General features: G+C 64.3%; 54 protein-coding genes and 1 tRNA gene (1 of these 55 running past the window's edge). 20 read left to right on the top strand and 35 right to left on the bottom strand.

The window, feature by feature from the left end:
• Positions 1-107 precede the first annotated feature (107 nt).
• The gene (locus tag ACW5CM_RS04885; protein WP_457124327.1) at positions 108-1,724 is read left to right on the top strand and encodes a Mur ligase family protein; all 1,617 of its coding nucleotides are present in this window, start codon (positions 108-110) and stop codon (positions 1,722-1,724) included.
• Between the two features lie 2 nt (positions 1,725-1,726).
• On the opposite strand, the gene dxr is transcribed toward ACW5CM_RS04885, so the two are convergent.
• Positions 1,727-2,809, bottom strand: coding sequence for a 1-deoxy-D-xylulose-5-phosphate reductoisomerase (gene dxr, locus ACW5CM_RS04880; protein WP_457124326.1), 1,083 nt, complete (start codon positions 2,807-2,809; stop codon positions 1,727-1,729).
• 48 nt (positions 2,810-2,857) lie between these two features.
• A complete protein-coding gene (locus tag ACW5CM_RS04875) occupies positions 2,858-3,787 on the bottom strand; it encodes an FKBP-type peptidyl-prolyl cis-trans isomerase (protein ID WP_457124325.1) in 930 nt (309 codons plus the stop codon).
• A 171-nt stretch (positions 3,788-3,958) separates the two neighbouring features.
• On the opposite strand from ACW5CM_RS04875, the gene ACW5CM_RS04870 reads away from it, so the two are divergent.
• Complete coding sequence (locus ACW5CM_RS04870) at positions 3,959-4,750, top strand: lysophospholipid acyltransferase family protein (protein WP_438253639.1); 792 nt, start codon at positions 3,959-3,961, stop codon at positions 4,748-4,750.
• On the opposite strand, the gene ACW5CM_RS04865 is transcribed toward ACW5CM_RS04870, so the two are convergent.
• Positions 4,719-5,225 carry an OsmC family protein gene (locus tag ACW5CM_RS04865; protein WP_457124324.1) on the bottom strand — a complete coding sequence of 169 codons (507 nt, stop codon included), beginning with the start codon at positions 5,223-5,225 and terminating at the stop codon, positions 4,719-4,721. The genes ACW5CM_RS04870 and ACW5CM_RS04865 overlap by 32 nt on opposite strands.
• Before the next feature lie 61 nt (positions 5,226-5,286).
• Here ACW5CM_RS04865 and ACW5CM_RS04860 point away from each other — a divergent pair, with 61 nt between their 5' ends.
• Positions 5,287-6,282: an asparaginase gene (locus ACW5CM_RS04860; RefSeq protein ID WP_457124323.1), complete on the top strand. Its 996-nt coding sequence runs from the start codon at positions 5,287-5,289 to the stop codon at positions 6,280-6,282.
• Positions 6,283-6,336: 54 nt separating this feature from the next.
• Positions 6,337-7,449, top strand: coding sequence for an alanine dehydrogenase (gene ald / locus ACW5CM_RS04855; protein ID WP_438253636.1), 1,113 nt, complete (start codon positions 6,337-6,339; stop codon positions 7,447-7,449).
• A gap of 3 nt (positions 7,450-7,452) precedes the next feature.
• Here the strand turns inward: ald and ACW5CM_RS04850 are convergent, their stop codons facing one another.
• The 16 genes from ACW5CM_RS04850 to prmC form a co-directional block, all read right to left on the bottom strand.
• Complete coding sequence (locus tag ACW5CM_RS04850) at positions 7,453-10,257, bottom strand: FtsK/SpoIIIE domain-containing protein (protein WP_457124322.1); 2,805 nt, start codon at positions 10,255-10,257, stop codon at positions 7,453-7,455.
• Between the two features lie 69 nt (positions 10,258-10,326).
• Positions 10,327-11,172, bottom strand: a complete 846-nt coding sequence (locus ACW5CM_RS04845) for a PP2C family protein-serine/threonine phosphatase (protein WP_457124321.1) — start codon at positions 11,170-11,172, stop codon at positions 10,327-10,329.
• A 195-nt stretch (positions 11,173-11,367) separates the two neighbouring features.
• On the bottom strand, positions 11,368-12,159 hold the full coding sequence (locus ACW5CM_RS04840; RefSeq protein WP_457124320.1) for a DUF5684 domain-containing protein: 792 nt from the start codon (positions 12,157-12,159) through the stop codon (positions 11,368-11,370).
• Between the two features lie 95 nt (positions 12,160-12,254).
• Complete coding sequence (locus tag ACW5CM_RS04835) at positions 12,255-13,001, bottom strand: YaaA family protein (protein WP_457124319.1); 747 nt, start codon at positions 12,999-13,001, stop codon at positions 12,255-12,257.
• A gap of 93 nt (positions 13,002-13,094) precedes the next feature.
• A complete protein-coding gene (locus tag ACW5CM_RS04830) occupies positions 13,095-13,370 on the bottom strand; it encodes a F0F1 ATP synthase subunit epsilon (protein WP_457124318.1) in 276 nt (91 codons plus the stop codon).
• 2 nt (positions 13,371-13,372) lie between these two features.
• Positions 13,373-14,827, bottom strand: a complete 1,455-nt coding sequence (gene atpD, locus ACW5CM_RS04825; RefSeq protein WP_438253630.1) for a F0F1 ATP synthase subunit beta — start codon at positions 14,825-14,827, stop codon at positions 13,373-13,375.
• A gap of 21 nt (positions 14,828-14,848) precedes the next feature.
• Positions 14,849-15,751 (bottom strand): F0F1 ATP synthase subunit gamma, encoded by a 903-nt coding sequence (locus ACW5CM_RS04820; RefSeq protein ID WP_438253629.1) that lies wholly within the window; start codon positions 15,749-15,751, stop codon positions 14,849-14,851.
• 20 nt (positions 15,752-15,771) lie between these two features.
• Positions 15,772-17,412: a F0F1 ATP synthase subunit alpha gene (atpA, locus tag ACW5CM_RS04815; protein ID WP_438253628.1), complete on the bottom strand. Its 1,641-nt coding sequence runs from the start codon at positions 17,410-17,412 to the stop codon at positions 15,772-15,774.
• Positions 17,413-17,464: 52 nt separating this feature from the next.
• Positions 17,465-18,253, bottom strand: coding sequence for a F0F1 ATP synthase subunit delta (locus tag ACW5CM_RS04810; protein ID WP_457124317.1), 789 nt, complete (start codon positions 18,251-18,253; stop codon positions 17,465-17,467).
• Positions 18,253-18,804 (bottom strand): F0F1 ATP synthase subunit B, encoded by a 552-nt coding sequence (locus tag ACW5CM_RS04805; protein WP_438253626.1) that lies wholly within the window; start codon positions 18,802-18,804, stop codon positions 18,253-18,255. Before ACW5CM_RS04805 ends, ACW5CM_RS04810 begins: the two co-directional genes overlap by 1 nt.
• A 35-nt stretch (positions 18,805-18,839) precedes the next feature.
• Entirely contained in the window at positions 18,840-19,079 is a 240-nt protein-coding gene (atpE, locus tag ACW5CM_RS04800; RefSeq protein ID WP_438253625.1) for an ATP synthase F0 subunit C, read from the bottom strand.
• 43 nt (positions 19,080-19,122) lie between these two features.
• Positions 19,123-19,968, bottom strand: a complete 846-nt coding sequence (gene atpB / locus ACW5CM_RS04795; RefSeq protein ID WP_439254795.1) for a F0F1 ATP synthase subunit A — start codon at positions 19,966-19,968, stop codon at positions 19,123-19,125.
• A gap of 114 nt (positions 19,969-20,082) precedes the next feature.
• Positions 20,083-20,541, bottom strand: coding sequence for a Cg1360 family ATP-synthase-associated protein (locus ACW5CM_RS04790; RefSeq protein ID WP_457124316.1), 459 nt, complete (start codon positions 20,539-20,541; stop codon positions 20,083-20,085).
• Positions 20,541-21,692: an MraY family glycosyltransferase gene (locus ACW5CM_RS04785; RefSeq protein WP_439254796.1), complete on the bottom strand. Its 1,152-nt coding sequence runs from the start codon at positions 21,690-21,692 to the stop codon at positions 20,541-20,543. The genes ACW5CM_RS04790 and ACW5CM_RS04785 overlap by 1 nt, the downstream gene beginning before the upstream one ends.
• Entirely contained in the window at positions 21,689-22,390 is a 702-nt protein-coding gene (locus ACW5CM_RS04780) for an L-threonylcarbamoyladenylate synthase (protein ID WP_438253621.1), read from the bottom strand. The genes ACW5CM_RS04785 and ACW5CM_RS04780 overlap by 4 nt, the downstream gene beginning before the upstream one ends.
• 46 nt (positions 22,391-22,436) lie before the next feature.
• Complete coding sequence (gene prmC / locus ACW5CM_RS04775; RefSeq protein ID WP_457124315.1) at positions 22,437-23,297, bottom strand: peptide chain release factor N(5)-glutamine methyltransferase; 861 nt, start codon at positions 23,295-23,297, stop codon at positions 22,437-22,439.
• 106 nt (positions 23,298-23,403) lie between these two features.
• Between prmC and cysK the strand changes: the two genes are divergently transcribed.
• Together cysK and epsC are read left to right on the top strand one after the other, a co-directional pair.
• On the top strand, positions 23,404-24,342 hold the full coding sequence (gene cysK, locus ACW5CM_RS04770; RefSeq protein WP_438253619.1) for a cysteine synthase A: 939 nt from the start codon (positions 23,404-23,406) through the stop codon (positions 24,340-24,342).
• A 16-nt stretch (positions 24,343-24,358) separates the two neighbouring features.
• The gene (gene epsC / locus ACW5CM_RS04765) at positions 24,359-24,913 is read left to right on the top strand and encodes a serine O-acetyltransferase EpsC (RefSeq protein WP_438253712.1); all 555 of its coding nucleotides are present in this window, start codon (positions 24,359-24,361) and stop codon (positions 24,911-24,913) included.
• 4 nt (positions 24,914-24,917) lie between these two features.
• Here epsC and ACW5CM_RS04760 read toward each other — a convergent pair whose 3' ends face one another.
• The 6 genes from ACW5CM_RS04760 to lysA all read right to left on the bottom strand — a co-directional run bounded on the left by ACW5CM_RS04760 (position 24,918) and on the right by lysA (position 32,479).
• Entirely contained in the window at positions 24,918-25,319 is a 402-nt protein-coding gene (locus tag ACW5CM_RS04760) for a hypothetical protein (RefSeq protein ID WP_457124314.1), read from the bottom strand.
• Positions 25,320-25,352: 33 nt separating this feature from the next.
• Positions 25,353-26,432, bottom strand: a complete 1,080-nt coding sequence (gene prfA, locus ACW5CM_RS04755) for a peptide chain release factor 1 (RefSeq protein ID WP_438253617.1) — start codon at positions 26,430-26,432, stop codon at positions 25,353-25,355.
• Positions 26,433-26,456: 24 nt separating this feature from the next.
• Complete coding sequence (rho, locus tag ACW5CM_RS04750) at positions 26,457-28,613, bottom strand: transcription termination factor Rho (RefSeq protein ID WP_457124313.1); 2,157 nt, start codon at positions 28,611-28,613, stop codon at positions 26,457-26,459.
• Positions 28,614-28,779: 166 nt separating this feature from the next.
• Positions 28,780-29,730: a homoserine kinase gene (thrB, locus tag ACW5CM_RS04745; protein WP_457124312.1), complete on the bottom strand. Its 951-nt coding sequence runs from the start codon at positions 29,728-29,730 to the stop codon at positions 28,780-28,782.
• Positions 29,730-31,076, bottom strand: coding sequence for a homoserine dehydrogenase (locus tag ACW5CM_RS04740; protein WP_439254800.1), 1,347 nt, complete (start codon positions 31,074-31,076; stop codon positions 29,730-29,732). Before ACW5CM_RS04740 ends, thrB begins: the two co-directional genes overlap by 1 nt.
• On the bottom strand, positions 31,073-32,479 hold the full coding sequence (lysA, locus tag ACW5CM_RS04735) for a diaminopimelate decarboxylase (RefSeq protein ID WP_439254801.1): 1,407 nt from the start codon (positions 32,477-32,479) through the stop codon (positions 31,073-31,075). Before lysA ends, ACW5CM_RS04740 begins: the two co-directional genes overlap by 4 nt.
• 137 nt (positions 32,480-32,616) lie before the next feature.
• On the opposite strand from lysA, the gene ACW5CM_RS04730 reads away from it, so the two are divergent.
• Positions 32,617-33,672, top strand: coding sequence for a YihY/virulence factor BrkB family protein (locus tag ACW5CM_RS04730; protein WP_439254802.1), 1,056 nt, complete (start codon positions 32,617-32,619; stop codon positions 33,670-33,672).
• Here ACW5CM_RS04730 and ACW5CM_RS04725 read toward each other — a convergent pair.
• Together ACW5CM_RS04725 and argS are read right to left on the bottom strand one after the other, a co-directional pair.
• Positions 33,669-34,424: a DUF2993 domain-containing protein gene (locus tag ACW5CM_RS04725; protein ID WP_457124311.1), complete on the bottom strand. Its 756-nt coding sequence runs from the start codon at positions 34,422-34,424 to the stop codon at positions 33,669-33,671. The two genes, ACW5CM_RS04730 and ACW5CM_RS04725, sit on opposite strands and share 4 nt — an antisense overlap.
• On the bottom strand, positions 34,424-36,088 hold the full coding sequence (gene argS / locus ACW5CM_RS04720; protein WP_439254804.1) for an arginine--tRNA ligase: 1,665 nt from the start codon (positions 36,086-36,088) through the stop codon (positions 34,424-34,426). Before argS ends, ACW5CM_RS04725 begins: the two co-directional genes overlap by 1 nt.
• An 82-nt stretch (positions 36,089-36,170) precedes the next feature.
• Here argS and ACW5CM_RS04715 point away from each other — a divergent pair, with 82 nt between their 5' ends.
• The 7 genes from ACW5CM_RS04715 (at position 36,171) to ACW5CM_RS04685 (ending at position 41,991) form a co-directional block, all read left to right on the top strand.
• Positions 36,171-36,971: an SGNH/GDSL hydrolase family protein gene (locus ACW5CM_RS04715; RefSeq protein WP_457124310.1), complete on the top strand. Its 801-nt coding sequence runs from the start codon at positions 36,171-36,173 to the stop codon at positions 36,969-36,971.
• A gap of 16 nt (positions 36,972-36,987) precedes the next feature.
• Positions 36,988-37,060 (top strand) — tRNA-Arg (locus ACW5CM_RS04710).
• Positions 37,061-37,523: 463 nt separating this feature from the next.
• Positions 37,524-38,375, top strand: coding sequence for a transporter substrate-binding domain-containing protein (locus ACW5CM_RS04705; protein WP_438253608.1), 852 nt, complete (start codon positions 37,524-37,526; stop codon positions 38,373-38,375).
• A gap of 69 nt (positions 38,376-38,444) precedes the next feature.
• Complete coding sequence (locus tag ACW5CM_RS04700) at positions 38,445-39,110, top strand: amino acid ABC transporter permease (RefSeq protein WP_438253607.1); 666 nt, start codon at positions 38,445-38,447, stop codon at positions 39,108-39,110.
• A 2-nt stretch (positions 39,111-39,112) separates the two neighbouring features.
• On the top strand, positions 39,113-39,838 hold the full coding sequence (locus ACW5CM_RS04695; protein WP_438253606.1) for an amino acid ABC transporter ATP-binding protein: 726 nt from the start codon (positions 39,113-39,115) through the stop codon (positions 39,836-39,838).
• Between the two features lie 91 nt (positions 39,839-39,929).
• Positions 39,930-41,354, top strand: a complete 1,425-nt coding sequence (gene thrC, locus ACW5CM_RS04690; RefSeq protein WP_457124309.1) for a threonine synthase — start codon at positions 39,930-39,932, stop codon at positions 41,352-41,354.
• 10 nt (positions 41,355-41,364) lie between these two features.
• Positions 41,365-41,991 (top strand): GyrI-like domain-containing protein, encoded by a 627-nt coding sequence (locus ACW5CM_RS04685; RefSeq protein WP_439254808.1) that lies wholly within the window; start codon positions 41,365-41,367, stop codon positions 41,989-41,991.
• Here ACW5CM_RS04685 and ACW5CM_RS04680 read toward each other — a convergent pair.
• Complete coding sequence (locus ACW5CM_RS04680; RefSeq protein ID WP_457124308.1) at positions 41,981-43,846, bottom strand: glycerophosphodiester phosphodiesterase; 1,866 nt, start codon at positions 43,844-43,846, stop codon at positions 41,981-41,983. The genes ACW5CM_RS04685 and ACW5CM_RS04680 overlap by 11 nt on opposite strands.
• Entirely contained in the window at positions 43,843-44,715 is an 873-nt protein-coding gene (locus tag ACW5CM_RS04675) for an oxygenase MpaB family protein (protein WP_457124307.1), read from the bottom strand. The genes ACW5CM_RS04680 and ACW5CM_RS04675 overlap by 4 nt, the downstream gene beginning before the upstream one ends.
• A 43-nt stretch (positions 44,716-44,758) precedes the next feature.
• Here ACW5CM_RS04675 and ACW5CM_RS04670 point away from each other — a divergent pair, with 43 nt between their 5' ends.
• Positions 44,759-45,385: a TetR/AcrR family transcriptional regulator gene (locus tag ACW5CM_RS04670; protein ID WP_439254811.1), complete on the top strand. Its 627-nt coding sequence runs from the start codon at positions 44,759-44,761 to the stop codon at positions 45,383-45,385.
• 64 nt (positions 45,386-45,449) lie between these two features.
• On the opposite strand, the gene ACW5CM_RS04665 is transcribed toward ACW5CM_RS04670, so the two are convergent.
• Genes ACW5CM_RS04665 through ACW5CM_RS04655 form a run of 3 tightly spaced genes read right to left on the bottom strand, consistent with a single transcriptional unit; the run spans position 45,450 to position 47,849 of the window.
• Positions 45,450-46,277, bottom strand: coding sequence for a CPBP family intramembrane glutamic endopeptidase (locus ACW5CM_RS04665; RefSeq protein WP_438253600.1), 828 nt, complete (start codon positions 46,275-46,277; stop codon positions 45,450-45,452).
• Positions 46,274-46,999: a tRNA (guanosine(46)-N7)-methyltransferase TrmB gene (gene trmB, locus ACW5CM_RS04660; RefSeq protein ID WP_457124306.1), complete on the bottom strand. Its 726-nt coding sequence runs from the start codon at positions 46,997-46,999 to the stop codon at positions 46,274-46,276. Before trmB ends, ACW5CM_RS04665 begins: the two co-directional genes overlap by 4 nt.
• A 16-nt stretch (positions 47,000-47,015) precedes the next feature.
• Positions 47,016-47,849, bottom strand: coding sequence for a DUF3097 domain-containing protein (locus ACW5CM_RS04655; RefSeq protein ID WP_438253598.1), 834 nt, complete (start codon positions 47,847-47,849; stop codon positions 47,016-47,018).
• Positions 47,850-47,971: 122 nt separating this feature from the next.
• On the opposite strand from ACW5CM_RS04655, the gene ACW5CM_RS04650 reads away from it, so the two are divergent.
• The 4 genes from ACW5CM_RS04650 to ACW5CM_RS04635 are packed head-to-tail and all read left to right on the top strand — an operon-like array spanning position 47,972 to position 52,153.
• A complete protein-coding gene (locus ACW5CM_RS04650; protein WP_457124305.1) occupies positions 47,972-50,032 on the top strand; it encodes a TPM domain-containing protein in 2,061 nt (686 codons plus the stop codon).
• 58 nt (positions 50,033-50,090) lie between these two features.
• A complete protein-coding gene (locus ACW5CM_RS04645; RefSeq protein ID WP_457124304.1) occupies positions 50,091-50,825 on the top strand; it encodes a PspA/IM30 family protein in 735 nt (244 codons plus the stop codon).
• A gap of 60 nt (positions 50,826-50,885) precedes the next feature.
• A complete protein-coding gene (locus tag ACW5CM_RS04640; RefSeq protein ID WP_438253595.1) occupies positions 50,886-51,683 on the top strand; it encodes an arginase family protein in 798 nt (265 codons plus the stop codon).
• Positions 51,680-52,153, top strand: a complete 474-nt coding sequence (locus ACW5CM_RS04635; RefSeq protein ID WP_457124303.1) for a Fe-S oxidoreductase — start codon at positions 51,680-51,682, stop codon at positions 52,151-52,153. Before ACW5CM_RS04640 ends, ACW5CM_RS04635 begins: the two co-directional genes overlap by 4 nt.
• On the opposite strand, the gene ACW5CM_RS04630 is transcribed toward ACW5CM_RS04635, so the two are convergent.
• Genes ACW5CM_RS04630 through ACW5CM_RS04620 form a run of 3 tightly spaced genes read right to left on the bottom strand, consistent with a single transcriptional unit; the run spans position 52,111 to position 53,811 of the window.
• Positions 52,111-52,581, bottom strand: coding sequence for an SIP domain-containing protein (locus tag ACW5CM_RS04630; RefSeq protein WP_438253593.1), 471 nt, complete (start codon positions 52,579-52,581; stop codon positions 52,111-52,113). The two genes, ACW5CM_RS04635 and ACW5CM_RS04630, sit on opposite strands and share 43 nt — an antisense overlap.
• A gap of 34 nt (positions 52,582-52,615) precedes the next feature.
• Positions 52,616-53,338, bottom strand: coding sequence for a tyrosine-protein phosphatase (locus tag ACW5CM_RS04625; protein ID WP_457124302.1), 723 nt, complete (start codon positions 53,336-53,338; stop codon positions 52,616-52,618).
• The gene (locus ACW5CM_RS04620) at positions 53,335-53,811 is read right to left on the bottom strand and encodes a carboxymuconolactone decarboxylase family protein (RefSeq protein ID WP_438253591.1); all 477 of its coding nucleotides are present in this window, start codon (positions 53,809-53,811) and stop codon (positions 53,335-53,337) included. Before ACW5CM_RS04620 ends, ACW5CM_RS04625 begins: the two co-directional genes overlap by 4 nt.
• A 159-nt stretch (positions 53,812-53,970) precedes the next feature.
• Here ACW5CM_RS04620 and ACW5CM_RS04615 point away from each other — a divergent pair, with 159 nt between their 5' ends.
• On the top strand, positions 53,971-54,511 hold the 5' portion of the coding sequence (locus ACW5CM_RS04615; protein WP_457124301.1) for an alpha/beta fold hydrolase. It continues 383 nt past the right edge of the window; only the first 541 of its 924 coding nucleotides appear in the window; it begins with the start codon at positions 53,971-53,973; its stop codon lies off the right edge, out of view.

The following is a 54,511-nucleotide window of genomic DNA, read 5'->3' as shown; positions in this document are numbered from 1 at the left end:
TTCCTCCTGACTCCTTTTTTGCGCGTCGGACAGCTCCGCGAGGGGGTGTGCCGCTGCTTGTGTCTCTCCACGTCCCTGACAGTTGCGCGTGAGATCATAGAAGGGCTATGTCGACCACTCAGCCCAGTCTTCCGCCCGTGCTCCGACCAGCCGCTCCGCCAAAGCGGGCGCTGACGGATCTCGCCGCCCGCTTTGCCACCGCCACCCGCGGTGAACTTGCCGGTGTCACCCTTTCCGGAATCACCCTCGCAACCGCCGATCTCCGCGCCGGCGAGGCTTTCGTCGCGATCCGTGGCGTCAACAAGCACGGTGCGGAGTTCGCCGTAGCAGCAGCCCAGAAGGGCGCCGTCGCCGTCATCACTGACGCGGCCGGTGCTGAGATCGCGGCCGCTTCCGGGCTCCCCATCATCATCGTCGATGACCCGCGCGGCGTCCTGGGCGCCCTCAGCGCCTGGGTGTACGGCACCGGCGCCGATGACACGCTTCCACTGCTGTTCGCCGCCACCGGAACCAACGGCAAGACCAGCGTCTCCCATCTGCTGGAGGGCATCCTCCGCCAAATCGAGGTTGTCACCGGGCTCTCCTCCACCGCAGAGCGCCACATCGCCGGCGACGTCATCGTCTCCCGACTCACAACGCCCGAGGCATCCGAGATGCACGCTCTGCTCGCGCTGATGCGTGAGCGCGACGTCGAGGCCGTCGCGGTAGAAGTCAGCGCCCAGGCGCTGTCACGTCACCGCGTCGACGGCATCGTTTTCGATGTCGCCGGCTTCACAAACCTCAGCCATGATCACCTCGACGATTATGCCGACATGCAGGAGTATTTCGCGGCGAAGCTGGCCCTGTTCCGCCCCGATCGTGCCCGGCGTGCCGTGATCTGCCTGGATTCGCCGTCCGGCGCCGATGTCGTCGCGGCCTCAGAGATACCCGTCGTCACTGTCGGCACCCCCGCAATCGCGGCCGATGCCGAGGCCGCGGCGGCCGCCGACTGGGTTGTCACGATCGACGAGGAACGCCAGCGCGGCACCCGTTTCACGATGACGGGCCCCCAGGGTCGATCCCTCACCACGGTTGTTCCCGTCATCGGCCCGCACATGGCCTCCAACGCGGCCCTCGCGATCGTGATGCTGCTGGAAGGCGGGTACGCCTGGGAACGCATCAAGTCGGCGCTTGAGCGCGACGGCCAGATCAACGCCTATCTTCCCGGCCGCACCGAGCTGGTCTCCGGCGACAGCGGCCCCGCGGTATTCGTCGATTTCGGACACACCCCTGACGCCTTTGTGAAGACCCTCGCCGCCGTTCGCCGCGTCACGCCCGGTCGTACCCTGATGCTCTTCGGCGCAGACGGCGACCGCGACGCGACGAAACGGCTCGATATGGGACGAACAGCTGTCGAGGGCAGCGACATCCTCGTCATCACCGACCACCATCCGCGGTTCGAAGATCCGCAGTCGATTCGTGCGACGCTCATCGAGGGCGCACGTAACGCGCAGCCGGATGCCGAGATCCACGAGTATTCCCCGCCGGAAACGGCGATCGTTGCCGCGGTCGCCCTGGTCGGTGACGGTGACGCGATCCTGTGGGCAGGGCCTGGGCATCAGGATTACCGTGACGTCCGCGGTGTGCGCACGCCGTATTCGGCACGCGAACTCGCCCGCCGCGCGCTGCGTGATGCCGGCTGGTCCGTGCCGGAGCCGCACTGGCCGGTGCCGTACGCGGACTGACCTCAGCGCGTGCCGATGAACTGATCTGCCGTTGCGCGAGCCCACGATTCCGCCTCAGCAAGAGACTCCACGGTCAACTGATCAGGTGAATCGTGCGCATCCACAACGCGGGTGATCGTGTCGACGATGCCGAGGAACGACAGCCGTCCGTCGTGGAAGGCGTCCACGGCCTGCTCGTTGGCAGCATTAAAGACCGCGGGGAAGGTCCGACCCGCACGGCCGACCTGTTTCGCGAGTGCGACAGCGGGGAACGCCTCATCATCGAGCGGCTCGAAGTCCCAGCTGCTCGCCTGCGTCCAATCCAGTGGACGCCCCACCCCACCGATTCGATGTGGCCAGTCCAGCGCGAGCGAGATCGGCAGACGCATGTCGGGCGGTGATGCCTGGGCGATTGTTGACCCGTCGATGAACTCGACCATCGAGTGCACGATCGACTGCGGGTGCACGACAACCTGAATGTCGTCGTAGTCGACGTCGAAGAGCAGGCGCGCCTCGATCACTTCGAGGCCCTTATTGACCAGTGTCGCCGAGTTCGTTGTCACGACGCGGCCCATATTCCAGGTGGGGTGCGCGAGTGCTTCCGCCGGAGTGACATCGTTCATCTGCCGGCGGGTGCGTCCGCGGAATGGCCCCCCGGATGCTGTGACCACGAGCCTGCGGATCTCGGCGTGCGTGCCGGAGCGCAGCGCCTGAGCGAGGGCCGAGTGTTCGGAATCGACCGGAACGATCTGCCCCTCTTTGGCCGCCGCGGTGACCAGCTCGCCGCCGACGATCAGCGACTCCTTGTTCGCGAGCGCGAGCGTGCGGCCGGCCTGGAGCGCCGCCAGCGTCGATCCGAGCCCGATCGATCCGGTGATCGCGTTCAGCACCACATCTGCGTCGACATCGCGGACGAGCTGTTCGGCCTGCTCCGCACCGAGCGCGGTGTCATCGACGTGGAACTGCTCGGCCTGCTGAGCGAGAAGCTCGGCGTTGCTGCCCGCAGCAAGTCCCACCAGCTCGAACCGCCGCGGATTGGCCCGGATGACGTCAAGGGCCTGTGTGCCGATGGAACCAGTAGAGCCCAGAACGATGATGCGACGCATATCGTCAGCCTATGCCCCGGCGTCGAATCCGGAGCACTCACGGGTACGTTATGCGGCCGCCGGGTGCATCGTGGCGAGGATATCGATCACGAAGACGAGGGTCTGTCCGGCGAGCTCGTGCTCGCTCTCGCCCTCCTCGCCGTACGCCAGCGCCGGGGGAATGACGACGAGCACCTGGGAGCCGACCTTCTGACCCTCCAGCGCCTCTACGAAGCCCTCGACGTAGGTGTTTCCCGGAATCTGGATCGGTGCGCCGTTCTCCCACGACGAATCGAACGTCTCTGCGGTGTTCCAGCTCACGCCGTGGTACTGCAGGAGCGATGTGTCCCCGGCCGTAACCGCAGCACCGTCGCCCTCCTTGAGCACCGCGATCTGCAGCTCGGTGGGTGCCTCGCCCTCAGGGATCTCGACGGAGGGGACACCGTCCTCATCGAGCGTGACGGCGGGCAGGCCTTCGGTAGGCTCCTGCTCCTCACCCCAGGCCGCCGTGGGCACCACGTCGAGCACATCGAGAATGTAGTACTGGGCAGCGGCTTCTTCGGTCGTCGGGAAGACGATCGACAGGCGCGATCCCGCGCTCGCACAGCCGATGAGCTGGCCGAGCGGCGCATCCGCTGTCAATGCCGCGGGAAGCAGTTCACCGTCGGTGTAGCCGGCATCGCCGATACGATCACCGCTGTCACCGTCGAAGGCGCTGAGCGCGTAGCTGACGTAGTCACCCTCGGAAATCTTTGCGCCATCGCCGTCCGAAAGCACAGTGCGCTGTGCTTCTTCAACCTTCTGGCCGAGCTCGAACTTCGCTTCCGAGGCCGTGCCGAAGTCACCCTCAACGGTGACATCATCCGATGCGGCGCCGGACTCGACCGTGGCCGAGCACAGGTCGGTCGCCGTCGTCTCGGAGTCCTTGTCCTGTCCGGTGGCACCCTCGGTACCCGCACAACCGGCGAGAAGCAGGGTGGCTGCAATGGTGGTGGACACGGCGATGAGTGAGCGGTTGCGCACAGTAAGACCTCAAAATCTTCTGGAGGGACACCTCATACTGTCGTATTCGCCTTTGCCCTCGCTGAGAAGCTGCTCCGTCGATCTCCTCTGACACGCGCGGACGGCTGCATTCCCGCGGTGGCATGCGCCCGGGAGTAGCCTGATCTGATGACCTCTGAGCAGTCGCCCTCCCCCGAGTCGGCCGTCGAACCGACCGGGACGCGAGCCGCAGAGGAGTCGGAGACGCCACGCCACGCAGGCGGAATCTATGCTTTCGGCCGTGCGCTCGCGCGAATCATCTACCGCCCGCACGTCTTCGGACGCGAGAAGGTTCCTGCCACCGGCCCCGTGATCTTCGCCAGTAACCACCTCTCGTTCATCGACTCGATCGCGATCCCCGTGGCAGCGCCTCGTCCCGTGCATTTCCTGGCCAAGTCCACCTATTTCGAAGGGACCGGCGTGAAGGGGACGATGATGCGCCGTTTCTTCCAGTCGATCGGCGCGATCCCCGTCCGTCGCGGCGCCGGTCAAGCCGCATTGAACGCCCTGGACCAGCAGCGGCAGCTGCTTGACGAGGGCCTCGCCGTCGCGCTGTATCCGGAGGGGACCCGCTCCCGGGACGGGCGCCTGTACAAGGGCCGCACCGGCGTGGCGTTTCTCGCACTGCAGACTGGCGCTCCGGTTGTCCCCGTCGGGCTCGTCGACACCGATACCGTCATGCCGCAGGACGCGAAGATGCCCTCGCTGAAAAAGCGCGTCACCGTTCGCTTCGGCGATCCGATCGATGTCTCGGTGCATGGCCCAGCCTCCAGCGGCAGGGCTCGGCGACTGGCCACGGATCAGATCATGTCCGCGATTCATGCCCTCAGCGGTCAGGAACTCGCCGGTGTCTACAACGAACCGCCGGCCCAGAGCACGATCGAAAAGATCAAGCAGGCTCTCCCGCACGAGCGGCGCTAGCCGAACCAGCCGTAACTGTCGCTTCATGGCGAACCGGGAAATTCACCGAGTTCGCGATGAAGCACATCCGATGAGCGTCCGCGTGCGCGCGCTCGGCGGCGCCGATCATCGCGGCATCGACCACGATGACCTGCGGCCGCAGAAGCACCTCTGTGAACGCGCCCCCGCTCCTGCCATCCTCGGTCATCACCCCCGTAGCGCTGTCGCGGTACGAAACCACCACGACGCCGGCTGACACGCAGGCATGCAGATACGACAGCAGATGGCATTCCGACAGCGCCGCAAGCAGCAGGTCCTCCGGATTCCACCGCTCGGCGTCGCCACGAAAAGGTTTGTCGGCGGAGGCCAGCAGCAGAGGCTTCCCATCGACACGAATGCTGACATCACGCGAGTAGTCCCGATAGCCGCTCGTGCCGGTGCCGAGATTTCCATCCCACGTGGTGGTGAGGGCGTAGTGGTGTTCCCCGATCTTCATCGCGCCAGTCTGACACGGTGCGCCACAGGGATGGGAAAACCGGACGCACTAGGCTTGTGGGGTGCTGGAGACTCTTACTGTGGCGGATGCTGTTGAACTTGCCGTTGTCGAAAGAAGCGGATTCGTCGAATCACGCCATGCTGGAGCGGCAATCGTGCTCTCGCCTGACGGCGATGTGGTGCGAACGCTCGGCAATCCGGACGCGCTGATCCTCCCCCGCTCGAGTTTGAAGCCGCTCCAGGCAGTTGCCTGCGTCACCGCGGGTGCAGATCTCACCGGTGTCGAACTGGCCATGTCGACGGCCAGTCACACCGGTACGGACCGTCACGCCGACGTCGTGCGGGAAATTCTCACCGCCGGCGGCCTCACAGAGGATGACCTCGCGTGCCCGCCGGCTTGGCCGAGCGACACGCGCAGCCGCGATGAGCTTGTTCGCGAGCACGGGCAGCCTGCCCGCATCCGCATGAACTGCTCGGGAAAGCACGCTGCCATGCTGCGTGCGTGTGTCGCCACTGGCTGGCCGACTGCGGGTTATCTGGATGCCGCGCACCCGCTGCAGCTGCATATCCGTGAGGTCGTCGAGCGCCTCACCGGTGAGAAGATCGCCCACACGTCGGTCGACGGATGCGGGGCCCCCGTACACGCAATCACTCTTGCGGGTCTGGCTCGCGGCATCCACCGTATCGGCACCGCGTCCGAGCGTTCGCCCTTTGCGCTGCACCGCGTCGCCGGCACCCTGGTTCGCGCCGTCAAGGAGAACCCCTGGACGATCCAGGGCCCAGGGACGGCAGACACCATCGCGATTGAGACGCTCGGCGTCTTCACTAAGGGCGGCGCCGAGGGGATCATGGTGATGGTCGCCCCCAATGGCGCGACTGTCGCTCTGAAAATGCTCGACGGCTCTTCTCGCGCATCGACGATCGTCGCGGCAACGTTGCTGGCTCGGGCAGGCGCACTCAGCGATGCCGATGTCGCCACGTTGACCGCTGCGCTCCCCCTCGCCGTGCATGGCGGGGGCAGCGACGTCGGGACGATCCGTCCTGGCGCCGATATCTGAGGCCCCGACCCGGGGCTCTGAATCCCTCACCCTCGAGGGCGAACAGGAGCAATGATGAGAATCGGCGTCCCCACCGAGGTCAAGAACAACGAGTACCGTGTCGCGCTGACCCCTGCCGGTGTGCATGATCTGGTGCGCTCAGGCCACGAGGTCTTCGTACAGGTCGGCGCCGGTGTCGGATCTTCCATGCCCGATGCCGAGTACGCCGAGGCGGGCGCGACGCTCCTGGGCGACGCATCCGACGTCTGGGCGAATGCCGAGCTCGTTCTGAAGGTCAAAGAGCCCATCGAATCCGAGTACGTTCATCTTCGCGAAGACCTGACGCTTTTCGCGTACCTGCATCTTGCCGCCGATCGCGCTCTGACACAGCGTCTCGTGGCCGAACGGGTCACCGCCATCGCGTACGAGACGGTGCAACTGCCCGGCGGAGGATTGCCGCTTCTCGCTCCGATGAGCGAGGTTGCCGGGCGACTGGCCCCGTTGGTCGGTGCCAACACACTGATGCGCTCCAACGGCGGCCTCGGGTTGCTGATGTCCGGAGTTCCCGGAACGCGCCCAGCGACCGTGACCATCATCGGCGGCGGTGTCGCCGGTGCGAACGCCGCTGTGATCGCCAGCGGGATGGGCGCCGACGTCACGATCTTCGACACCAACATCGCGCGACTGCGGATGCTGGATGACCACTTCGCCGGACGTGTGAAGACGGCCGCCTCCAACCCGCTGGATCTGCGCAGTGCCGTACTCGCCTCCGACCTGGTGATCGGCTCGGTGCTGATTCCCGGCGCCCGCGCACCCAAGCTCGTCACGAATGAGATGGTGTCGCAGATGCGCCCCGGCAGCGTCCTGGTGGACATCGCTGTCGATCAGGGTGGTTGCTTCGAGGACACCCGTCCCACCACGCACGACGATCCGACCTTCGCCGTGCACGACACCGTCTTTTATTGCGTAGCCAACATGCCCGGCGCCGTTCCCAATACGTCGACCTCAGCGCTCACCAATGCGACTCTCCCCTATATTCGCCAGATCGCGAGCCGGGGCTGGCGAGAGGCCCTTCGATCGGATGCCGCGCTGGCTGCCGGGCTCAACACCACCGGCGGAGCTGTGGTCAACGAGAGCGTCGCTGTTTCGCACGGCTGGGACTCCCAGCCGCTCGCGTCGGCGCTGTGACGCTCAGACGGCGCTGAGCCCGGGAACGACCACCCGACGTGGTGAGGAGCCGTCGTGCAGCGCCCAGGCACGAGCCATATGGGTGTCGGCGTACGGCGGCAGCTCACGGCATCCGGCGAGAGAGCGTAATTCACTCGCGCACTCGGCGAGGATCAGCATCTCCCCCTCGCTGCGGACACGCTGCCATTGGGCGAACTGACGCTGCCAGCTTTCCGCGTCTCCAACCAGCACCGTCGGGGTTGACGGAGACGACATCGTTAGTGTGGATGAGTGATCCGTTGCCTGCTCCGCGAGACGGTCAACGACCGGACGCACATCGCAGTACGGAAAGGCGCTGCGCAGTGCCTCGGTCACACGGCGCACCGCGGGCGCGACGACCCCGACGATTCCTGCCGCCGGCGACCACAGCGAATCAGTGCTCGACTCGCGGGCTGGTGCGTGACCGTGAGCGGGCTCCGGCTGCACCCAAGCGATCTGCACCTCCCGTTCGTCGATGCGGCCGCGCCCGGCCGGACGGTCACGGTGGTAGCCGTCGTTGTCGCCGCCGGCTGCCAGGTGTTCCATCTTGGTACTCATCCGCAGCAGCAGGCGCTGCGGCAGCGCATCGACGACGCGAGAGATCTGACCGGATCCGCGCCCCGTCGCGATCACAACGGTGCAACCGCGCGCGGCGGATGAGCGCACCAGCTTCTCGAAGCGTTCGATGAAAACCTGCGCATACTCAACCGGAAATGATGCGGTCAACTGGTCCAGGTCATCGCACAGGACGAGTCCCGGAGGCGCAGCATCCCCCTCGCTTAGCGCCGTCAGGGCATCCCACGCCCGTTCGGAGTCTGCGGGAATCAGCATGGCGTGTGGGCTCTGGGCTGACAGAAGCCGGAGGATGCTCGACCGGCCGGAGCCGCTTCCTCCGATAACGGCGAGCCCTCGATCGGTTCCGGGCCGCAGCAGCATCGGCGACTGCCGTTGCCGTTCTGGTTCGTCGATGAGCCCCACCAACAGCGCGTCCGGTGCATCGTGGGAAGGAGTCAGCTCATCCAACGCGAGCATCTTCGGCAGCGGCGGCAGCCAAGGACTCGCCGGCTCGGCAGCCCCCGCCCACCGCGAGGCAGCGGCGCGCAGATCGTCCGCCCCGGTCAGCGCGATGCGCACGGCGAAAGCATCCGAATCTTGCGGACGCCGAATGAAAGCCAGACCTCGGGATGCTGCGCCACCGGGGAGGTCGGCAGCGTCGTCGGAGCCGATCACCAGCCGGCTGTCCGCGGCTTCCGTCACTCTCAGGCTCACGCGCAGCGGACAGTTCGCCGCCAGCGCGTCTTTGATCACACCGGCCGCGCGCTGCGTGCCCAGGATCAGATGCATCCCCAAAGCCCGTCCGCGCGCCGCGATGTCGGTGAAGACGGCGCCTAGATCCGGGTGCTCCTGCAGCAGCGCCGCGAACTCGTCGACCACGATCACCAGGCGAGCCAATCTGCCACCGGCTTCGGTGACATTTCGAGCGCCGAGCTCTGCGAGGATGGCCTCGCGGCGCCGGAGTTCCGCGGTCAGGCTCTCCACACCGCGTCTGGCGCCCTCCTCATCAAGATCGGTCATCACCGCGGCCACATGCGGCAGCGCTCGCAGCGGATCAAATGCCGTACCGCCCTTGAAATCCGCCAGAACGAATGCCAGCGTGTCCGGATCGTGCGCGGCAGCCATCGCCGCGATCCAGGTGACCAGCAGTTCGCTCTTTCCCGAGCCGGTCATACCTGTGACGATCGCATGCGGGCCGTCCTCAACGAGATCGAGGAACACGTCAGCGTTCTCGGTGCGGCCGACCGCGGCACGGAGCCCCGGCGCATCGTCGTGCGGCGGCGGTCGCAGTTGTGCCAAGGCCACGCTGTCGGGCAACTGGGCAACATCGCCCTCGCGATCCAGACTCGCGACCGCGAGAGCCTGGGCTTGCGCCATCGAAAGGCATTCCACCACGATCTCTTCGACACCCGCGGTGGTCCGCAGCCGCCCACGTTGGGGGCGTGTGCAGTCGATCACCGTCGTGATGCCCTCTGGCACGTCTGCGTCAGAATCGCATACCCACACGTGCGCAGCTGCATCTGGGGAGTCTCCGTCGCCGAGCATCACAGCGATCCGCCAGGCACCACGGCGGGGTCGACCGGCGTGCGGAAATCGCCCGAGTCCCAGCGGCCCGAGTCCGTCGCCGAGCAACGCGAGCTGCGACGGGGAAAAGCGCAAGCACAACTGCACCAGAAGAGCCCGCGCCGCGGCGGAGGCGAGAGGCAGCGGTCCGTGAAAGCAGACACCGCGCCGCATCGGGACGACCACCGGAACATCCTCGAGGTTCGCCGCCCGCTCGCGAAAGGCTCGCGCACGCTCGCTGTCGTCGCCGGTGACTCGCAATGCACTGGGGCGCGTGCCGGAGCCGACGACGAGCGCGGTGGTGTCGTCGATCGGTTGCAGATCACGCAGGGGCGGGTCCAGAATGCTCGCAGCCGCATCAGGGTGATTTCGCCGAAGTTCGCGCCGCTCCCGCAACTGCCGACGTCCCAGGTCCTGCTCGACGCGCCGCCAGGCAGCAACTGCGTCTTCGTCCGCGATGCGGCGATCACGACGCTTCGTGCGCAACCCGTCCAGCAGCGATGCCCCAATCATCAGCGGCCCCAGGGCTGCGAAGCACAGCGAGAAGATCGAACCGGTGATCAACCACAGCACGACGCCTGCGGCGATCGGCACGACAGCCGCCAACACCGGAATGGGCTGTTTGCGAGGCTCTGCGGCCGCGGGCGGCAGCATGATGGGTTCAAGGTCCATGCACCCATTGCACGACACCCGAACCGCACAGAAGCCGTTATCCACAACCTTCTGAGGCTATTTTCTCAACTACTCCGCTGTGGAGGAAGACTCGTCGATCGTGCTGATCTTCGCTGTTGCGGCATCATCCGCAGAAACAGCGCCGCCCGTACGCTCGACCTTGACGATGATCAGCGTGACGTTGTCTCGCCCGCCATTTTCCAAAGCCGCTGCGAGCATCGCGTCGACAGCCTTTGCCGGATCCGATTCCTCGCGCAGGAAATGCTGAATGCCGTAATCGGTGAGCTCTTTCGTCAATCCGTCCGAGCAGATCACAAAACGATCGCCGTCGAGCACCTCGATGCCCAGGTAATCCGGGGGTGTGAGTTCACTGGCACCGACTGCGCGCGTGATCACGTTGCTGTACGGGTGCCCGTCAGCCTCTTCTGGACTGAGGCGCCCGGAACTGATCAGCTCCTGAACCACAGAATGATCTGTCGTCACCTGCACAAGTCGCTCATCACGCAGCAGGTAGACGCGCGAGTCGCCGATGTTCAGCGACACCCATCGCGGTTCATCCATTGCCGCATCGAAGAACACTCCGGTCAGAGTGGTGCCCGTGCCCTCATCAGTGGTGTCCGGATGCGAGGCGATGTCTGCGACGGCGAGCTCAAGCGCCTTCTCGATCGTTGCGGTGGCGACTGTCCCGCCATCGACAATCTCTTGCAGCCGCGCGATCGTGCTCTGGCTGGCGATCTCGCCGCCGGCATGACCGCCCATACCATCAGCGACGACGAACAGCGGGAACTCGGCGAGGTACGCGTCCTGATTATTGTCACGCCGGTGGCCGGTGTCTGTGATTGCAGCCCAGTGCAGAATCACATCGTCATCATCGGTAACGCCAACGCGATACGTCTGCGTGGTCGTCTCAGACAAAGAAAGCCTCCGGGGTGAACGCGGCGAGTCGGGTGGCCGCAGGATACTCACACATCGTACTGGAACTGCGAAGCGTACGTTGTTCGGGACTGCGACGTGACCATGGGTTAACGCTATCGGAGTATCCGCCACGCAAGACGCAGGACTCTCGAACAAAGTCGAGAGTCCTGCGTCTCACAGTCTGAAGCGGTTAGCTCATCGAGCCGGCGGCTGCGTCGGATCCGCCGGCGGTGCCGGAGGCATCGGGGGTGCCGGCGGCGTCGTCGGAGGCTGCGGCGGGTCAGCCGGCGGCGGCGTCACGGGAGGAATGCCGGGAGCAGCAGCGGGAGGAGCCGAGGGCGGCGGCTGATATCCCGGCGCTGCAGGTGGCTGATATCCAGGAGCGGCGGGCTGCTGGTAGCCCGGAGCGGCCGGCGGCTGGTAGCCAGGAGCAGCACCGTATCCAGGAGCAGCACCGTAAGCGGGCGGAACCTGACCTGACGACTGCGCGGGGACGGCAACCCACTGGGTGCGGTCGCCAAAGAAAGCGTTAGCAGCCCAGGGAGCGGGAGGGATCTGCGTGTTCCAACGCGACTTGTCGAAGGCGTTGATTCCGAGCCAGACGATCGACAAGAAGATGTAGAGAACGACCCAGGCGCCCTCCTTCTGCAGCTTCTGGCCAACGCGGTAAGCCGCCAGAACCATCAGAACGGCCGCAGCGAGAATAATGATCTGTCCGATAACCGGAATCCAGCCCAGCACCGCAGATGCACCGATGCCGTACAGGATCAGCCAGGGGCTCATGTCGCCGAGCTTGAGGAAGATCATGCTGTTGTAGACCGGAACCCAGGCGCGCCACTTACCTTCGACGCCAGCCTTCTCGAAGATCTTCATCAGGAACAGCGACGACAACACGTAGCCAGCGACTGCGAACAGCAGACTGAGCAACACCGTGACGACGAGGATGCCCGCGGCCGCCCCTGTGGTGTCGTAGTAGTAAGAGTCCATTAGTCCCTCCAAGGAATGAGCAACGCATTCCACGTCGCGTCAATCACGATAGCGTGCCCGCGGGGCCGCTGCACGCATCATCGGCGTATGTCGGATCAGGAGTCGACGACAAGATCGAGCGCGATGCCATCGTCGCTCGGCCGGAAACGGAAGCCCCGCTCATCCCCCCAGTCGATGAGCGACTGCACGGAGCGTACCGACGGACGGGACTCAGCCAGCGCTCGAACGAGTTCGCCCTTGGCCTTCTTATTGAAGTGGTTGAGAGCGCGGCCGTGTTCGGTGACGACACGGACATAGGCGGATGCCGCACGCTGCGGCAGCGGACCGAGCGCGACGTAGGCCTCGCTGCGCAGGTCGAGGATGAACGCTGACTCCTCCATGGCCAGCGCGGCGGTGGTCGCGTCAGCCCAGAGCCTGCGCAATGGTGGAACACCCGGCAGGGATGCACCTGCTGCCAGTCGATAGCTGGGAATAGCATCGAGCGCTGCGACCGGTCCGAACGGTGCGGAGTGAATCAGCACATGACGCCCGAGCCATGCGCGGGCATCAGCGTCCAGGCCGGCAGCGTCCACCGCGTCGTACAGTACACCGGTGTAGCGATCGATGGCGGGCAGAGTGGGTGCCGAGCGGAGGGCCGCGTTGTGCCCGATATCGCCGAGCTGGCGCTCGCTGAGCTTGAGCACCCGGCGGGCCTCGAGCGGTTCCGCAGCCAGCGTGACGAGTGCTTCTACACAGGCTTCACGCTGGTCCGTGAGCGCCGAGAGAGCGAGGGAGGGCAGCGATAGCGGTGATCCGTCGCCCCCGGCACGCTTCGTTTCGGAGGGGGGAAGCAGAATTTTCATGATGTCCAGACGCGAAAGCGCCCGCCCTTCGACAGTGTCAGGGACCGGGAACCGGTATGAGTCGAAGAGCGGACGCGTCCGTGATTAGTCAGTTCAGGCGATGAGGGCGGCGTTACCGGCGACGATCGTCACCTGGTTGCGATCCATCGACAGGAAACCATCCTGAGCGTTGGCGAGCACCTTCGTGCCGTTCAGCTCGGTGATGCGAACCTGGCCCTCGGCCAGGATGGCCAGAATCGGTTCGTGTCCTGGCATGATGCCGATCTCACCCTCAACGGTCTTGGCGACGACGAGCGTAGCCTCTCCCGTCCAGACCTCCGCTTCAGCGGAGACGAGGCTGACCTTCAGCGAGCTAGCGCCGAGTGCCATGATCAGCCGTTCTCCTTCTGGATCTGAGCCCACTTCTCTTCGACGTCGCCGATACCACCGACGTTGAAGAATGCCTGCTCAGCGACGTGGTCGAAGTCACCCTTTGCGATGGCATCGAAGGACTCGATGGTCTCCTTGAGCGGAACCGTCGACCCCTCGACACCGGTGAACTTCTTCGCCATGTAGGTGTTCTGCGAGAGGAACTGCTGGATGCGACGTGCACGCGACACGACGATCTTGTCCTCTTCGGAGAGCTCGTCGACACCGAGGATCGCAATGATCTCCTGCAGTTCCTTGTTCTTCTGAAGGATCTGCTTGACCGTGGTCGCAACGCGGTAGTGGTCCTCGCCCAAGTAGCGGGGATCCATGATGCGCGACGTCGAGGTCAGCGGGTCGATGGCCGGGTACAGACCCTTCGACGCGATCTCACGGCTCAGCTCAGTCGTCGCGTCGAGGTGCGCGAAGGTGGTCGCCGGAGCCGGGTCGGTGTAGTCATCGGCCGGAACGTAGATCGCCTGCAGCGAGGTGATCGAGTGACCGCGCGTCGAGGTGATGCGCTCCTGGAGCAGACCCATCTCGTCGGCGAGGTTCGGCTGGTAGCCCACGGCCGAAGGCATGCGGCCCAGCAGCGTGGAGACCTCGGAGCCGGCCTGCGTGAAGCGGAAGATGTTGTCGATGAACAACAGAACGTCCTGCTTCTGCACGTCGCGGAAGTACTCCGCCATCGTCAGAGCCGACAGCGCGACGCGCAGACGGGTTCCCGGCGGCTCGTCCATCTGACCGAAGACAAGGGCGGTCTTGTCGAAGACGCCGGCCTCTTCCATCTCGTGGATGAGGTCGTTGCCCTCACGGGTGCGCTCACCGACACCGGCGAACACCGACACACCACCGTGATCCTGCGCAACACGCTGGATCATCTCCTGGATGAGGACGGTCTTGCCGACACCAGCACCACCGAACAGGCCGATCTTTCCACCCAGCACATACGGGGTGAGAAGGTCGATGGACTTGATGCCGGTCTCGAACATCTGCGTCTTCGACTCGAGCTGGTCGAAGTTCGGCGCCTGGCGGTGAATCGGCCAGCGCTCGGTGATCTCGATCTGCTCGCCGGGCTCTGCGTTGAGAACCTCGCCGATCACGTTGAAGACCTTGCCCTTGGTGACGTCGCCGACGGGAACCGAGATGGCCTCGCCGGTGTCACGCACTTCCTGGCCACGGACGATGCCGTCAGTGGGCTTGAGGGCGATGGCACGGATCAGGTCGTCACCGAGGTGCTGTGCAACCTCGAGCGTGATCTCAGTCGACTGTTCGCCGATCGTGATCGTGGTCTTCAGTGCGTTGTAGATGTTCGGAATCGAGTCGTGCGGGAACTCGATGTCGACAACCGGACCGTTGACGCGTGCGACGCGCCCGGCGACCGCGGTCGCCGGCTGGTCAGCCGTAGCGGTGGGGGTCATTTTCGTCTCTCTCCTGATGGTCTATTTGCTCGATGCGAGGGCGTCGGCGCCGCCGACGATCTCCGCGATCTGCTGCGTGATCTCCGCCTGACGCGCGTTGTTGCGCAGACGGGTGTAGTCGGTGATGAGCTTGTCGGCGTTGTCGCTGGCCGACTTCATTGCCTTCTGCGTCGCGGCCTGCTTGGCGGCCGACGACTGCAGGAGGGCGTTGAAGACCCGACTCTGGACGTACACCGGCAAAATCGCGTCGAGCACAGTCTCTGCATCCGGCTCGAAATCGTAGAGCGGATACAGCGCGGCGCTGGGCTCGGGAGTTTCAGCGTTCTCCACGATCTCCAGCGGGAGCAGACGGACCGTTTCCGGGCTCTGCGTCATCATGCTGACGAAGCGGTTGAAGACGAGGTGCAACTCGTCGACCCCACCGTCAGCACCGCCGCGCTGGAATGCCTCGAGCAGCGACGCCGAGATCTCCTCAGCAGTCTTGAACTGCGGAGTATCCGTGTCACCGGTCCACTCTGCAGCGGACTTGATGCCGCGGAACTGGAAGTACCCGACGGCCTTACGCCCGACGAGGTAGTAAACCGGTTCACTGCCCTGCGAGCGGATGAGCTCGCCCAGCTCCATCGCCTCACGCAGAATCTGGGAGTTGAAGGCACCGGCAAGGCCGCGGTCTGATGAGAAGACCACGACGGCTGACCGACGAATCGTCTCCGGCTCGCGTGTGAGTGGGTGATCGACGTCGGAGTACGTCGCGACAGCAGACACAGCCTGTGTGACCGCCCGCGCGAAGGGCGACGACGCGCGAACGCGCGCCATCGCCTTCTGAATGCGCGAAGCCGCGATGAGTTCCATCGCCTTCGTAATCTTCTTGGTCGTCTGAGCAGAAGAGATCTTCTGCTTGTAGACCCTGAGTTGAGCGCCCATGTTTTCAGTACCTCACGCGATTACGCGCGACGGCCCTTGACGATTTTCTCCTGGTTGATGTCATCCACATCAGCAGCGGAGTGCTCTTCATGGCCGACGGCGTCGATAGCCTGACCGTTGCCGCCACGGAACTCCAGGATGAACGAATCAACCTGCTTGTTCAGTTCGGCAGCCGTGTCGTCATCGAGAACGTTCGTCTCACGAAGAGTGTCGAGCACCTTCGTGTTGCGACGCAGGTGATCCAACAGTTCGCGCTCGAAGCGCAGAACGTCTTCGACCGCGATCGTGTCGAGCTTGCCATTGGTGCCCGCCCAGATCGAGACGACCTGGTCTTCCACCGGGTACGGCGAGTACTGCGGCTGCTTGAGCAGCTCAGTCAAGCGCGCACCGCGGTCGAGCTGACGACGAGAAGTCGCGTCCAGGTCGCTTGCGAACATCGCGAAAGCCTCGAGCGAGCGGTACTGCGCCAGCTCCAGCTTCAACGTTCCGGAAACCTTCTTGATGGACTTGACCTGAGCGTCACCACCGACTCGCGAGACCGAGATTCCCACGTCGACCGCCGGACGCTGGTTAGCGTTGAAGAGGTCGGACTGCAGGAAGATCTGGCCGTCGGTGATGGAGATCACGTTGGTCGGAATGTATGCGGAGACGTCGTTGGCCTTGGTCTCGATGATGGGAAGACCCGTCATGGAACCCGCACCGAGCTCATCGGAGAGCTTCGCGCAACGCTCGAGCAGACGCGAGTGCAGGTAGAAGACGTCACCCGGGTAAGCCTCGCGGCCCGGCGGACGACGCAGCAGCAGGGAAACGGCACGGTAGGCCTCAGCCTGCTTCGACAGGTCATCGAAGATGATGAGGACGTGCTTGCCGCCATACATCCAGTGCTGTCCGATTGCAGATCCCGTGTAGGGCGCAATGTACTTGAAGCCTGCCGGGTCCGACGCGGGAGCTGCGACGATCGTCGTGTACTCCATAGCGCCAGCATCTTCGAGCGCACCCTTGACGGAGGCGATCGTCGAGCCCTTCTGGCCGATGGCGACGTAGATGCAGCGAACCTGCTTGTTGGTGTCGCCAGACGCCCAGTTGTCCTTCTGGTTGATGATCGTGTCGATCGCCAGGGCCGTCTTACCGGTCTGACGGTCACCGATGATGAGCTGGCGCTGTCCGCGGCCGACCGGGATCATGGCGTCGATTGCCTTGATACCTGTCTGCATCGGCTCGTGCACGCTCTTACGCTGCATGACGCCAGGCGCCTGCAGCTCCAGCTCGCGGCGTCCCTCAGATGCGATCTCTCCGAGACCGTCGATGGGGTTGCCCAGCGGGTCGACGACGCGGCCGAGGTAGCCATCACCGACGGCGACCGAGAGGACTTCGCCGGTGCGGCGAACTTCCTGGCCAGCTTCGATACCGGAGAAGTCGCCCATGACGACCGTTCCGATCTGGTGCTCGTCGAGGTTCAGTGCGAGGCCCTGCGTGCCGTTGGCGAACGTGAGGAGCTCGTTCGCCATGACGCCGGGCAGGCCCTCGATGTGGGCGATGCCGTCAGCGGCGTCCACGACGGTGCCGACTTCGGTTGCTGCCGGGCCGGTGGGCTCGTACGCAGCGGCGAAGTCCTTCAGCGCGTCACGGATGACGTCGGGGCTGATCGATAGTTCTGCCATTGTCTTCCCTTTGTATTGAGAGAGTCTGCGCGGTTCCCCGCGCGAAGTCGTATTAGCCCGCGAGCTTCTGTCGAAGTTCGGCGAGCCGCGCGGAGATGCTGCCGTCGATGACGTCGTCGGCGACCTGCACACGCAGTCCGCCCACAACTGTGGGGTCGATGACCTGGTTGATCGAGATCTGTCCGTCGTAGCGCTGCGACAGCGCCTCGCCGAGACGAGTCCGCTGCGCAGCAGTCATCGCTGTTGCCGTGTGCACCGTGGCGACGATGCGTCCGCCCTGCGCCGAAACGATCTTCATCGCCCGGTTCAGAAGCTGACGTACCCTTCGGCCGCGAGGCTGGAGAACCAGCGACGAGGCGATCAGCGTGGTCGCCGTAGAGGCCTTGCCCGCAATGAGCTTGTCGACCAGAACCCGCTTGGCGCCGTTGTCGCCCATCCGTCCGCCGAGCGCAAGCTCGAGTTCCGGGTTGGCGGCGATGACACGAAGGAAGGAGAACAGCTCCCCCTCCACGTCTGCCTGAGGCTCAGCGATGACCGCAGCACGGATCGCGAGTTCCTCGATGCCGGCGATAAGCCCATCCGCATCAGACCAGCGCTGTCCCACGGCAACGGCAAGCACCTGACGGGTCGCCTCTGACGCGGTGCTGAAGACAGATGCCACCATCTGCTCCCGCAAACCTGCTGGAGCAGCCGGATCGGCAAGCGCGCCGCTCAGCTGCCCCGACTCCCCCACCAGACGCGCCACGGTGAACAACTCACCGGCCGTGTCGAGGGTGATGCCCTTCGCCTGAGCGAGGGCCGCAGTCGAAGCTTCGAGTGCCTGAGTGGTCGCGCTGCCCATTACTTGGCCGCCTTGTCTGCTGCCTCGAGGTCTGCGAGGAAACGGTCGACAACAGCGGATGCCCGAGCATCGTCGGAGAGAGTCTCCCCGACCACGCCACCGGCAAGGTCGATCGCGAGGGTTCCGACCTCAGAGCGCAGCTGGACGAGTGTGGTCTCACGCTCGGCCTGGATCTGTGCGTGGGCGAGAGCCGACACACGTGCTGCCTCAGTAGTCGCGGTCTCTTTGGCCTCGGCGACGATCTTCTTGCCGTCCTCACGGGCGGCCTCACGGATCTCGCCGGCTTCGGTACGCGCCTCAGCAAGCTGACGCGTGTACTCCTCGAGAGCCGCCTCCGCCTCCTTCTGAGCTTCGTCTGCCTTCGCGATGTTGCCTTCGATGGCCGCGGAGCGCGCGTCGAGCACCGTCGCCAGCCGGGGAAGAGCCACCCGCCAGACCACGACGAAGATGATGATGAAACACACAAGCGACCAGATGATGTCGTAACTCGCTGGGAGCAGCGGGTTACCGACTTCGCCATCGGCCGCGAGAGTGACAAGAGCGTTCAGCATCCTGTCTCCTTATTCTCGAGTCGCGAGCGGCGGGGTCAGATTGCGGCGAAGATGAACGGCGTGGCGATGCCGATGAGCGCGAGGATCTCGATGAATGCGACACCGATGAACATCGTGGTCTGCAGTCGTCCAGCAAGCTCAGGCTGACGCGCGGTGGCTTCGATGGTCTTGCCGATCATGATGCCGAGGCCGATAGCCGGGCCGATCGCTGCCAGACCGTAACCGACGGTTGCGATGTTACCCGTGATCTGCGCGAGAACTGTCGTAGCGTCCACTGGTTATTTCCTTTCGTAGGGCGAGCATCCGATTGGATGCTCGTCAGTGCTCTTCTGCGACTGCGAGCTGGATGTAGACCGCAGTCAGGATTGTGAAGACGTATGCCTGGAGAACGTAGACGAAGGTCTCGAACAGAGTGAATGCGAAACTCAGTCCGAAGGTTCCGATAGCGAACGGCGTGAGCCAGTTCATGCTCAGCAGGAAGAAGTGCGTGGCCGAGAAGAACAGCACGAGCATCATGTGCCCGACGATCATGTTCAACAGCAGTCGCAGGAACAGCGAGACCGGTCGCGCGATGAAGGTGGAGATCAATTCCACGAGGGCGATGATCGGCACAAGGTAGACGGGAACGCCGCTCGGTACGAGCGAGTTCTTCAAGAAACGCAGTCCACCGTGCTTGCGGATTCCTGCGTAGATGAACACCACATAGGCGACCAACGCCAGCATCAGAGGAACTCCGGCGACGGAGGTTCCGGCGATGTTGATGCCGGGGATGATGCCGGTGAGGTTCATGAACAGGATGCCGAAGAACATCGTCGTGAGAATCGGAAGGAAGCGCTTGCCGTCCTTCTCGCCGAGGACCTGGTAGGCGACCTGCTCGCGGACGAATCCGAAGAAGAGCTCGATCACACTCTGGAAACGACCAGGAACAACCTTCAGACGTCGTGTTCCGATGAGGAGCACGAGCACCAGCACCACAGTTGCGATGACCTGCGCGAGGTTGATCCGGGTGAACTCGAACGCCGTTCCCTCAAAGAAGAGGGCGGGAGGGAAAAAATCACCAATCGACGGCGGGTGGAACTGGTTATCGTCGGCGGCCAGCAAGACCGCACTCGCGTAAGTCAACGGATCGACTCCTGCTTCTCGCGTGGGATGGACCCAACGCATCGGGAGGTGAGAAAAAGGTCCCTGCAGGGCCTGGGTTTCACCGCCAGACAACTTCCACAAGGTGACTCAAACACTCTATCAAAAACTCCGAGTGCTTCAGTACGCCGGGCCGCATCATGCTTCCGGATCCACTTCCGGCAGCGCCACATCGGATGCCGCGGGGATGCGAATCTTGCGCATCACCACCAGGTCAACAGCCAGTGAGGCAACCGCTGTGGCGACCAGCGATATGTAGAAGACCAGCGGTACGACCCACGCCAGCTGCGACAGCACGAGCAGGAGTACGACCACGAGCACGAACTTGAGCAGCCACGCACCCATGACGATTCCGAAGAAAGCCTGCAGGAACGCCGGCTTTCCATACCAACGGTTCGCGAACAGAATGCTCGCTGCCGTCAACGCAGGGAAGATCACACCCACGAGCGCACCGACCACGCCGCTCCACAGCCCCGGTCCCCCAGCCACCAGGAAGCCGACAACAGCGGCAATCAGCAGCGCGGCCCCGCCGATGCTCATCCCCCAGATGAGGGCGGCACGAAGGACGGGTGTACTTGAGACGGTGACGTTGTTCATCAGTTGTTCTCCGGTTGAGCTTTTCGCGTTTCGGGATGCGAGGGAAGCAGGGTGACAATCAGGCAGGCTGCGATGCCGATCACGCCGAACGCCACGCCGAGCAGATATTGACCGGGCCAGTCCTCCCGCGTTCCGACGTACATCAAGAGCACGGCGAGCGAGATGACCGCCGTCCAGGCATAAAAGATGAGCACGGCATCGCGGTCGCGGTGCCCGAGATCGAGCATCCGGTGGTGCAGGTGCTTGCGGTCCGGCGAGAACGGGGATTTGCCCGCGCGCATCCGTCGGAACACGGCCAGTCCGAAATCGAGCAGTGGCAGCATGACGACCACCAGCGGGAGCAGAATCGGGATGAATGCACCGAGCAGCTGCGAGCGGCCGAACTCTTCCGGGTCCATCGCCGCCGAAGACATCTGCCCGGTCAGCGAGATAGCAGCTGTCGACATCAACAGGCCCATCACGAGTGCGCCGGAGTCGCCCATGAACAGCTTCGCCGGGCTCCAGTTCAACGGCAGGAAGCCGAGGCACGCGCCGATGGCGACCGCTGCGAGAAAGGATGCCAGGTTGAAGTAGCTGCTGGCACCGGTGTCGCGCGTGAGGATGTACGAGTATGCGAAGAAGACACTGTTCGCGATGAGACAGACGCCCGCGACCAGTCCGTCCAGGCCGTCGATGAAGTTGACGGCGTTCATGACGATCACAATGGCGAACATCGTCACGGCGATGCTCAACCAGCTCGAGAAGATGATCATGTCGCCCAGCGGCAGCGCCAGGATCTGCAGCCCACCCACCACGGTGATGATCCCCGCCGCCAGGAACTGCGCGCCGAGTTTGATCATCCAGTCCAGGTCCCACAGGTCATCGATCACGCCGATGACGGCGATCAGCAGTGTTGCCCCCAGCACTGCCCACATCGTCTGCGGCGGCACCCACATGATGCTGAAGAACGGGTTGGCCGAGGAGACGCCGATCGCAGCAGCGATTCCGAGGAACATCGCCACGCCGCCCAACCGCGGCGTCGGCGTGGTGTGCACGTCCCGTTCCCGGATGCCCGGGTAGAGCTTGAAGCGCAGGCTGAGCTGCCAGACGACCCACGACATCACGAGCGTGATGGTCGCGGTCAGGATGATGGTGAAGAGGTACTGCTTCACGCCGCGCCGTCCGGCGAGGGTTCCGGTTCCAGCAGCTCGCCCAGCACTGCTTCCAGACGCTGCCGCGAGATCGCCCCCTCGCGCAGGACACGCACGCGCGGCTCGGAATCGTCATCGGCGCCACGGCGTACAAGAGAGGTCGCATCGATGATCGTCGAGGCGACGCCGCTCTGGCTGAAGCCGCCATCGAGGTATACCGCGACGCTGTCCGTCAGCATCCGCTCGGCGTCGACCGCTGACACAGCGGCATCCTTACCGGTCAGATTCGCACTCGACACTGCCAGCGGGCCGGTCTCTGCCAACAGCTCCAGGGCCAGATGCAGATCCGGCATCCGTACGGCGACCGTGCCGAGTGTGTCGCCAAGGTCCCAGGACAGTGATGGCTGGGCGGGCAGGATGATGGTCAGTCCGCCCGGCCAGAATTCGTCGACGAGTCGCTGCACGGGCTCGGGAATCTCCTCCACCAGCGCGGCGAGAGCCGATTGACTGGCGACAAGAACCGGCGGCGGCTGATTGCGTCCACGCCCCTTCGCATCGAGCAGTCGTTGCACGGCCGCGGGCGTGAAAGCATCGGCCGCGAGGCCGTAGACGGTGTCGGTGGGCAGGACGATGAGCTCGCCGCGCGCGATCGCCTGACGAGCATGGCGCATTCCGGCAAGTAGCTGCGCCTCATCGTGGCAATCGAAGACAGAGGACATGACCCCAACAGTCTACGTGCACCGGCCGGACGGGCCGTTCTCGGTGTCAGGGGCGAAGCGCCGTCGTGGCACGATCACGCTGGGTGAGATCACGGTGCGTCGTCGGTGCCCGCCAGGAGTCGGCGGCAAGCAGATCGCGAATCTGCTCCCCCTGTAGTTCGCCGTGTTCGATCACCAGGAGCCCACCGGGTCGAAGCAGGCGCAGCGCCCGCGTGCTGAGCACACGCACGATGTCCAATCCGTCGGGCCCGCCATAAAGCGCCAGCGCGGGGTCGAACAATCGCACCTCAGGATCACGAGGAATCGCATCATCCGGAACGTATGGCGGGTTGGAGATCACCACCGCAGCCGTCCCATCGAGTTCGGGCAGCGTATCGGCCAGATCGCCCTGGACGAGCGTGAGGTTATCCGCTCCAGCGGTATTTCGAGCGGCCCAGGCATGTGCATCCGGGGAGAGCTCCACAGCGAAGATCCTGGAATGAGCGACCTCGGTGGCCATGGCCAGAGCAATCGCGCCGCTTCCTGTGCACAGGTCGACGCCGATGGGCTCGGGATCCGGAGCATTCAGCAGAGCGTCGATCGCGAACTGGGCGACTGTTTCTGTCTCCGGCCGCGGCACGAACACTCCGGGTCCGACGGCCAGTTCGAGGTGGCGAAATGGTGCGATCCCGGTGAGGTGCTGCAGCGGCTCTCGTCCAGCGCGCCGCGAGATCAGGGGTTCGAGGTCCGAAATATTGCGCTCGCTCATGGTGTCGCCGCGGATGATCGCCGCCTGTACTTCGCCGCGGCGGAGTCCGAGCACGTGCGCTGCGAGCAGCTCCGCATCCACGAGCGGGTCAGGGACGCCTGCGCGTGCGAGTTCCTCGGCGGCGGAGCGTACAACGGCGGCGACGGATGGTTCGGGCATCCTTCCAGCGTACGGCCCACCCGTGCGGCTGCGTCACATTGCCCCACAGCTGCATCGACTCGCATAGGCTTTGTCACGCACCGTTTCTCGGACGAAGGGCCACATCATGAGCGGCATCCATTCAGACATCACGACGGCCTTCGGCAACACGCCACTGGTCCGCCTGAACCACCTGACCGAGGGCCTCGGCGCCACAGTCCTCGTCAAACTCGAGTCCTACAATCCGGCCGGGAGTGTCAAAGACCGCATCGGCATCGCGATGGTCAACGCCGCCGAGGCATCGGGCGAGCTCAAGCCCGGTGGCACCATCGTCGAATCCACCAGCGGCAACACCGGCATCGCACTGGCCATGGTGGGAGCGGCCCGCGGCTATCGTGTCATCCTCACTATGCCGGCATCCATGTCGAAAGAGCGTCGTGTGCTGCTGAAGGCCTTCGGCGCGGAGATCGTGCTCACCGACCCGACGACGGGAATGAGTGGAGCGATCGAGGAGACCAAGCGCATCGTCGCCGAGACTCCCGGGGCTGTGTGGATCCGCCAGTTCGAGAACGCGGCGAACCCGCAGATCCACCGCGAAACCACCGCGCAGGAGATTCTTCGCGACACGGACGGCAACGTCGACATCCTGGTCGCTGGAATCGGCACCGGCGGCACTGTCACCGGAACCGGCCAGGCGCTCAAGAAGGCCAATCCCAACGTCATCGTGGTCGCCGTCGAACCCAAGGACTCCCCTGTTCTCACCGAGGGGCACCCGGGGCCGCACAAGATTCAGGGCATCGGCCCGAACTTCGTCCCTGATGTCCTCGATCGCGATGTTCTCGATGAGGTCATCGCCGTCGAGTTCGACGAATCGCTGCGACTGGCCCGAGAACTGGCGTCCAAGGAGGGTCTGCTAGTCGGAATGTCCTCCGGTGCCGCATTGTCGGCCGCGCTGCAGGTTGCCGCGCGACCGGAGAACGCTGGCAAGACCATCGTTGCGATCATGCCCGACACCGGCGAGCGTTACATCTCCACGGCACTGTTCGAGGACCTGCGCGAGAGTTGAGCACGTGATCGGTCGAATGCGCGAGGACGTCGCCGCTGCGCGCCTTCGCGACCCTGCTGCACGATCCGGCGTAGAGATCGGCCTGCTCTATCCCGGTCTCCACGCCGTTTGGGCGCATCGGGTCTCGCACCGCCTGTGGCGTCGGCGGCTGCGCTTCCTGGCGCGTGCGAACTCGCAGTTCGCGCGCTGGATGACCGGGATTGAGATTCATCCCGGCGCGAAGATCGGGCGACGCTTCTTCATCGACCACGGCTCAGGAGTCGTGATCGGCGAGACTGCCGAGATCGGCGATGACGTGATGCTGTATCACGGGGTGACGCTGGGCGGCCGTACGCAGGATGACACCGGCAAACGGCATCCGACGCTCGCGAACGGTGTTGTCGTGGGCGCTGGCGCGAAGATCCTCGGCCCGATCACTGTCGGACGCAACACCGTGGTCGGTGCGAATGCCGTAGTGACCAAGGATGCCCCACAGGACAGCATCCTCGTCGGTGTCCCGGCGCGTGCTCGCAGACGCGGTGGTCGCGACGATTTCAGTTCTCTGCGGATCGCCGCCGACTACTCGATTTGAGCGGTCAGCGCCCGGGGCGCTGGACTACTTTGCGCTTGAGGAAAATCAGCGGCAGCAATACCGATCCCAACGCGGTGATCACCCAGACGATGACGGCGCCCAGAATCCACGACACGATTCCATTGATGCGCAGGCCGCCGATCGGCAGCAGAACAACCACAATCAGTGCGACGAGCGTCGAGATGATGCCGATCCCGCCCAGCAGCACGGGAGCGTAGCGGTCGGCGAGTTTACTGATCCACGGACTCAGCACGCTCTGCAGGATCGTGAAGATCACGATGCACACAACGAATCCCCACCACTTGTTCCACTCGATCTCAAAGCCCTCGAGCGCGAAATCGGCGACGATGAGCCCGATGCCGGCGGAGATGAGGAACATCAGTGTGCGCAGCAGAAATGTGATCACGACCTGATCATAGTGCTGCCGGCGCGGTACGAGTCAGGACTCTGAGCCGATGGCCGCGAGGCGCGCTTCCTCGTCAGCGTGAATCGCGCTCTCGATGATCGGGTCAAGAGCCCCGTCCATCACCTGATCAAGGTTGTATGCCTTGAAGCCCGTCCGGTGATCGGCGATCCGGTTCTCCGGGAAGTTGTAGGTGCGGATGCGCTCCGAGCGATCCATCCCGCGGATCTGCGACTTGCGTGCATCAGATGCCGCGGCATCCAATTCCTCTTGCCGCTTGGCGAGAATACGAGCACGCAGTACGCGCATACCGGCCTCGCGGTTCTGCAGCTGAGATTTCTCGTTCTGCATCGAGACGACGATGCCGGTCGGCAGATGGGTGATTCGCACTGCGGAGTCGGTCGTGTTCACCGACTGACCACCCGGGCCCGAGGACCGGTACACGTCGATCTTGAGGTCGTTCTGGCTGATCGCGACCTCTTCCGGCTCATCAACCTCGGGAAAGACCAGCACGCCGGTCGTCGAGGTGTGAATGCGCCCCTGTGATTCGGTGGCGGGCACTCGCTGCACACGATGCACCCCACCCTCGTACTTCAGATGAGCCCAGACGCCCTGGGAAGGATCCGTAGACGATCCCTTGATCGCGATCTGCACATCCTTGTAGCCGCCGAGGTCGGACTCGTTGTGCTCGAGCAGCTCGGTCTTCCACCCCTTGTGGGCGGCGTACTGGATGTACATGCGCAAGAGGTCGCCGGCGAAGAGGGCGCTTTCGGCGCCGCCCTCACCGCCCTTGATCTCCAGGATCACGTCGCGTGCGTCGTCCGGATCGCGTGGGATCAGCAGACGGCGAAGCTTCTCCTGCGATTGCGCCAGCCCTTCTTCCAGAACCGGCACTTCCTCGGCGAATGCCTCGTCCTCCTTGGCGAACTCGCGCGCAGCCTCGAGATCAGCGGATGCCGCGACCCATGCGTCGTGCGCTGCGACGATCTTGCTCAGCTCGGCGTATCTCCGGTTGACCCGTTTCGCGCGGGCGGCGTCGGCGTGCACCGCCGGGTCGGAGAGTTCCTCCTGCACCCGGCGGTGCTCCTCGATCAGTGCTTGAACCGAATCGAACACGCCTCTGCTCCGCTCAGTTCGCGATCAGCGGATGTTGTTCTCATGGCTGTGGCTGGAGCCACCGGCCACCGGAGCAGGCATCGACTTCTGCATCTGCACGAGGAACTCGACGTTCGACTGCGTCTCCTTGAGCTTGCCGAGTACGACTTCCAATGCCTGCTGCTGATCAAGGCCCGCAAGCGCGCGACGCAGCTTCCAGGTGATCTTGACCTCGTCGGCCGAGAGCAGCATCTCTTCGCGACGCGTAGACGATGCATTGATGTCGACGGCCGGGAAAATGCGCTTGTCTGCCAGCTGGCGCGACAGGCGCAGTTCGCTGTTGCCGGTGCCCTTGAACTCTTCGAAGATGACCTCGTCCATCTTGGAGCCGGTCTCGACGAGCGCAGTGGCAAGGATCGTAAGCGATCCGCCGTTCTCGATGTTGCGAGCAGCACCGAAGAAGCGCTTCGGCGGGTAGAGCGCTGCGGCGTCGACGCCACCGGAGAGCACGCGGCCCGAGGTGGGAGTTGCGATGTTGTACGCGCGACCCAGGCGGGTGATCGAGTCAAGCAGAACGACGACGTCGCGACCCAGCTCGACGAGACGCTTGGCGCGCTCGATGGCGAGTTCAGCAACCGTTACGTGGTCCTCTGCGGGGCGGTCGAAGGTCGAGGCGATGACCTCGCCCTTCACAGTGCGCTCCATATCGGTGACCTCTTCAGGGCGCTCGTCCACGAGGACGACCATGAGGTGCACCTCAGGGTTGTTCTGCGAGATGGCATTGGCGATCTGCTGCAGGACGATCGTCTTACCGGCCTTGGGAGGCGCGACAATCAGGCCGCGCTGACCCTTGCCGATCGGAGCGACCAGGTCGATGATGCGCTGGGTCAGCTTCTCAGGAGCCGTCTCCAGACGCAGGCGCTCCTGGGGGTAGAGGGGGGTGAGCTTGCCGAACTCCACGCGGGTGGCCGCGTCGTCGACGGACAGGCCATTGATCGAGTCGACCTTCACCAGTGCGTTGTACTTCTGACGCCCCTGCTGCTCGTTCTCACGAGGCTGCTTGATCGCACCGACGATCGCGTCGCCCTTGCGCAGGTTGTACTTCTTCACCTGGCCGAGCGAAACGTAGACGTCGCTGGCGCCGGCGAGATAGCCGGTGGTGCGGACGAAAGCGTAGTTGTCGAGAACGTCGAGGATACCGGCGATCGGGATCAGCACGTCGTCCTCGCCGACCTCGGTCTCGAACTCGTCGGAGGTCCCGTTGGTGCGGCGCTTGTTGCGCTGACGCCCCCGGCTGTTGCTGTTGGCGTTGTCGTCGTCGGAGCTCTGCTGCTGGTTGTCGCTGCCGCCGTTCTGGCTGCGACCACGGTTGCGGTTGCGGTTGCGACCACGGCCACGGCCGGAGCCCTCTTCGCCGTCACTCGAATCGGAGTTGTTGTCTGCGGAGTCCGACTTGTCGGAATTCTCAGCCGAGTCGGACTGCACCGACTTCTCGCCGGAGCCGGCCTTCTCGGATGACACGCTTTCAGCGGACTTCGCGTCTGCGCCGGACTTGTCTGCGCCGGACTTGTCTGCGTCAGCCTTGTCCGCGTCAGCCTTATCAGCGCCCGACTTGTCAGCGTCAGCTTTGTCGGCGTTCGACTTGTCAGCGCTCGCGCCCTTGGTAGTCCTGCGACCACGGCCGCTCTTGGCGGCCGGGGCTGATTCGGTGCTCGCATCGGCACCGGTGTCGTTCGACTCACTCGCTGTCGCGTCGCCCGCGTCAGCCTTGTCGTTCGTGCTGGACTCGGCAGTTGCGTCGCTGGCAGCATCTGCCTTCTTGCGACGGCCGCGGGCCGGAGCCTTCGGTGCCTCAGCTGGTGCGTCGACCGATTCCGCTGCTGCGGGTGCAACTGCTGCGTCGTCCGACGCAGCGGCGGCTGCAGCAGGTGCCTCTTCAGTCTTCTTGGCACGGCTGCGACGCGGGGTCTTCGCCTTCGGCGCAGCCTCGGCCGCAGCAGCTTCAGCAGCCGGAGCAGATTCAGCCGGCGCGGATGCCGCCTCAGCGGAGGCCGCTTCGGCTTCCTGCTTGGTCTTCGCTGCCGCCGTGGCGGTCGTCGCCCGGCGCGGCGCGCGCTTGCGCGGCGGAGCTGTTGTCTCGGCGGTTACGGTCTCGGCGACGGGTGTTGCCTGGTCGTTCTGGGTCTCGGAGAAATTCTCCACGAGTACTCCCTCATATGTCGTGGGAAATGAGCATGTCTCGCGCACAACGGGTGCTGCGCGCGATCGCACGGGTAGACGCTCGGCGCCCACCAGCCAGAACAGTGAAGCAGTTCTGGGGGTTGCGTGCGGATCTCGCAGAATTGCGATGGGGGCCAGATTCACGAAATTACGTGGAGCCCTCCGCTCGTTCCCTTACTGTACCACCACGCACGTCGACGGCCAGCATGAGAGCATCCCACGGGGTGTCGGCGATGGATTCGGCCAGCTCCACTGCGAACTGGCGGTTGCCTGGCCCATCGGCGAGAACGAGAACGCTGGGTCCTGCCCCGGAGACGACGGCGGCGAATCCAGCCGCACGCAGCGCCATGACGAGCTTGTGCGTCTCCGGCATCGCCTCTGCCCGGTAGTCCTGGTGCAGTCGATCCGCCGTCGCGTCCAGGAGCAGCTCCGGGCTCTGCGTGAGAGCTGCGATCAACAGCGCGGAGCGAGAAACATTGAACACGGCATCCTCACGCGACACATGCGGAGGCTGCAGCGAACGAGCAAGGCTCGTCGACATGGTCTGCTCCGGCACCAGGACGAGTGGCGCAACGCCACGGTGCACCAGCAACTTCTTGTGCTGCGGGCCGCGCTCTCCTGTCCAGGCGATCGTCAGACCTCCGAACAGAGCCGGTGCGACGTTATCGGGGTGCCCTTCCAGCTCAGTCGCCAAGCGGAGCAGGTCGGCGTCGGTGAAGTCGACCTCGCCAGCAAGAAGCCCCTTAGCTGCCAGCACGCCGGCCGTGACCGCTGCGCCGGATGACCCGAGTCCGCGCCCGTGCGGCACACCGTTGTGTGCGACGATGCGCACGCCGGGCATATCGCGTCCAGCATCCCGGTAGACATGCGCCATCGAGCGAACGATGAGGTTCGATTCGTCTCGCGGAATCTCGGATGCCCCGGAGCCGGTGACTTCGATCTCGATCCGGTCGTCCGACAGCGCGGACACCGTGAGTTCGTCGTAAACGCTGAGTGCGAGTCCGAGCGTGTCGAAGCCCGGTCCGAGATTTGCGCTCGTGGCCGGCACCTGCACCTGGACGGTGCGCCCCTCGACAAGCTCGGGGTCCGAAACCGCCATCACTCGCCTTCCACGCGCAGTACGGACACGACTCGGTCGACGACCGAACTGGCCGCCAGCGCCGCAACAGCGTCACTCAGAGCCTGCTCGGGCGCGCGGTGCGTACCGATGATCAGGCGGGCGGTGGGGTCAGATTCTGACTCGATCGTCTGCACGAGTGTGGCGACCGAGACACCGCCCTCGCTGAGGATGCCGGCAATCGTGGCGAGCACGCCCTGCTGGTCGGACACTTCGAGGGTGATCTGGTACCGGGTGATGACATGACCGATCGGCACCGTCGGCAGGTTCGCCCGCGTGGACTCCCCCACGCCGACACCTCCGGCGATATGACGGCGCGCAGCGGAGACGACGTCACCGAGCACAGCGGACGCGGTCTGCACGCCGCCGGCACCGGCGCCATAGAACATCAGCGAGCCGGCCGCTTCTGCTTCCACGAACACGGCGTTGTTCGCCCCGTGCACCGTGGCGAGTGGATGCGTGCGCGAGACCAGTGCCGGGTACACACGGACCGAGATCGACTCGGTGGCATCAGTGGTGATGCGTTCGCACACCGCGAGCAGCTTGATGACGAATCCGGCAGCACGTGCCTCTTCGATCATCGAGGGCGTGACCTGGGTGATGCCCTCACGGTGCACCGCTTCCAGAGGAACCGTGGTGTGGAACGCGAGGGATGCCAGAATCGCCGCCTTCTGCGCGGCGTCGAAGCCTTCGACATCTGCGGTCGGATCTGACTCCGCGTAGCCGAGCCGCTGTGCGTCAGCGAGCACCTCGTCGAAGTCGGCTCCCTCGGAGTCCATCCGGTCGAGGATGTAGTTCGTGGTGCCGTTGACGATTCCCATCAAACGCACAACCCGGTCTCCGGCCAGCGAATCGCGCAGCGGACGGATGATCGGGATCGCACCGGCGGCGGCGGCCTCGTAGTGCACCGAAGCGCCCACCTGGTCGGCCGCTTCGAACAACTCAGTGCCGTGCGTTGCCAGCAGAGCCTTGTTGGCCGTGACAACATCGGCACCGGAGTTCAGCGCGGTCAGAATGTTGGTGCGGGCAGGCTCGATACCACCCATCAGCTCGATCACAATGTCGCTTCCGACGATCAGGCTCTCGGCATCCGTGGTGAACAGCTCCTTCGGGAGGTCCACATCACGCGGAGCATCGACATCGCGTACCGCGATACCGGCGAGCTCCAGAGATGCACCGGCACGGTCCGCCAGTTCGGCTCCGTGACGCAGCAGCAGGTCGGCGACCTGGGAGCCGACGGCACCGGCGCCGAGCAACGCCACCCGAAGCTTTCGATACTCCGCTGTGTTGTTCCCCTGAGCCGCATCGCTGTGTGCAAGGTCGGTCATCGTGCTCCTTCATTCGTGCTGATCCCGGTGTCCCGCGCGAGAAGATCTTCCAGGCTCTCGCCGCGCACGATGACGCGGGAAGTGCCGTCTGCGACCGCGACGACCGCGGGACGAGGGACGTGATTGTAGTTATTGGACAGCGAAGCGCAGTAGGCGCCGGTCGCCGGAACGGCCAGTAGGTCTCCTGGGGCGATGTCGCCGGGGAGATACTCGTGGTCGACGACGATGTCACCGGATTCGCAGTGCTTGCCGACGACACGGGCCAACACGGCATCCGCCGCGCTGAGACGCGAAGCGACGCGAGCCGAATATTGCGCGCCATACAGAGCCGGTCGCGCGTTGTCGCTCATTCCGCCGTCGACGCTGACATACAGCCGGCTCCCGCGCTCCAGTCGCACGTTCTTGGTCGTGCCCACTTCGTAAAGGGTGACGCCGGCAGTGCCGATGATCGCTCGCCCTGGTTCAAAAGCGAGCTGCGGCATCGGAATGCCGCGTGCCGCACATCCCTCGGCGACCGTTTCGACGATCTCTGCGGCGAGCTGCTCAATCGGTGTTGGATCATCGGCACCCGTATAGGCGATTCCAAAACCACCGCCGAGGTTCAGCAGCGGGGCATCGCCGCTGGCGAGGAGCTTCGCGTGCAGTTCCAGCACGCGCGATGCTGATTCCCTGAATCCGGCGACGCCGAATATCTGCGAGCCGATGTGGCAGTGCAGTCCCAGAAATTCCAGGCTCGGCAGAGCGCGGATGCGTGCGACTGCGGTTTCGGCGTCCGTCAACGGCATGCCGAATTTCTGGTCCTCGTGGGCGGTCGCGAGGAAGTCATGCGTCTCAGCGTGCACGCCGCTGTTCACTCGCACCAGCACGCGCTGCACAGCGCCGCGCTGCGCGGCGGCCGCCGCGACCCGCTCGATCTCGATCGCACTGTCGATGATGATCGACCCGACGCCGACCTCTACGGCCCGTTCGATCTCGGCGAGCGACTTGTTGTTGCCGTGGAACCCGATACGTGCAGGCTCCACGCCGGCTGCGAGGGCGATCTCCAACTCCCCGCGCGTGCAGACGTCGACGTTGAGGCCCTCCTCGGTCACCCAGCGTGCGACCGCTGTGGACAGGAAAGCTTTGCCGGCGTAATAGACGCGCGCACTCGTCCCGTGTGCGGCGGCAGATTCGGAGAATGACGTGAAGAATGCGCGTGCGCGGCTGCGGACTTCCAACTCGTCGAGTACGAGCAGAGGGGTGCCGTACGTCCGCGCCAATTCTGTCGTTGTCATCCCCGCGATCGTCAGTGCACCGCTGTCGTCGCGGGCTGCTGATTTGGGCCAAACCAGTGGCGCCAAAGAGTTGGCGTCCTCTGGCTCTACAAGCCATTCCGGGGCGAGCGATTCTGCGTGAGACAGCACAGAGCACCAATCGTGGAGGGAATCCTCGGGCCAGATCACGCCAATCGAGGTTGCCCCGATTCTAGAGCAACGGCGCGCGCCGACATGCATCCGCAAGTCCCTCCTCGACACACACGATCATTCATTACGGTGAAGGCATGCCCAACACGCACACAACGGAATCCGAGCACAGCGACAAGGCTGGCGGCGTGGCAGCGTTCGTGAGGTCCGCCATCGCCTGGGCGCTGGCCCGCAAGCTCGTGCGGGCGGCGTTGCTGTACTCCGACAGGCGCGGCCCCGCTCTTGCCGACAGTGTCACGTACCGGGCGCTGTTCAGCGTCTTCGCGGGACTGCTGCTGGGTTTCTCCATCGCGTCATTGTGGCTGGAGGGCAACACTGCCGCGTGGAAGGCGATCACCGACGCCATCAGTTCGGCCATCCCCGGACTCATCGGCGAAGGCGGCGTCGTTGAGGATCCCGCAACGATCGAGGCTCCCACCGGTCTCTCGATCGCCGGCATCATCTCGCTGATCGCATTGATCGGTGCAGCGCTCGGTGCGATCGGCTCCCTGCGCATCGCCGTTCGCACGATTGCGGGCTCCGTGATGGATGACACGTTCTGGGTGTGGGTCATCGTGCGCAACCTCGCATTGGCTGTCGGTATCGCGGTTTCGTTCGTCGCGGCGGCCGCCGTCACCTTCCTCGCACGCATCGGGATCGGATTCGTGACGGATCTGCTCGGCGTGCCATCGGATGCCACCGGGGCGGTGTGGGGCATCCGCATCGTCTCCCTCCTAGTCGTGTTCGCACTGGATGCGCTGCTCATCTACGGCGTCTTCCGTTTACTGTCCGGTCAGCGCGCGTCGACGCGTGCGGTCTGGTCCGGTGCGATGCTGGGCGGCTTGGGACTGCTAGTGCTGCAGGAGCTCTCCAGCCTGTTCGTGGGAGGTGCAACGTCGAATCCGCTGCTGGCCTCTTTCGCCTCACTGTTGGCGCTGCTGATCTGGCTCAACCTCAGCACCCAGGTGATTCTGGTCGCGTGCGCCTACATCGTCACCGGCGCCGAAGAAGAACACGACCGCGTGTCAGCGCGGGCGGCAGCGCGCACCTTCGCACAGCGACGCGTACAGCTCGCTCAACACGATGTGATCATGACGACCAGAGCGTTGCGCGCTGCGGAAGAGGCCGCAGCTGAGGAGCAGCGGGGTTCTTAGCTGCACACCCCGTTGTGCTGCAGTGCCGCGTCGGTGATGATCGCACCATCCACGTCGACGTCGATGACAGCTGTGGAGTGTTGGATCGTGAGACCGGTGACGGTGATGCCAGCAGGAAGCTGATCCGCGATGCAGATCCGGTGCGGCTGTGTCAGCCCCGCCGCCGCGTCTCCGAATCGCTCGGCGATCTCGGCGGCGTTCAGCGTGACCCCGGCGACTCGCAGCTCGACGGGTGTGAGCAGAAGTTCTCCGGCATCCGCCCCCGGCTCAACGGTCAGGGCAACCGGAACCGGCACACCGATCACCGTGAAACTGCTCGTTGCTGTGACATTCGGCGCAGCGAATGCGATCTCATCGATCGGCAGGTCGGATGCTGCCGCCAAAGCGACGAACTCGTCCTGGTCGATGCGCACGGTGCCAGCGGCCCCGTCGAGGTCTCCGCCGTGAAGCGGAACTCCGACGGCCGTGACAGCAGCGGCTCCCGTGACACCGCCGATGGTCACAGCGTCCGTTTGCAGGTGCAGCTCATCGAGGCGCCCGCCGATCAGCTGCGGCAGCAGTATGCCGGAGGCATCCACGTCGAGCTCCTGATCGGCGGGCAGCTCGAGCTGCTCGATCACGATGCCGCGCACAATGCCGGGCAGGATGCTGCGCGCGACGAACTCCGCGACGACGATGAGCACCGCGAGTATTGCGACGACGATGAGCAGCACCCAGGGCCATCGCCCGCGCCGCACAACGTCGTCAGACATCACATGCGTTCCGGAGCGGAAACGCCGAGCAGACCGAGGCCATTGCGCAGAACCTGACCGGTGGCGTCGTTCAACCACAGACGGGTGCGGTGCACGCTCTCGATCGGGCTGTCACCGAGAGGCGTGACGCGGCAGTTGTCGTACCAGCGGTGGTAAAGACCCGCGAGCTCTTCGAGATAGCGCGCAACCCGGTGCGGTTCGCGCACCTCAGCGGAGAACGCGACGATGCGCGGGAACTCCTGAAGGGCACCGAGCAGAGCGGACTCCGTCTCGTGCGTCAGCGTCTGCGGAGCGAACTCCGAGCGGTCAACGCCCGAGTCTGCGGCGTTGCGGCCCACATTGTGAGTGCGCGCGTGCGCGTACTGCACGTAGAACACCGGGTTGTCGTTGGTGCGCTTCTGCAGCAGCTCCGGGTCAAGGTCCAGCGGCGAGTCTGCGGGTGAGCGCTCCAGCGAATAGCGCAGCGCATCGGTGCCGAGCCAGTCCAGCAGGTCGTCCATCTCGATGATGTTCCCGGCACGCTTGGACAGGCGGGCGCCATTGATCGACACCATCTGCCCGATCAGCACCTCGACGTTCTTCTCCGGGTCCTGACCGGCGGCGCCTGCGATGGCCTTCAGCCGATGCACGTACCCGTGGTGATCGGCGCCGAGCAGATAGATCTTGTTCTCGAATCCGCGGTCACCCTTGTTCAGGTAGTAGGCGGCGTCGGCGGCGAAGTAGGTGTACTCGCCGTTGGAGCGGCGGATGACCCGATCCTTGTCGTCGCCGAAATCAGTGGTGCGCACCCAGACGGCGCCGTCCTCGTCGAAGACGTGCCCCTGCTCACGGAGGCGATCCACTGCCTGATCGATGAGGCTGGACCCGGACGCGTCCTTCTCGTGCAGCGAGCGCTCCGAGAACCACACATCGAAAGGCACATTGAAGCGGTCGAGCGAGCTCTTGATCTCGGCGAGCTGATACTCGTAGGCGAGATCTTCGGCCACCTTCAGCTGTTCTGCCTCCGGCAGCTCAAGCAGATCAGGGCGCGCCTCCAGCACCCGCGCCGACAGCGACGCGATGTACTCCCCCGGGTAGCCGCCCTCGGGGGTCGGCTGCCCGTTGGCTGCAGCCACGACGGATGCCGCGAACCGCTGCATCTGCGCACCGGCATCGTTGATGTAGTACTCGCGGACGGCATTGGCGCCACTGGCCAGCAGCAACCGCACGATCGAGTCGCCCAGAGCCGCCCAGCGCGTGTGCGCGATGTGCAGTGGGCCGGTCGGGTTCGCAGAGACGAACTCGACGTTCACGCTCACACCCTGCTGCGAGGTGTTGGTGCCGTAGTCGCTTCCGGCCTCGACGATGGTCTTCGCAAGCACGCCAGCCGCGGCCGCATCGAGGCGGAAGTTGATGAAGCCGGGGCCGGCGACCTCGGCGCTGGCAACGCCATCGACGCGGGCAACCTCATCGGCGATCTGCTGTGCGAGCTCACGCGGGTTCGTACCGAGTTTCTTCGCCAGACGCATCGCCAGGTTTGAGGCCCAGTCGCCGTGATCGCGGTTGCGCGGACGCTCCAGGACGATGTCGGAGACGTCGAGGTCGAGCGTCTCGTCGGGGCGCAGGGCTGCCGCGATCGGTGTGACGACAGCGAGAATGGCTTCGGCAAGAGTGTCAGGGTTCATAGCCTGTCAAGTCTACGGCGCACGCAGACGCATTTTTCCGCGCTGAATTGGCGATCAGCATCCGATCGCCTACCCTCATGCCATGGCCAGGGCACAGACGCGCCGAAGCGCACGAGCAACGACGCTGATCGCCGTGCTCGTCGTGGCACTGTGCGCGGTGGCCTTGGGCGTCTGGCGCCCCTGGATCCCTGCCCCCACCGCGGCGCCGGTGCTCGCCGCCGACAGGCCGGCTGCAATCGTTCCGGAGCCTTTGGCTCTGCCGGTGCATCCGCATGTTCTCGTCTTCGGCGACTCGTGGACATACGGCTCGGCCGCCAGCGATCCGAGCCTCGGTTACGCGTACGTACTGGCCGATCTCATCGGCGGCACCACCACCGTCGAGGGTGTGCGCGGCAGCGGCTATCTCAAACCTGGGGTCGACGGGCCGGCATTCGGAGAGCGTATCGCGGGGCTGGATCCTGCGCTCGATCCCGACCTGGTGATCATTCAGGGTTCCATAAACGACCGTGCGCAGGGCGCTGCCGGTTACCGCGATGCCGTGAACGCGGCGTGGGACGCGCTGGCTGCGAAGTATCCGGATGCCGCGATCGTCGTGCTGGGGCCCGCACCGCACATCCTTCCTGCTGAAGACGGCACCGTGCGAATCGACCAGGATCTGGCCGCCCTCGCGAGCGCGCGCGGCTGGTGGTATGTCTCCCCCATCCACGCGGAATGGATCACATTCTTCAATTACCGCGATGTCATCGATATCGACCTCGGCAACCGGCATCCGTCGACCGCAGGGCACCGCTATCTTGCGGAAAAGGTCGCCGCCGCGCTGACAGATCTGGCCGCCGCGCCCACAACCGAGGCCGGCGTTGCGGAGTCCGCACCCAGTCGGTGATATTCTCGATCGGTACGCCTCCGTAGCTCAGTGGATAGAGCGCCGGTTTCCGGTACCGTAGGTCGCAGGTTCAACTCCTGTCGGGGGCACACATTCTGCAGAAGGGCCGTCCATTGGACGGCCCTTCTGTGCTGTCCGCAGCACTTGGTACCAGAACGTGATGTTAGCCGTTAGGTGACGACGACTCCGTCCGTGCTGGGGCGTCCCCACGCGACCGATACGGACGATTTGTGCCCGACCGCATCCGCTCGATGAACCCGGGTGCGAGATCGAGGATGCGACCACCTTCTTTATCACCTGCAGCCAGGTCTTTTCCTCGCGCCCGTGCGCGCGCGAGCGGCGGTATCGATCCTCGGAAATCCTCCCGTGGACACGTTCCGCGCGATGGGCGCGGCCCAGGTCCGACCGGGCTGCGAGCGCCGAAGCGCAGCACGGCGGGATTCACAACGGAATCGGCCCATATCCACCCGGACGTGTTGACACGCCTCTTGACCGCTCCATAGCGTGGATCGGGATCCCCTACTCGGGGGCTCAGCTTCGGAAGGGCAAACAATGCAGTTTACAAAGCGTTCATTCACCGCCGGAATCGGCACGTTGGCAGCCATCACGCTCTCGGTAGGAATGGTCGGCTGCGCAGGTGGTGACGCCCCCGAAAGCGACGGCGAAGGCGCAGGCGGCAGCGACCTCAAGGACACCTATACGGTCGCCACGGACAGCTCCTTCGTTCCGTTCGAGTTCGACCAGGATGGTGAGCACGTCGGGTTCGACATGGACATCGTCAACGCGATCGCCGATGAGGTCGGCTTCGACGTGAACCTCGAAGTCACGAACTTCGACGGCATCATCCCCGGCCTACAGACCGGCGCATTCGACATCGCCATCGCCGGTATTACGATCACCGAAGAACGCAAGGGCGCTGTGGACTTCACCAGCCCGTACTACAAGTCCGGTACCCGTATCGGCGTCCCCGTCGACAACACCGACATCACCAGCATGGAAGACCTCGAGGGCAAGACCGTCGCGTCTCGACTGGGTTCAGCACCGCTGGATTACCTGGCTGAGAACGTGCCCGACGCGAAGGCGCTTCCGTTCGAGCAGCTCGACCAGATGTACCTCGCAGTCGAGGGCGGCACCGCAGATGCCCTGCTGTATGACGCTCCCAACGTCGAGTACTACATCAAGACCACCGGCGAAGGAAAGCTGAAGGCCGTCGGTGACCTGTACGAAGCTCAGGAGTACGGCATCGCCGTGTCGAAGGAGAACGAGGCACTCGTCGAGGCCATGAACCAGGCGCTCGCCAACATCATCGACGACGGACGCTACGCCGAGATCTACCAGGAGTGGTTCGGCGAGGAGCCCACCTGGCTCGAGGATCTTGCCGCCATGGGCGTGGACGCCAAGTAGTATCCACGCACTATTCGTTGAGGCGGGTGCAATCATGCACCCGCCTCTTCCATGAGAGGCACACTCGACATGCACGCACTCGCAAACTTCAACTGGGCCGGAGTGATCGAATTCCTCCCGGCGCTCGGGGTCGGTCTTTATTACACGTTGCTGGTCTCGGTGATCGGCATCGGCATCGGCTTCGTCATCGGCGCATTCGTCGGCCTGGGACGCATCAGCCAGATTAAACCGCTCTACTGGCTGGCCACCGTCTACGTCGAGCTGATCCGCGGCACCCCTGTGCTCGTCCAGGCCATCTGGATCTACTTCGCGCTCCCGCTCATCATCAATTACACCTTCCCCTCCCTCGTCGCCGGCATCATCGTGATCGCTTTGAACTCCGGTGCGTATATCGCCGAGATCGTTCGAGGTGCTGTCCAGTCAGTCGACAAGGGACAGATGGAGGCTGGCCGCTCGCTCGGCATGGGCAAGCACGTGACCATGCTCCACGTGATCTGGCCACAGGCCTTCCGACGAATGATCCCGCCGCTGGGTAACCAGTTCATCATCAGCATCAAAGACACGTCATTGCTCTCAGTGATACTCGTACCCGAACTCATCTTCCAGGGCCGTATGATCGCGGCCAGCCACTTCAACGCGGTCGAGATCTACACCACGGTCGCCGCTTTCTATCTCGTCATCACACTCACGCTGTCGAAGGTGCTCAGCATTGTTGAAAAACGATTGGACCGCTGATCATGATCATTGAAATCAAAGATCTCCATAAGTCATTCGGTGACAACGAAGTGCTCTCTGGCATCAATTGCACAGTCGATGAGTCCGAGGTCGTCTGCGTCATCGGCCCGTCCGGTTCCGGCAAGAGCACGCTGCTTCGCTGCCTCAATCGTCTGGAGGAGATCACCAGCGGCACCGTCATCGTTGATGGCAATGACGTCACAGACAAGAAGATCAATATCGACGGCGTTCGCACCGAGATCGGCATGGTCTTCCAACAGTTCAACCTGTTCCCGCACAAGTCCGTGATCGAGAACATCATGCTCGCGCCCATGAAGGTTCGCGGTCTCGACAAGCAGGCGGCGCTCGAGCGCGGTCGTGCGCTGCTGACGAAGGTCGGACTCTCGGAGAAGGAGAACGCCTACCCTGCACAGCTATCCGGCGGACAGCAGCAGCGTGTCGCCATCGCTCGCGCGCTTGCGATGGAACCGAAGATCCTGCTGTTCGACGAGCCGACCTCGGCGCTCGATCCGGAACTCGTCGGAGATGTGCTCGCTGTGATGAAGACCCTGGCGGATGAGGGCATGACAATGGTCGTTGTCACGCACGAGATGGGCTTCGCTCGAGAGGTGGGCGATCGCGTCGTCTTCATGGACGGCGGAGTGGTCGTGGAGGAGGGAATCCCCAGCGCCATCTTCGACTCTCCCCGCGAGGCGCGCACGAAGGAGTTCCTCGACAAGGTGCTGTGAGTCATTTGGCTGCTGCCTGATCGTAACGACCTCTGCTCCACGCTCTACGATGGAAGCGACTCCGTCCCCCAGCACAATCGAGGTTTGAGACTTGCAGTTCATCTCCACACGCGGCGGCTCACTCGGACAGTTCTGCGATGTCCTGCTCGAGGGTCTCGCCCCCAACGGCGGCCTCGCCGTCCCCGAGCGCCTTCCGCAGCTCACCGGTGACGACCTCGAACGGCTACGCCTGCTGACCTATCCGCAGCTGGCCACCGAGGTTATCGGGTTGTTCGCCACCGACATCCCCCGAGAAGACCTCGCCCGGCTGTGCGATGCGGCCTACGGCGGCGGTAAGTTCGCCGTCGACGAGATCGTCCCGCTGACCGAGGTCGGCGAGGGCATGACTCTGGTCGGGCTGTCCGAGGGCCCGACTCTCGCGTTCAAGGACATGGCGATGCAGTTCCTCGGCGAGGCGCTCGAGTACGTGCTCGAGAAGAACGACCGTGTGCTGAACATCCTCGGGGCGACCTCGGGCGATACCGGATCCGCAGCGGAGCATGCCCTGCGCGGACGCGAGCGCGTGTCGATCTTCATGCTTTCCCCGCAGGGCCGGATGAGCGCATTCCAGCGTGCGCAGATGTACTCGCTGCAGGACGAGAACGTGCACAACATCGCTGTGGAAGGCGTCTTCGACGACTGTCAGAACTTGGTCAAGCGTCTCTCCACAGACCTTGATTTCAAGCGCGCCCACAGTCTCGGCGCGGTGAACTCGATCAACTTCGGTCGTATCTCGGCGCAGATCGCCTACTACGTGTGGGCGTGGCTGCGTGTCACTGACGGTCTCTCGGAGAGCGAGCGAGCAGATTTCGCTGTCTCCTTCGCAGTTCCATCCGGCAACTTCGGCAATATCCTCTCCGGTCACTATGCGAAGAGCATGGGGATCCCGATCCGCAAGCTCGTACTCGCGTCGAACGAGAACAACGTGCTCGATGAGTTCTTCCGCACCGGGCACTACCGACCGCGCAGCGCCGAGAACACGCTGGCGACGTCGAGCCCGTCGATGGACGTCTCGCGCGCTTCGAACCTTGAGCGTTTCGTCTTCGATCTGCTGGGTCGCGACCCGGAGCGCACCGCGGCGGCCTGGCACGAACTCGAAGAACGCGACGAGATCGACCTGTCCGGCGAACTCAGCCGGTTCACGGACGAGTTCGGTCTGGTCAGCGGCACCAGTACGCACGCCGATCGACTCTCGACGATCCGTGACTTCTCCGCGAACAGCAGTGTCATCCTCGACCCGCACACCGCCGATGGTGCAAAGGTCGCGCGTGACCACGTCGAGGATGGCGTCCCCATGCTCGTCCTCGAAACGGCGAAGCCGGCGAAGTTCGCCGATCTCATCGCTGAGGCTCTGGGCACCACGGACGAGCCGGATGCCGATACTCAGGCGCTGCTGGATGCACCGCAGCGTGTGATCGAGATGCCCGATGACGAGCAGCAGCTCCGGGCCTTCATCTCCGAGCACGCGCTGAGCTAAACTGCCGCGCATGAACGCCAAGGTCGACTTCAAGAAGCAGATCGGGGCGTATTCGGCACGCAGGGGCCGCTTCGACATCGTCGAGGTGCCGTCCCTGCGTTACCTGATGATCGACGGTCACGGCGACCCGAACACCTCCCCTGAGTTCGCCAGCGCCGTCGAGGCGCTGTTTCCGATCGCGTATACGCTGAAGTTCACCAGCAAGAACACCCTCGGCCGCGACTACACGGTCATGCCGTTGGAGGGGCTGTGGTGGGCGGACGATCATGCCGCGTTCACGTCCTCACGCGATAAGTCGCAATGGGATTGGACGATGATGATCATGCAGCCCGATTGGATCGACCACGAACACTTCGCGGATGCTGTCGCCAGAGTCACAGCGAAAAACCCCGGCAGGCGGTTCGATGAGGTGCGATTCGGCTCGTTCAGCGAGGGTCTGTGCGTTCAGACGCTGCACGTGGGTGCCTTCGATGATGAGGCGCCGGTACTCGCTGAGATGCACGATTCGTTCATCCCGCTGAACAGGCTGAGCCTGACCGGCAAGCACCACGAGATCTACTTCAGCGACCCGCGCAGAGGCGATCCTGCCAAACGCCGTACGTTGCTGCGTCAGCCGGTCCGACGACTCAGAAGATAACGACGTAACGCATGATCGCATCGAAGAACACGTCTGCGAGCCCTGTCGACTGTTGCATCTGCGTGCGAGCATCGAGCGCTTCGGCGGCCACATCGGTGATGACCCCATCGATGTCATCGCGCATCAGATCGCGGATGCGCTGCTCATCGTTCACTGTCCATGCCATCGCGCCAAGACCCGCCGCATGCGCGGCATCACGCATCTCATCGGTGAACGACCACTCCTCCATTACGAGGAAATCCGCTGAGGTCTGCGGCACTCCCATGCCAGCCAGCGCCATCGTGAGCCCTACGGTGAGGTTCGGCCGCACCCGCTTGAGTTCTTCGACCGTCGGGCCGTCGAGCGAGTGGTAGATGTTGTCCTCGAGCACCCCCAGTGACTCAAGCTCTTGCACCAGCCGCGGCACCAGATCCGGTGTCTCGGCGCCGTGGAGTTTAATCTCGATCAGCAAAGGCTGTTCGATGTCCTTGGCCACGAGCACGTACTCCTCGAGGGAAGGAATGCGGTCGCTGTTGCCCTGCGTGTCGTGAACAGTGAGCGCGCTCAACTCATCCAGGGTGAGCTCGCTGACCGCACTGTCGTGATCTGCGAGCCGGCTGAGGTTCGCATCATGCATGACCACGAACTGCCGATCCGCGGTCTCCATGACGTCCATCTCCACGAAGTCAGCGCCTACCTCACGCGCGGCTTCCAGCGACGACAGCGTGTTCTCCACTGCCTCGGCGGTGTAGCCGCGGTGTGCGATCACAAGGGTATCCGGCGCCCGCGACAGTGCATTCATAAGCGGCAGGTTCACAACGCTCAATCCGGCGATCAACGCTGCCGCGCACAGAACCGCGATCAGTGCTCTTCGCGGCTGAGGTTGCTCCTTCTCGGAATCAGCGACGGCTGCGGCCTCGGCATCTGACACTCGAGAGGCGTCCGGCACGACGATGCGGGTTAGCGTCACCACGATGGACACAATCATGACGCCGCCCATACCGATGATGGTCAATGCGCATGCCTGTGTGAGGGCGAGCATCACCGCGGCGACGGCAGGAGATGCGGACGGCGCAAACACATCTGTGAGCGCGACAGGCGCAAGCCCGACGGCGACGAGCACCGCACCTGCCAGCGCGCCGGCGATGAGCACCGTGGCAACAAGCAGTGTGAGTGTGATGCCGTGGCCGCGCATGAGTCGCCAGCTGCGGCGCTGGGCGCGCCCGCCCGTGGCGTCGGTCATTGCGAACAGCGGAACGGCCAGGGCGAACCGCACATTCAGCGTGAGGAGCACGAGGAGAAAAACGAGGTAACCGATCATGCCCGCGGTCGTCTTTACGAGCTCACCAGAGATGAAGGACGGAATCGTGATCGCCTGCGAAAGCACGGAGAGGAAGCCGATCCCGCCCAGCGGAAGCAGCAGAAACAGATAGGGCAACAGCGCAAGTGAGCTAGGCCGCAGGAGCTTCCGTGCGAGCGAAGCCACGTGCGTCAGCGCATCGCGACTGAGGAGGCGCTCTCCCGCCTGTACGCGTTGCACCGCGACGACGAGTACGAGGAACTGCAGTGACAGCACCAGGAAGCCGACAATGACCACGATGAGAATGAGGCCGGCGGACAACGGGGCCTCGATAAGTCGCGGGAGGGCAGCAATCTCGACGCCGCTGAGCCCCGCCGCGCGCAACGCCTCAGCGAACAGCCAATGCAGCACCGGTGCGGCGATCACCGCAACGATCAGCTGGCCGACCAGATACACCGAGGCCAGACGCCAGCCGCCGCGGCGCACAACCTGCCATGCAGCACCGAGAAGGTTCCGATAGGCGCCCTGCGAAACAGTCCTCTCGCTCGCCTCCGCTTGCACCGTGTGGTCGGTCATTGCGCTGCGACGCGAGTGCGCACTTTGCGGTACGGGTGATCCTGCACGCGAGAGGATGCTTCGTCGACAAGCTGCTTATACGTTTTTGATTTCCGTGCCCCGGCCATGAGGTGCTTGGTGGTGCGCGCTGCTTTGCGCAGATTCATCGGGCGCCCCTCGATTCCGTACAGCAGCCGTGCCCAATCGGGAAGCAGATGCAACACGCCGTCCTGCACAATCACCCCGGTCCACACCTTCAGCGGATTGCCGCGGAGCGCTGGTTTGCGGAGGTTTCGAGTCACTTCCGCAGCCTCGATCCCGAGGGCGAGCCAGTGCGTCTGGCCGTCGATGTACTCCTGCAGTTCTTGTGCGTTCGAGGGCAGCAGCGCTTCGTCTTCGATACCGATCAGGCGCGCGGCCACGTGTTGCTCGACGATGAATTGGTCAGCTTCGGCAGGGGTGATCTCGACGCCGAACTCCTGCGATGCGCGCAACAGCGCGTATACGAAGGTGTTGTGCGTCCAGGCCAACCACTCCGGCTTGTCGGCGCGCAGGACTTCACCCGTGGCGGCGTCCGTCCACGTGGCATGCACGTGCATTCTTCGCACCGAGGCCGACGCGGCATCCGCGTGTGCGCGGTCGCCGAAGATTACAGTTTCGAAGTATCGGCCAGTGCGTTCATCACGGCCCGCCGAATCACTGTGCGACTCGGTCGCGTTGTAGAAGACGCGCATCATGTGCGGGTTGAGCGCCTGCAGCAGCAACGCTGCCATGCCGCCCAGTTTCGATACCGGGTCGGCGAACACTCGCCAGGAGATGCTGTCGGGAGCGAAATATCCGTCATGCGCGGTTCCGACATCTGCGACGGCCGCGGGATCCTGAACACTCATGGAGCTCCTACTCTTGCACTTAGTCCAAAGTTAGACTTGGTTCATGATGGCACAGGAGCCGGGACGCCGTGAACGCAAGAAGCGCGAGACAGAAAACGCGATCGAAGAAGCTGCCATCTCCCTCGCGCTTGAGCGCGGTCACGCTGCAATCACCGTGCCCGATATCTGCGAACGAGCCGACGTCTCACGCAGCACATTTTTCAACTACGCGGCATCTCGCGAGGCGGCCATCTTCGGCCGTCCCCTCAATCTACTTCCGCACGATCAGGCTCTCGATCTGCTGATGGCGGACACCAGTGCGAGGAACACGACCGCCTTGTTCATGGTTGTCCTCGCTTCCCTTCCGCACGCGCAGGTGAACCCTGTTGTGGCGGCAGGGCGTGCGCGACTGCTCGCCGAGCAGCCGGACACGCAAGCCACGCTGTTCGCACAGTTCGGCCCGATCAGCACCCAGTTGACCGCCGTTGCGGAGCACTGGTTGCTCTCCTTGCCCTCGCGGCGCGTCATCCCAGACGACACAGCGGCGCGTGAGGCGACACTGACCGTCTCTATGGTCATGGGCGCTTTCATGGCCGTCGTCAGCGAAGCCTCCGGACCCACCGATGTGACGCTCTCGATCCCCGCCTTCGAGAAGGCGATCGCCGATATCCGTCGTCTGACCGCGCGCTGAGGCGGGCACGTTCGACAGCACAAGAACCAGCACTGCCGCGAGCATTGCGGCGTGCACACCAGGCTCAGACCAGGAAGATCGGCAGCATCCCCGGATTGTGCGCGTGCACCAGCACCGCGAACACCACAGCGTCGAACAGCAGGTGCACGGTCACGACGTATGCAAGCGAATGCGTCCGCAGGAAGATGTATCCCTGCAGCAGAGCGAAGGGGATCGTCAGCAGCGGCCCCCACTCGCGGTAGCCGAGTTCCCACAGGAACGAGACGAACACAATCGTCTGCAGCACATTCGCCAGCGCGTTGGGAAAGTGCCGACGCAACAGCGCGAACACCGTGCAGATGAAGAACAGCTCATCCCAGATGCCGACCGCCCCCACCCCGACGAACAGGCGCGCGATCAGCTCAGGCGAGTCGACGACCGGCCAGTTCTGGTAGACGCCGCTGGTGATGAAGTAGAACGGCAGGATCAGCCAACCGAGCACCAGCACGGCGATCAGCCACCCCCATTGCAGCCTTCCCCAGCGTTTGCCGGTGCGCCAGGGGAAACTGATGGCTCGGTCGCGGTACACGAACCGCGAGACCAGGTACGGCACGACTACCGCACCGCCGAGGGCGAGCGTGAAGCGCAGCATGGCCAGGTTGTCGAGTTCGGCCGCCAGCGGGATGACACTGACGATGAGCAGGCCCAGGGCGATCAGCGACAGATCGCGCGTCAGCGATGGGCCGGATGCTGTGCTCATTCGCCGTTCGCTCAGCCAACTCACGCCGATGCCCAGGGCGAGCAGGATCCACCCCAGCAGGCTCCACTCCGCGACGAAGAACGCCGGAGCTGCCAGGCACACCAGAGCCGCGGCTGTGATGCTCGGCGCCGAGACACGCACAGAGCCGTTCACGGACGAGGCCGTCTGCGGTAGACCAGGTCGCGGATGTCTCGTCCCTTGCCTAGTCCTTTGCGCTCGAAGGCGGTCATGACGCGTCCTTCGAAGCGCTCAGCCCACTCCCCCTCGAAGGCCCGCTCGAACAGTGGGTCGGCGTCCAGAACCACACGCATCTGCAGCGCGTACTCTTCCCAGTCCGTCGCCAGCCGCAGCAGCGCGCCGTCGGCAAGGGCACGAGCCGCGCCCTCTCCGAACCCGGGCCGAACCAGGCGCCTTTTGGTGTGACGCTTTTTGTGCCACGGGTCGGGGAAGAAGATCCACACCTCCGCAGCAGCGCCCACCGGTAAGAACGATGCGAGCACCTCGGGAGCGTTGGCCTCGATCAGGCGCAGATTGCGTACATCGGCCTTGTCCGCATCGAGCATCGTGCGGGCAAGACCGGCCCGGAAGACCTCAACGGCGAGAAAGTCATCACCGGGCCGAGACGACGCGGCCGAGATGATCGCATGTCCCTGGCCCGAGCCGATCTCGACGATCAGCGGTGCCTGCCGGCCGTACACGGCGGTGGGGTCCATCCGTGCTTCCGGATGCACACTCGTTGATGCATCACCGCGCGGAACCTCGATCAGATATTGCGGTGCAAGCTCATCGAACGCGCGGTCTTGAGCCTCAGACATCCGTCCGCTCCGCCGTACGAAAGACACCGGTTCATCACGGAAAGTGCGCGGTTCAGACATACACCCAGCTTAACTGTCAGGGCACCGTCACGAAGTCGATCAGTTCCTCGACCCGACCGAGCAGCGCGGGTTCGAGATCGCGATAGGAGGTCACTTTGCTCAGGATGTGCTGCCAGGCGCGTCCGGTGTCGCCCTGCTCCTGGTACGGCCAGCCGAATGCTCGGCAGATCCCGGTCTTCCAGTCAGTGCCGCGGGGAATCTCCGGCCAGCGCGCGATGCCCAGCGTCTTCGGCGTCACACACTGCCAAACATCGATGAAGGGATGCCCGACGATGCGCACATGCGCACCGTGCGGGCCGCGCCGGACAGCATCCGCAAGGCGCGACTCCTTCGATCCGGGCACGAGATGATCTAGCAGAACCCCGTAGCGACGGGTCGCACTGGGCGGCTCGCTCGCGAGCAGCTCGTCGAGAAGATCAGCACCCTGCAGAAACTCGACAGCCACGCCCTCCGCACGCAGATCCGCGCCCCATACCTTCTCAACCAACTCGGCGTCGTGCTTGCCCTCGACGAGGATGCGGCTGGGCAGCGCAACACGCGCGCGCTGGTCGTCGGCAACGAACGATCCGGATGCTGTGCGCTTGATCGCCTGTTTCACGGGTGCGGGAGGGGTGAGCCGAACCGGCTCGCCGTCGATGAGGAATCCTCCGCCGAGGGGAAAGAGCCGCTTGCGCCCGCGGTAATCCTCCAGCTCAACGTGTCCGCTCTGCACCCGCGTCACCGCGCCGCAGTATCCGTCGATGGCGACCTCGACGACCAGGTCGCGTTCGGCTGCGACGTCCGGAACTTTCTTGGCGCCGCGCTCTCGCCATCCCGCCGCCAGCACATCAGAGCCGTACATGTCTTCCATGCCTTCCAGCGTATGTGTCTGCGCTGATGGCGAACGGCGATCCGCCGGTTGATGCTGTCGCGTGTCTGACTGTTTGCATAGACTCGTGGCATGACGCACGGCTGCCACTCGGAGGGAACACGATGAAGACGAGGTGGCGGACTACGGCCGTAATCACGTCCGCGATGCTCTTGGGTGCATTGACCGCCCCCGCAGCCCATGCCACCGATCCGCTGCCACTCGACCCCGGGTACGTGACCGACAGCGCTGGTGTGCTCAGCGCGGGCGAGAAGCAGGCGACCGAGGAGCGTTTGCAGGAGCTCACGGAGAACTCCACCGCCGACCTCTTCGTGGTCCTCGTGGACGAGTTCACCTCTCCGTCCGACTACGTCGTATGGGCTGACACCGTGGCTGACCGCAACAATCTGGGCCCCGAGCAGTACCTGCTCGCCGTCGCAGTCGAGGGCCGCGCCTTTTACATCTCAGCCGCACAGGGTGGGCCGCTCAGCGAGGGCAAGCTCAGCAACATCGAAGACGCGATCCAACCACTGCTCGCGGCAAAGGATTGGGACGGCGCGATTATCCTCGCCGCCGATGAGATCCAGGGCGACGGTGGCGCAGGCATGCTGCGAGGCGTGCTGATCTTCGCCGGGATCGTCGCTCTCGCCCTCGTGGCCTGGCTCGTTATCGCGCTCATTCGGCGTGCCAGGAAGAATGCGGAGATCCGGCGGCGTGGGGCCATGCCCGAAAAGCCGGACCCGAACGATCCCTTCTCCACCATGACCGACGAGCAGGTCGAGACTGAAGCCGGATCCGCGCTCGTGCAGGCAGACGACGCGATCACCTCCAGCCGAGAAGAGCTGGGCTTCGCTGTCGCCCAGTACGGCGAGGGAGCAACGGCAGCATTCAGCGGGGCGATCGAATCCGCCCAGCAGAAGATGTCTCAGGCGTTCGATCTCAAACAGAAGCTCGATGACGAGATCGAAGACACCATCCACGAGCGTCGCGCCTGGCATATTCGCATCATCCAGCTGTGCGATGAGATCGATGACGTCCTCGATGACAACACCGAAGCTTTCGACGCGCTGCGCAAGCTCGAGCAGAATGCGCCGCAAGAACTCGAGCGGGTTCGCGCCGAACGAGCACAGGTTGAACCGCTCGTGACTGGCGCCTCCGCTGCGCTGGCTGCGCTTGCCGCTGCCTACGCCCCCGAAGCGCTCGGCGCGATCTCAGATAATCCGGCCGAGGCGCGAGAGCGCGCAGATCTGGCAGACCACTCGATCGAAGCCGCAACATCGGCTCTTGCTGCGGGCAGCAACGGCGAGGCCGCTTTTGCCATTCGCACGGCAGAGCAGGCGGCGGCCCAGGCCGCGCAGTTGGCGAACGCTATAGCTGCACTCGGTACAGAGCTCGCCGAAAGCGAGCGGCAGTCCACAGCGCTGATCATCGAGCTGAAGAGCGACCTCGCTGCCGCTCAACAGCTGCCCGACGCTTCGGGCGCGATCTCTGCGGCCATGACTGCGACGACTACCCAGTTGCAACAGGCTGAGGCAGATCTTGCCGGTCCCGCACGCAACCCCCAGCGTGTTCTTGACGCTCTGACCGCAGCGAACGCGCAGATCGATTCCGCTATCGCCCAGGGCCGTGAAAGCGTTGAACGCACTCGCCGTGCTCAGTTGATGCTTCAGCAGACGCTGACCCAGGCCGATTCCCAGGTGCGCGGCACCCGGGACTTCATCCAGACGCGTCGCGGCACCGTGGGATCCACCGCCCGAACTCGCCTCTCCCAGGCTGAGGCTTCCCTCACGCATGCCCACACGCTCGAACACAGCGACCCGCAGGCGGCGCTGAGCGAGGCACAGCGTGCGCTCTCCCTCGCTCGGCAGGCGCAGTCCACGGCTCAGTCCGATATCAACAGTTACAGCCATAGTCAGTACGACAGCGGCTTCGGCGGTGGATTCTTCGGCGGTTCATCCCACTCTTCCAGTTCAGGAATCGGCGGCGATATCCTCGGCGGCATCATCGGTGGTCTGCTCTCCGGTGGCGGCGGTGGCGGCCGATCCTCGTCTGGTCGGAGCAGTTGGCGCTCCAGCAGCAGCAGTGGATTCCGCAGCTCGGGCTTCGGCGGTGGCAGTCGGAGCGGCGGCGGCAGTCGCAGCAGCGGCGGCGGCCGCAGCGGGCGCTCCGGCGGGGGCCGCTTCTAATAACGTGCTTCGTCCTTGACTTGACCTGACTTCGACATTCCAACCGAAAGGAAACACCATGACCAAGCAGTCCATCTTCGGCCGCATCTCGACCCTCATGAAGGCCAACATCAACTCGCTCATCGATTCCGCGGAAGACCCGCAGAAGATGATCGACCAGCTCGTCCGCGACTACACGAACAACGTCGCCGACGCTGAGGCCGCCATCGCCGAGACCATCGGCAATCTGCGTCTGCTCGAGCGCGACCACGAGGAAGATGTGCAGTCCGCGAGGAACTGGGGAAACAAGGCGCTCGCCGCGAGCCGTAAGGCAGATGAGCTGCGCGGTGCCGGCGAATCGGCGGATGCTGACAAGTTCGACAGCCTGGCGAAGATCGCGCTGCAGCGCCAGATCAGCGCCGAGCGTGAAGCCACCGGTGCCGAGCCGACGATCTCCGCGCAGACCGAGGTCGTCGACAAGCTCAAGAGCGGCCTGAACGGGATGAAGGACAAGCTCGGCGAGCTGAAGAACAAGCGTAGCGAGCTGCTGGCTCGTGCCAAGGTCGCCGAAGCACAGACCAAGGTGCAGGATGCCGTCTCGTCCATCAACGTGCTTGACCCCACCAGCGAACTGGGTCGTTTCGAAGACAAGGTTCGTCGCCAGGAGGCCCTCGCCCAGGGCAAGATCGAGCTGGCGGCGTCCAGCCTCGACGCCCAGTTCGAGAGCCTGGAAGACCTCGGTGAGCTCACCGAGGTCGAGGCGCGTCTGGCCGAGCTCAAGGCCGGCACTTCGCAGTCGCAGCTCGAGTCCTGAGACTCCGGGTGCCTGGGATGTCGGCATCCCTGGCACCCGTCTTATTCTTTGGAGATTGACGTGGCCCGTTTTCTTGTAGTACCGCAGTGGCAGGGATCGCCGTCTGCGCGGGCAATGCTCCTCATCGACGGGGCATCAGCCATCGCCGGTGACCTGCCCCGCACGGCCACTACGGTTCTCGATGTGCCGGTCGAGGCTGGTGACTCGCTGGGAACCGGAGTGCATCGGTTGAGCTCTCTGCTGCGCGTTCGTGCGCTCATCGCCGATGCGATGACGCCGGAAACGATCGTCATCGGCGGAGACTGCAGCGTCACTGCCGCCGCGCTGAGCGCGATCGATCACGATGACGTCGCCGTCGTCTGGTGCGACGCACATCCTGACCTGCATGCCCCGGACACATCACCCTCGGGTGCGTACTCGGGCATGGCACTGCGCAGCATCATCGGTGAGGGCGAGGGGCAACTCGCGCTCTCCCCCGCAATCGCGAAAGATCGCGTCGTCGTCGTCGGCGCCCGCGCACTCGACGACGCAGAAGAGACACAGCTTGCCGGACTCACCCAGGTGAGCGTCCGAGAACTCGAAAATGCGGATGCCCTGGCCGATGCCGTGGCAGCCACCGGAGCCAAGCGGGTCTGGGTGCACATCGATGTCGATGTACTCGACCCTGCCGAAATCACCGGTGTGTCGACGGCAACACCGTTCGGCGCCGGCACCGCGGCGCTCACCGATGCGCTGCGCGCCCTACGCGGACGCTTTGATTTGGCCGGGGCGACAATCGCAGGGTTTGCGCCGCGATCGCCCGTAGATGCCGTCGACGATCTCGGCACTATTCTGCGGCTCATCGGTGCGATCGCGTGAGCGCTGATTGGCGCCCCGCGGCTGAAGCTGCGCTTGCGCGTGGACGACGCTTTGATCGCCGCATCCCGTCCTTCCTGCTGCGTTCGCCGATCAGCCGGATCGGCTACGCCTGGGGCACGGCCGTTGGCTGGACCTGGGGAACGCTGTGGAGCACGGGACCCGTCGAGCGTCGAGCGGGCCTGTGGGTCTTCCGCGGCATGCCGCAGTGGACGTTCAACCGTGGCGGCGTATGCGTCGGTGGTTGTTTCCTGACCGGAGATGCCAATCCCAGCGACGCTGTGCTGCGCCATGAAGCCGTCCACAAGGCGCAATGGCTTCGCTATGGCTTCTTGATGCCGTTGCTGTACCTGCTAGCCGGCCGTGACCCGTTGCGCAACCGCTTCGAGATCGAGGCAGGACTGGAAGACGGCAACTACGTGCGCCGTGCTCAGCGGTCGGCGGGCAGTAGCCCGAAGCGCTCCGGAGCCTGAATCTGCGCGGCCGAAACAGCAAGAGTGCCGGTGAGGTGGTCCACGATGTCAGCGGTGCCGAGGTACCCGCCGAGCAACGTCACCTGAGTGGGACGCTCGTCGTCGCAGAGCATCTCGTCTGCCCATGCCGTAGCAGCACGCGCAACCGCTGCGCCGGGTGCGCACGTACGACCGGTCCCCGGGGCACCTGTTCGCGACGAGCGGGCCAGCCAAGTCACCGTCATGCGGGCCGGAGCCTCGATGAATCCGATGTCGTCGGCGTGCGGAACTTCGATGAAGACGCGTCCGGAGGCGCACAGCGGCAGAGTACTGAGGAAGACCTCGAGGTCCAGCAGCGAGTTCTCGTCTGCGGTCACCAGGTGGTGCGAGCTCAGCCGTGCGGCCCGGCGCTGGGCGCGCCCGCTGCGAACGATGGAGGATGCCGTCATGATTCCTCCATCATACACCCGATGAAGGGTTGCCTTACCTTGGTAGCGCGACTTCTTCGACGAGCGTCTTCTTCAACGCGACGAAATCGGCCTGCGCCATCCCATTCGCCAGCAGATACTCGGCCGCCGATCCCCACCGCGTATCCACCTCGTCCAACAGCGCCCGCATCTCCTCAGCCGGGGACAGCGTCGCCAGTGCGAGCGCATGCTGTGCCTCCGGATGCTGCGTCTGCAGGAACGTGACGATTCGACGGTTGCGCTCCTCAGGCAGTTGCGACGCTGTGAGCGCATAGTCCGCGATAACGGCTTCGCGGTCCGCCCCGACCGCCGCAAGAGCGAGTGCGACGGTGACACCGGTGCGATCCTTGCCGACCGTGCAGTGCACCAGGGTCGATTCATTCTGCGCAATTACCCGGATCGCATCCACGATTCGTGCAGCGCTCTCCTCGACAAGTTGGCGGTACATCTGCCCCAGGCTGAGGTCCTCCTCGAAGAATGAGGTCACCGACCCGAGAAAGAGCGGCAGGTGGGTTGTGGTCATCGACAGTGGTGGCGACGGCGCAGTGGCGACCTCTTGGCCATCACGGAGGTCGACGATGTGCGTGACCCGGCGCTCCAACTCCGCGATACCGACCGCCGTTGCTTGGACGAGGTTGCCCGACCTCAGCAGCGTGCCCGTACGGATGCGTCCGCTCTCAGCGGGCATCCCGCCGACATCTCGAACGTTGAAGACGCCGTCGACTTCGAGGATCGTCACGCCGATGCCTGCTTCCCCCGTGCCGGCACCGGGTAGCGGCCGGCGATCACCACCCGGTTGAATGCGTTAATGGAAACGCAGGCCCAGCTCAGAGCCGCGTACTCCTTTTCGGTGAAGACACTGCCGACGCGGTTGTAGACATCGTCGGGGATGCCCCCGTCATGAATGTGGGTGAACGCTTCCGCCAGCTCGAGCGCTGCACGCTCACGATCGGAGAACACGCCGCTCTCGCGCCACGCCGGCAGCTGCGCGAGGGTGTCCGGGTCGATTCCCGCCTCGGCAGCGCGGTCGACATGCACTCGCGTGCAGTACGCGCACCCGTTGCGCTGCGAACTGTGGATCATCACGAGCTCTTTCAGCCGGTCATCGATTCCGTTCGCCTCGCAGATCTCACCGACTGTCTGCGAAAATGCGTCCAGTGCCCGATAAGCGGCCGGCTCGGTTTTTGACAGGTGCACGCGCGTCTCACTCATGTCTCCATGATAGGACGGGATACCAGCATCCCGTTCTGCGTTGAAATGCATCATGTCAAACAAACTTCTTCTGAAGACTGCATATCGCTCGGTAAACGTGCGTTGTTACTGAGCATTTTGCTCCGGCATTTCTTACTGCACGGGTTTGGGGGTCAGAATATGGGCGTGGCGACAGAAACCAACGAGTTCAGCTATCTTCCGCACCAGGCCGAAGCTCTCGGTGTGACGGCTCCGTCAGTGACGCGGCTCACCCTCGCTCTGGCCGACGGTCGCGTGATCAGCGCCCTCAAGTTCGGCGAAGGTTCTCCCGTCATCACGCTCTTGCATGGCGCAGGTCTCAACGCTCATACCTGGGACACGACCACACTGCACATCCAGCATCCGGTGCTGGCCATTGATCTAACCGGGCACGGCGATTCCAGCTGGCGGACCGATGCAGATTACTCGGCCCGAACACTGGCCGCTGATATCGCCGCCGCCCTGGATACATGGACCACCGAGCCCCAGGTCCTCGTGGGCCAGTCGCTGGGCGGTCTGACCGCGGCGGCTGTTGCCGCTGCCCGACCGGATCTCGTCCGCGAGCTGATGATCGTCGACATCACCCCCGGAATCGATACCTCGGCCGGCCCCACCGTACTGCGCAAGTTCTACGAGGGACCCACCGACTTCGCCAGCCGCGACGAACTTGTTGACCGCGCTA

This window comes from Microbacterium wangyouchuni, from assembly GCF_054072595.1.
The sequence above is the reverse complement of the archived record's forward strand: the minus strand, read 5'-3'. Positions and strand labels throughout refer to the sequence as shown.

Excerpts from the sequence above, each read along its gene's own strand:
- ACW5CM_RS04885 (WP_457124327.1), top strand. The coding sequence starts at position 108 with ATGTCGACCACTCAGCCCAGTCTTCCGCCCGTGCTCCGACCAGCCGCT.
- dxr (WP_457124326.1), bottom strand. The coding sequence starts at position 2,809 with ATGCGTCGCATCATCGTTCTGGGCTCTACTGGTTCCATCGGCACACAG.
- ACW5CM_RS04870 (WP_438253639.1), top strand. The coding sequence starts at position 3,959 with ATGACCTCTGAGCAGTCGCCCTCCCCCGAGTCGGCCGTCGAACCGACC.
- ACW5CM_RS04865 (WP_457124324.1), bottom strand. The coding sequence starts at position 5,225 with ATGAAGATCGGGGAACACCACTACGCCCTCACCACCACGTGGGATGGA.
- ald (WP_438253636.1), top strand. The coding sequence starts at position 6,337 with ATGAGAATCGGCGTCCCCACCGAGGTCAAGAACAACGAGTACCGTGTC.
- ACW5CM_RS04850 (WP_457124322.1), bottom strand. The coding sequence starts at position 10,257 with ATGGACCTTGAACCCATCATGCTGCCGCCCGCGGCCGCAGAGCCTCGC.
- ACW5CM_RS04840 (WP_457124320.1), bottom strand. The coding sequence starts at position 12,159 with ATGGACTCTTACTACTACGACACCACAGGGGCGGCCGCGGGCATCCTC.
- ACW5CM_RS04835 (WP_457124319.1), bottom strand. The coding sequence starts at position 13,001 with ATGAAAATTCTGCTTCCCCCCTCCGAAACGAAGCGTGCCGGGGGCGAC.
- ACW5CM_RS04830 (WP_457124318.1), bottom strand. The coding sequence starts at position 13,370 with ATGGCACTCGGCGCTAGCTCGCTGAAGGTCAGCCTCGTCTCCGCTGAA.
- atpD (WP_438253630.1), bottom strand. The coding sequence starts at position 14,827 with ATGACCCCCACCGCTACGGCTGACCAGCCGGCGACCGCGGTCGCCGGG.
- ACW5CM_RS04820 (WP_438253629.1), bottom strand. The coding sequence starts at position 15,751 with ATGGGCGCTCAACTCAGGGTCTACAAGCAGAAGATCTCTTCTGCTCAG.
- atpA (WP_438253628.1), bottom strand. The coding sequence starts at position 17,412 with ATGGCAGAACTATCGATCAGCCCCGACGTCATCCGTGACGCGCTGAAG.
- ACW5CM_RS04810 (WP_457124317.1), bottom strand. The coding sequence starts at position 18,253 with ATGGGCAGCGCGACCACTCAGGCACTCGAAGCTTCGACTGCGGCCCTC.
- ACW5CM_RS04805 (WP_438253626.1), bottom strand. The coding sequence starts at position 18,804 with ATGCTGAACGCTCTTGTCACTCTCGCGGCCGATGGCGAAGTCGGTAAC.
- atpB (WP_439254795.1), bottom strand. The coding sequence starts at position 19,968 with ATGCGTTGGGTCCATCCCACGCGAGAAGCAGGAGTCGATCCGTTGACT.
- ACW5CM_RS04790 (WP_457124316.1), bottom strand. The coding sequence starts at position 20,541 with ATGAACAACGTCACCGTCTCAAGTACACCCGTCCTTCGTGCCGCCCTC.
- ACW5CM_RS04780 (WP_438253621.1), bottom strand. The coding sequence starts at position 22,390 with ATGTCCTCTGTCTTCGATTGCCACGATGAGGCGCAGCTACTTGCCGGA.
- prmC (WP_457124315.1), bottom strand. The coding sequence starts at position 23,297 with ATGCCCGAACCATCCGTCGCCGCCGTTGTACGCTCCGCCGCCGAGGAA.
- cysK (WP_438253619.1), top strand. The coding sequence starts at position 23,404 with ATGAGCGGCATCCATTCAGACATCACGACGGCCTTCGGCAACACGCCA.
- epsC (WP_438253712.1), top strand. The coding sequence starts at position 24,359 with ATGCGCGAGGACGTCGCCGCTGCGCGCCTTCGCGACCCTGCTGCACGA.
- thrB (WP_457124312.1), bottom strand. The coding sequence starts at position 29,730 with ATGGCGGTTTCGGACCCCGAGCTTGTCGAGGGGCGCACCGTCCAGGTG.
- ACW5CM_RS04740 (WP_439254800.1), bottom strand. The coding sequence starts at position 31,076 with ATGACCGACCTTGCACACAGCGATGCGGCTCAGGGGAACAACACAGCG.
- ACW5CM_RS04730 (WP_439254802.1), top strand. The coding sequence starts at position 32,617 with ATGCCCAACACGCACACAACGGAATCCGAGCACAGCGACAAGGCTGGC.
- ACW5CM_RS04725 (WP_457124311.1), bottom strand. The coding sequence starts at position 34,424 with ATGTCTGACGACGTTGTGCGGCGCGGGCGATGGCCCTGGGTGCTGCTC.
- argS (WP_439254804.1), bottom strand. The coding sequence starts at position 36,088 with ATGAACCCTGACACTCTTGCCGAAGCCATTCTCGCTGTCGTCACACCG.
- ACW5CM_RS04715 (WP_457124310.1), top strand. The coding sequence starts at position 36,171 with ATGGCCAGGGCACAGACGCGCCGAAGCGCACGAGCAACGACGCTGATC.
- ACW5CM_RS04705 (WP_438253608.1), top strand. The coding sequence starts at position 37,524 with ATGCAGTTTACAAAGCGTTCATTCACCGCCGGAATCGGCACGTTGGCA.
- ACW5CM_RS04700 (WP_438253607.1), top strand. The coding sequence starts at position 38,445 with ATGCACGCACTCGCAAACTTCAACTGGGCCGGAGTGATCGAATTCCTC.
- ACW5CM_RS04695 (WP_438253606.1), top strand. The coding sequence starts at position 39,113 with ATGATCATTGAAATCAAAGATCTCCATAAGTCATTCGGTGACAACGAA.
- ACW5CM_RS04685 (WP_439254808.1), top strand. The coding sequence starts at position 41,365 with ATGAACGCCAAGGTCGACTTCAAGAAGCAGATCGGGGCGTATTCGGCA.
- ACW5CM_RS04680 (WP_457124308.1), bottom strand. The coding sequence starts at position 43,846 with ATGACCGACCACACGGTGCAAGCGGAGGCGAGCGAGAGGACTGTTTCG.
- ACW5CM_RS04675 (WP_457124307.1), bottom strand. The coding sequence starts at position 44,715 with ATGAGTGTTCAGGATCCCGCGGCCGTCGCAGATGTCGGAACCGCGCAT.
- ACW5CM_RS04670 (WP_439254811.1), top strand. The coding sequence starts at position 44,759 with ATGATGGCACAGGAGCCGGGACGCCGTGAACGCAAGAAGCGCGAGACA.
- trmB (WP_457124306.1), bottom strand. The coding sequence starts at position 46,999 with ATGTCTGAACCGCGCACTTTCCGTGATGAACCGGTGTCTTTCGTACGG.
- ACW5CM_RS04655 (WP_438253598.1), bottom strand. The coding sequence starts at position 47,849 with ATGGAAGACATGTACGGCTCTGATGTGCTGGCGGCGGGATGGCGAGAG.
- ACW5CM_RS04650 (WP_457124305.1), top strand. The coding sequence starts at position 47,972 with ATGAAGACGAGGTGGCGGACTACGGCCGTAATCACGTCCGCGATGCTC.
- ACW5CM_RS04645 (WP_457124304.1), top strand. The coding sequence starts at position 50,091 with ATGACCAAGCAGTCCATCTTCGGCCGCATCTCGACCCTCATGAAGGCC.
- ACW5CM_RS04630 (WP_438253593.1), bottom strand. The coding sequence starts at position 52,581 with ATGACGGCATCCTCCATCGTTCGCAGCGGGCGCGCCCAGCGCCGGGCC.
- ACW5CM_RS04620 (WP_438253591.1), bottom strand. The coding sequence starts at position 53,811 with ATGAGTGAGACGCGCGTGCACCTGTCAAAAACCGAGCCGGCCGCTTAT.